This window comes from Coleofasciculus sp. (genome assembly GCF_046565525.1).
Lineage (GTDB): Bacteria > Cyanobacteriota > Cyanobacteriia > Cyanobacteriales > Coleofasciculaceae > Coleofasciculus.
Window position 1 is genome coordinate 1 of sequence record NZ_JBKHUP010000004.1, and the last position, 57671, is coordinate 57671.

The following is a 57671-nucleotide window of genomic DNA, read 5'->3' on the forward strand; positions in this document are numbered from 1 at the left end:
TGATGCCCCCGGAATTCAACAAGCTCTTTCCCCGATAAGTCCCACAATCGGGCAGTACCGTCTTCCCCAGCCGTGGCAATGTATTCACCATTGGGACTAAAACTGACACTCCAGACTTGACCTTGATGCCCCCGGAATTCAACAAGCTCTTTCCCCGATAAGTCCCACAATCGGGCAGTACCGTCTTCCCCAGCCGTGGCGATGTATTCACCGTTGGGGCTAAAACTGACATGGGTTACCCAACCCTGATGTCCCTTTAATTCAGCTTTTTGATTGCCAGATAAGTCCCACAGTCGGGCAGTGCCATCTGATGAAGCCGTAGCCATGTACTTACTATTCGGACTAAAACTGACATGCCATATTCTTTGCTGATGCCCTTTGATTTGATTCCGTTCTCGAATGTTGTCAAGAATTTGTTGTAGGGCGACAACGGGACTGGTGGTAAGTTCCTCTGGGAGGAGACGACTATCTTGCGCCTGCTTTTGCAAAGCTTGCCCTGCTTCCATGGCTAAAAGTAACCCTTCGATTTCGTCACCCCTACTTTCAAACCGTTGCAAAGCTTGAAAACTGACCCGTTCGAGTCGAGTACTTTCCATCGTCTGTTTTAGTTCTCTAATCACTAAGTTGACGACGATTCCTGCAACTCCTGCGCCAAATAACGAGACGAACAGGATGCCCAAGCCCATGCGAATCGTGCGTTGGGCTTTATGTGTCGCCTCAACCAATATCTGATTTGCCTGTTCTGCTGCCTCCTTTTGCTTTCTCTCTAACTCCAACGCCATTCGTTTATCCAATTCTTGGCTAGCCGCTAAGAACTGATAATCGCGATCGCTTAAACTTTTATTAGTTGCCCACGCCAAGGCTTCTTGCAATGCCTGCCCCTGCAACAGCCGTGATTGAGCTTGACAGTTTGATTCCTCCCAGGCAGTAATTCCCTGACTATAGGGTCGCAAATTGGCTAATTCTTTCTCCACCCAACGACGGTTAAAAATCCCAGCATAAATGGGGTTATAAACTCTTAAATATCCCTGCTGTCTAACCACCAACCCCGTCAGTCGCAATTCGACTTGTTCCGGACTCTCGTCTGTGGGGATTTGTCCCTGCTGTAAAATATGTTGATAGAGTCCCAGCAGTCTACCTGCACTCTGTTCATTTGCCAGGATGCGATCGCGGATTGTTCTCAAATGCTCCGGTTCATCCCAGGCTTCCCAGTTTTCGATAATACACTGTTGTACTAACAGCTCAATCTCTTTAGTCGCCGATGGATTATCGGGATGGAATTCCTGACCCCTTGTATCCCATTCTTGAACAATGAAAGAACATAGTTTTTGAGTCAGAAACGGTTGTCCTCCTGTCCAATCCAATACCTCAGATAAAACCGCTTCAGCATTCTCTACGTAATTCTGCAATCCTTTGATTAAAGCTGACTTGGCTTCGGCAAAAGTAAACCCGGTTAACTCAATTGCCTGACCAATATTAAACGGTGTCCGCTGTTTGTCGGCGATCAAATCTGATGGCGTAGCGACTCCCAACAAACAAAAGGTGAGGCGTTGATAGTCGGGATTATCCACCCGTTGATTATAGCAAGCTCGGATAAAGGCAAAAAAGTCATCTTTGAACTTAATTTTCAGGATACTATCGATTTCATCGATAAAAATAACGATGGTTTCAGATAACTCAATTAACAGTACATCATCAATAAATTCACTCAACCGTTGTACTGGGGATAAAACTTCGCGATCGCGCCACCAGTTGCTAAAGTTAATCTTCCTGGAAAGTCGAAACCCGCGCAATAATTCAGACACCAATCCGCCATACCATTCTTCTGGCGTCACATGGCTACCAATGCGAGTCATATCAATCGATGCACATTTGACACCTTGGGCTTTTAGCTTTTTCGTCATCTGCACCCGCAAGCTTGATTTGCCCATTTGCCGGGAGTTGAGAACATAGCAAAACTCTCCGTTGATTAATCCCTGATACAATTGAGCATCAGCGTTTCGCACCACATAAGTCGGGTGCTGATAGTCTAAACTTCCCCCAACTTGGTAATAATTGCTATCTGGCATAGTTTAATTATTTGAATTTCTGCATTATTTTGTTTTTTATATATTATTAATTAATTTACTTTATTTCCCATTTTGCTTGCATTTCATTTATAAAAAATTTCCAGTTTAAATCTGACAACGTTTCTCTCCCATAGAGAGTGATAACTACTTCGATTAGTGTTTGGTGAATCGTCGATAAATCCATAATAATTTGTTTAAGCATAATTTCCCAAGCGATTTGTTTATTCAGACATCCTGCTCCTGTACCCAGTAAAGGAAAGACAATCGTTTTATATCCATAGTGATTGGCTTTTATCAGACAATCATGTACAACCTTCTGGATTATCTTTTTTGACGGAAATAATTCAAGCTGCCAATCAATAACTGTGCCATGGAATATTTTATTGGCTGGCAGATTTCCGGCTGATGTCACAACCACATCACCGATAGATAAAGCATTTAAAATCCTACAATCCTGGCTTTCTTTGTAAATTTCCTCGCCACCCATCCGTCTAATTCCGCGAGAGACTCCACCTCTCATACTGAGATAGGTATCATCCGAACTGACGATAACATCGGCGGCAAGATTGGTGATATCTCCTTGATAAATTCTGACTAATTTATCAGCGACTAAAAACTCTGATAAAAACCCCTCTTCTGGTTTAGGGGCAACTATTTTGACTAAACGCTGTTGAGGTTCTAAGTATGCCTTGGCAAATAACTCTAAAGCTCTATCAGTTAACTGTACAGCACTAGCCGCTATCTGATTAGATTCCTGAACGTCTGTCGGTAATTGTATAGGCAATGGTGTTTCTTTGTGTAGTAAATTCGCTTCTGCTAATATCTCATTGACCCAATTGTTATTAAAAACTGCCTGATAAATCTGGTTAGCGACTCTTAACTTTCCCTGCTGTTTTACCACTAACCCAGACAGGCGTAATTCCATCTGTTCTGAGGTGTCCTTGGCTTTCACTTCTCCTTGGTGTAAAATCTGTTGATAGAGGAGCAGTAAGGGTTTCTGACGCTGACTCCACTTGATGCGATCGCGGATTGTTCTTAAATGCTCCGGTTCATCACCGGCTTCCCAGTTTTCGATGATATTTTCCCGTACTAACGCCTCAATCCCGTTCGATGATTTGAGAGTATGGGATTCTGACTCTTGGACAATTAATTTACACAGCTTTTGCGTCAGAAAGGGCTGACCCCCTGTCCACTCCAATACCTCAGCGATTACCTGTCTGGGATGGCTGACAATGGTCTCTAATCCTTGCACCAATGGATTAACTTCATGTAAGTGAAAGCCCGTTAATTCTATCGCTGTGCCAATATTAAACGGCGTACTTAGATTTCTGTCGGCGATTAAATCCGATGGGGTAGCCACTCCCAAAAGGCAAAAGGTGAGGCGTTGATAATCTGGGTTATCCACGCGCTGATTATAGCAAGCACGGATAAAGGCAAAAAAGTCATCCCGAAAGGGGATTTTTATGATACTATCGATTTCATCGATAAAAATGACGATGTGATCAGATAACTCAATAAGGAGGACATCATCAATAAATTCACTCAAGCGTTGTACTGGAGATAAAACCTCGCGATCGCGCCACCATTTGCTAAAGTTAATCTTCCTGGAAAGTCGAAACCCGCGCAATAATTCAGACACCAATCCGCCATACCATTCTTCTGGCGTCACATGGCTACCAATGCGAGTCATATCAATCGCGGCACATTTGACACCTTGGGCTTTTAGCTTCTTAGTCATCTGCACCCGTAAGCTGGATTTACCCATCTGTCGAGAGTTGAGGACATAACAAAATTCCCCATTCATTAATCCCTGATACAATTGAGCATCCGCCTGTCGCACCACATAAGTCGGGTGCTGATACTCTAAACTTCCTCCTATTTTGTAATAATTGCTATCTGACATAGAGTCATTTTAGATCCGGTGAAATTGATAGTAAATTGCTAGAGCGTCGGCTAGTGTAATCCCAGTAACAAAAACCCTGTAGAGACGTTGCATGGAACGTCTCTACAATTTGGGTCGCTATAATTCATAATTTATAATTCGCTGAAAATAGTGTCGATATAACTGACAACGAGGGATGACGCGATCGCGCTTTCGCTGAATCAGCCCGATACTGTATAATTGATACGCCTGCATGGTTTCGATTTGCACGGGTTCTGTTGCACTGACAACCTGTTTTAAGGCGGCGGCTAATTCCGCATTTTCTCTGAGCATTCCCCAATGTCGGCGCAAATGTGCTTCATAGATTCCTGCTTCTGTTGGCGCATCATGTAATAATTGGGAGAGCGTTACATCCTGACGGGCTAAGTGATACAGTCCCAATCGCACTAAATAGGGATGTCCCCCTACCATCGCCATTAACTGTAGAACTTGCGTCTCATCCCAATCCAGTTGATAGCGTTGAGCTAAATCGGCAACTTGTTGCGAGGTAAACTCTGGCAATTCTATCGGTAATCCCACATTAAAGGGGGATTGATTAATATCCAAGGGTCCATAATCTTCTGTCGAATGTGCCACGACTAATCGCAATTCTTCCCAAATATCCACAGTCTTGGCTTCCTCATGCCAACTGCGTAACATAGGAAAGAACCCTTGTGCAATATCTGGGGACTGAAACACCCGATCTGCTTCATCTAATGCCAAAACTAAAGGTGAATCTAGTTGTTCTAATAAATGATCTTGGATGTAGGTTGTACAATTAACAATACTGCCCCGATCCTGATCCCAATACTTATCCAGTTGAGCATCAAGTTTAAGTTTAGAAGCGATACAAACACACAACCAGCGTAAAAATCGATTCAGACTGCTAAAGACTTCTGCCTCAGCTTGGAGCAAATTTAACCGCACCGTGGCATAACCTTGCTGTTCTGCATAGTCCAGAATCCGGTCTAGCAGCGACGTTTTACCCATTTGCCGAGGTGCTTTAATCCGAATCAGCGCCCCAGGTTGACGAATTGTCTGATAACAACGCTCCTCAATGGGAGGGCGTTCTATATAAAACTGAGAATTGAGTTTCACTGGATCATTCGGTAGTTCTAACCCATTTCCTAACGGTGGCGATGACCGATAAATTTGCCTAGACGTTGCATGCAACGTCTCTACATAACGCCTCGTCTTCCGTGATTGTACGCCTGTAGTTACAGAAGGCGGTGGTGATGCACTAGGGGCGACTTGTTTTGACTTTTCCGGGCGGCGACGTTCCCACTCTAGATTAAACCGTTGCATAATAGCATCTTTATCGTACCGCTTGTGCCAGAGTTTCAGAGTAAAGTGCCAATCATGTAATCCTTTCTTTCCCGGACGATTATCTTCCAGAATCTCGACAAAATCTGCCAGCCGTTTCAATGCTTCTTTAATTTGTTCGCTATTTAATTTGCCTTCATAGGGATCTAAGGATGTCAATTCTTGGAGAAATCGCACCTTTGTCCTGACAACCAACTGGTTTTCACTTTGCCAGTTGACTTTTATCTGTAGATGTTCTGTATTCTCCCACTCGTCATTGGCGTAAGCCAGCAACGCTTCTAACAGGCGCTGTGCCCGTTTTTTCGCTTGAGGTCCATAGTTCGGTCTAGCCATCGACAAGTCCCACCCGGTAAAAACGTTGGGGGGGTTCCCCTAAGTTGGGTAACATCCCCTAACGATTTATCCCCCATTGTAGATAACTTCTCGCTACCAGCACAGGTAGCAAAGTTGAGGGTAGTTCCCCCGTTGGTAGTAGGCACGCTTCGTGCCTCAAGCACCCCAATAATGGATAGTTGGGAGGTTGGGTAACGCTTACGCTCTAACCAACAGGAGTTTCTATGAGTTGGGTTACTCTTTCGGGAATACCAAAGGCGAACGAGAAGGCTCCGCGTTTCGCTATACGTATTCAATCAAACTTGATAGCCGTCAACCGGGATTTTGTATCATTTGCGTCAGCATTTCCACAGCTTTTACATACTGAGGGTCATTCATTGTAGCGGCGGAGTTTTCTCGAATCATGGCTATCTGTTGCTCTGATGTGAGACTAACAACCTGATCGGGTATAACTCCTGACTGAGCAATATCTCGCCCATTCGGAGTCAGGAACTTGGCGATAGTCATCGCTAAACCGGAGCCATCTGGAAGTTTACGCACTGACTGAATCAAATTCTCCCCAGCCGTGGGAGTACCTACCAAAATTGCTCGCTGGTTATCTTGCAATGCGGCGGCGAGGATTTCACTGGCTGCGGCTGATCCTTCATTGATGAGAACAACTAACGGTTTATCGGTCAAAGCGCGATTCCTGGCGATTTCTTCATTCGAGCTACCTTGGCGATTTACCGTAGAAACAATTGTTCCTTTATCTAACCACATCCGGGCAATTTCAATATTGGAGTAGAGTAATCCGCCAGGGTTAGAACGCAAATCTAAGATGTAGCCATTAACTGGCTGCGTCTCTAAGTCATTAATTGCCTCTCGCAATTCCTGAGCCGCGATCGGCGTAAACGGAGAGAGACGAATATAGCCAATTGTGCCAGCCGGAGTGTTTTGTGTATGATAGCGTATTGGCTTCAATTCAATTGGCTCTCGAGTAATTTCAAACTCCAGTTCCCGTTGATTTCGCCGTACTGTGAGGATAACACTTGTGCCAACTTGACCGAGGAGAAGTCGAACCGCCTCACTCCGAGTCATCTCTTGAGTGTTCTCACGATTAATTTTTACCAGTACATCCCCTGGAAAAATTCCAGCTTGATAGGTGGGATTTGATTCAATAGGATTAACAACAATGAGTTCTTTAGTGGTTTTATCTTGCCTTAGATAAAGTCCAATCCCGACCAAGTCGCTACTGGCGTCAACCTGCATAAATTTAAATTCTTCAGGTTCAAAAAACTGAGTATAGGGATCATTCAACAGTTTTAACATCTCCTGAATGGCACTATAGGCTTCTGCCTTCGACCTATAGGAACGATTCATATAGTCCTGACGAACAGAACGCCAATCCTGCTGATTGAATGTAGCATCAATATACTGTCTATCAACAATTTGCCAGACTTGATCAACGAGTTCTTTGGATTGCTTTGGCAAAGAAATACGCTCAACCTGTTCTTTAAATAGACCCATAACTCTTTGACCGACTTTATCAATGAGTTTAGGGTTCGAGGGAATCATAATGATTAAAGCTATAACGATAGTGGTTGTGCCGAGAAGTATCCATCTTTTCATTGGTTTTTGCTCCTTCAGGTTTTCTAAGTAGTCGGACAAGATTAAAGTTAGGGGTTGAGACTTGGGAACAGGGAACAGGAAGGATTTGAGGCTGGTTAACATTTCTTAGTACAGCGGACATAAGTTATATCCAGGTACTTATTGGCTCTCGCCCTATCGGTATTTCTCAACGGGTTTAATTTATGTAGTGTAGCTAGAGTTGGTGGGAATTAGTTGAGCGTAAGCGTTACCCACAGGCTAACCCGATTGGGTTGGGTTACTCGGAAAGAAGGCTCCGCCTACGTTCCCATAGCCCCACAACGGTGACATGCTCCCGTTTCGTTATTTTGACCTCTGCTAGCGGCTATTCGGAAAAAATTATCACAATAATTATCCAGGTTCTGGAAAAAAGTCAGTTCAGCTTGAGCCGTTTTGACTGTCCTCCTGAGTCAGGAACTGTCTAGGTGTTTAATATGGCTCTGTTATATACGGAGGCTGGGTTTGAGTCGTTTTAGGTAATGTGAAGTCGGCTTCCTTGAATATAGGGTTCAATTCCATAGGGGTGACAGGTTGACCCAGTTCAATCTAGTTTGTTTTCTGTTGGCATTAAAGGAAATGAGATAAAACTTCTTTATTTTTTTCTAAACAAGTTCTAACTTAAGCTTGAAGTCTAAAGTTTGAGTGAACTATAGTAACGGTGGATTAATCAGAGGGTTAAGCGAACTAAACGTATGTCTAGGATTACCGTTTCCGATTTACCTTTAGCTGGTTCTGAGTTGTTTCAAGGTGCTGAAACTTTTCTGAGTGATCTGACAGAAAATGACCTGTCGATTACGGCTGGACTGCCATTCCCTATCATTAGATCCATCATCGTTGATACAGCTCCCATGGGCGGCGAGGATCTTTTCTTTAAGTCTATTTCTTACATGGCGTGATGGATTGCTCGTTCCCTTATATTTAAATAGCTTCATCGGTTATGACATTTCTGTTGAATTCTGATAATATTTTCGATTATTTAGTTGAGCATGGTTTCTGCCATCCCTCAGAGCTAGCTCTCAGTCAGGTTGAGCCAGTTGCTGCCAAAAACTTTAACTTATTGGTAAAATTTACTGACACTCATAAGCTTTTGGTTAAGCAGGAACGGCACAATCAGGACGGAAAAGCGGCTGGTGAGTTTTGGGGTGAGTGGCAGATGCAACTGTTCTTACAACAATTTCCAGAGGTTGAACACCTACGCCCATTTTTGCCAGACGTGCTGCATTTTGATCGGGATTATTCCATTCTTGTCTGCCGTTATCTGGATGATTACCGGGATTTAATGGAGTTCTATAGGAAGGAAAATAGTTTTCCTACAGAAATTACGGTAGCAATGGGTAGGTTTCTGGGAACTCTCCATCGCGATACATTTAACTGTCAAGACTATCAGCATTTCTTTACTCAACAGTCGGATACTCTTACAACTGAGCAAGTTCCTAAATTAATTCGGGGGTTGGAACGAATTGGACCCGAAGTTTTTGGTCAAGTACCTGCTGATGGGTTGAAGTTTTTTGCCCTTTATCAGCGGTATGATAGTTTGGGGTGTGCGATCGCGGAATTGGGCGGTGTTTTTTCTCCCTGTTGCCTGACGCACAATGACCTGAAGTTGAATAATATCCTGCTGCACACCGATTGGGAGCAAACCGATGATAGCATTGTGCGTTTCATTGACTGGGAGCGCTCGACGTGGGGAGATCCAGGGTTTGATTTGGGAACATTGATTGCTAGCTATGTGCAAATTTGGCTGGGTAGTTTGGTGATCAGTAATTCACTCAGTCTCGAAGAGTCTCTGCGGTTAGCGGCGACACCTCTGGAACAGCTTCAGCCTTCTATTGCGGCTCTGACTCAAGCTTATTTTGACAGGTTTCCGGAAATCTTAGACCATCGCCCTGATTTCTTACGGCGGGTGGTGCAATTTGCGGGTTTTGCCTTGATTCAACAGATTCAGGCGATGATTCAGTATCAAAAGTCTTTTGGCAATATGGGGATTGCGATGCTTCAGGTTGCTAAGACGTTGTTATGTCGTCCGGAACAATCGATGGCGACGATTTTTGGTGCTGCGGCGGTTCAATTGACTCAGCGTAGCACAAATGCCACAGATAGTAGGGACACGGCACTGCCGTGCCCATCCGTGTCAACTTAAGCCACAACCTGACTTTTCACGGCATGTGGCGCAACGTGAGTGTTGCATTGTGTAGGGGCGGGTTTCACTACTATCTTTTCGGTGACACCCGGATGTGACTAAACCCGCCCAGACGCGCCATGGCGCGTCTCTACAATAGTTTCTAGACTTCCCGTGAAAAGTCAGAAGCCACAATCCCCTCTCCCCCAACCCCTCTCCCACCCTGGGGAGAGGGGAGTAAGAGGGAAGCGTAAGTTCCAAGATATTTAGTGACAAACGATTATGCAATTACTTGATTCTCCTCAAACTCAGCGAACGACTGAGGCAACTGGGCGATTACTGGAGGTTTTGGAAGATATTGTGAATAAGGTTGAGATTCAGTCGGATTTCTGCATTCGTCATCCTGATTACAAACCCTTTGAATTACCTGCTGAGGTGGTTGCCCGTTTTCAGAAAATGCCTGGGGATATTCAGCGGAAATATTTGAGTCTGCAACTGCGGAGTTTTCTCTACGGAATTTATTACAATGGCTCGATGCGAACCGCCCTGGCACCAGAGGCGGATTCAAATCCTCTGCCACTAGACCTAGAAAATAATACCATGTTGGGGGTAGATTTGGGGTTTTATCAGCGATTGCATGACAGCAATGGCGGTACTGGCTATTTTGATGGAGGTTGGTATGTTCTCAGGCAGGAAAGTGATGGCAGTTTAGCGGTGACGAAGGGGAGTTTGAGGCTGCATATTCAGCGCGATAAGCATCTTCAATCATTTGAGCAGGCTGCTGTTGTGGGTGATTCGGTGGCTATCCGGATGCCTAAGAATTTTGTGCAAAATGGCTTTTATATGGCGGTTGGCAATGTGGGGTCAAATCGTCTTGAGGATGCAAAGGGTGAGTCGGTGACGGTGCGAATTTACTTCAATTTGACTCCTGAAGGTGCAGTTGCGGTGATGGGTAGCCTGACGCAACGGCTAAATGAGAAGGCGATTCCTTTTAGTTTCAAGGTTTTGTACAATCCAAAGGATTATGGGCGGCATGATTCAGGGGTGCTGTACTTCGATAAGAGTGACTATGAGGGAGTTAGGGGCATTTTGCCGGCTGTGTATGGGGAGAATCCAGCGTATTTTCAGGATGAGGTTCCTTTATTTACGATGCCGCTTGCACCGGGGTTGGGGTTGGCTGAGGAACCTGACCAAAAGTTTGCTTCTGTGGAAAGCTTTGGTATGAATCGCTGTCAAATTGTGGCGAATGGGTTGCTGGAGGCTTGGTATAAAGAGGATGAGTCGCCAGAGGGGCGGATGAATGCTATTACCCGACAGTTTTCTCGGTTAGGACTTGACTTGCAGCATCCTTATCTGAATGCCAATTCCGAGAATATCTACTGCTCGTTGAATTGAGCGATCGCATGGTCTTATGTAGAAGAAAAATTAGTTCGATGAAAATAACCGATTCTGAGTTATCACAAATAACCCTCAACGCCACTTTTTTTAAAGAGCGCCTCAGTAACCCTTGTTACAAAAATGTTAGCCCCAAACAACTTGACCAAAATTTAATTGATAAACGCATTAAAAACTGGTGTCAAGTAGTCGGAGGGAAAGAAAAGCTTAAGAAGCGTCTCTACAGGGATGGATTAGACTTAAACACAGTCCGTCTCTTCTTAGGACAAGCTCCGCTTGTCGAAAATTATACCTTGCCCTCCTGGGCAAAAACACTCAAAGAATTAATTCAAACTTGCCCATCTTCATTTCGACATCCAGAAGCAGAACAAAAATTACCGATTGACCCTAAAACTCCCTTACCCTTTGAAGACTTTTATCTGACCTGTATTCTAGTCGGGCGGCGTCAATTATACACTCGACTATATCCAAATCAACCTCTGAAATTGCTGAGTAAAAAAGCCTACAAAACCCTAGAACGCAGCTTACTTCAACAACTGATAAATTTGGGAACAGAAACGTTATTTTTTGAATTTGAAAAATTTCGTCAAATCAATCATTTTCAAGATCACACCCATTCTCAAGAAAGCAAAATTCTGTATAATGGCTTTCTTCAAACCCTTCTAGAAGACGGAGGGGTTGTATTTTTCCAGCACTACCCAGTCTTTGCTCGTCTGATAGCTACAACCATTGATTACTGGGTAGAATCTACGGCTGAACTTATCGAACGTCTGCAAGCTGATTTATCAGAAATTGGATTAGTTTTCTCTGACACAATAAGCCTGGGAAACGTCAAAGACATTGAGACGTCTCTCTCAGATCCACACAATGGAAGACGCTGTGTTTTAGCTCTTACATTTTCGTCGGGCGTAAAGGTAGTGTATAAGCCCAAAGGCTTGGATCTCGATATTGCTTTTAACCATTTACTAGAGTGGTGCAACCAACATAATACATCCTTACCTTTCAAAGCAACAAAGATTATCAATCGCCAAAACTATGGCTGGGTTGAATTTATTAGCCACCAACCTTGTGAAGATAAAACCGCCGTTCAGCGTTTTTACAAAAGAATAGGAATGTTATTATCACTGCTGTTTGTATTAGGAGCAAATGATTGTCATAGTGAAAATATCATCGCCAATGGTGAATATCCAATTCTCGTTGATGCTGATCCCTTAATGTATCCTGGAATAAAAAACTTGGATCGAGCAGAGGACTGGTTTATACATTCAGTTTTAAAGACGGGTATTTTGCCTTGCTGGGATGGTAATTTACAGTCAGCAAATGCTCAAGATTCCAGCGTACTTGGTAATATTTACCCCCAGCAAGTTAATTCTTCTAGGGAGTGGAAATCTGTTAATACAGATAGGATGCACTTAGCTCCTAAATCAGCCATTATTCCGTCTGGATTTAATGTGGTAATTTTAGACAGTAAAACTGTCTCCCCTAATGATTATATTGAGGAAATTGTGACTGGTTTTGAGGAGATATACCGCCTCTTGATTAAATATAGGGAAAGTCTCTTCAGCGAGGAGAGTTCTCTGTCAGTCTTAAAAGCCTCCAAGTCTCGAATTATTTTACGCCCAACAATCATCTATGGTATCGCTTCCAAGCAAAGCCTCAGTCCTCAATATTTTCGGAATGGTGTAGACTACAGCCTTCGGATCAATACTATTATGGATGCTCTCAGCCCTTCCTACTTAACCCCTGAGGAAAATCCAAATGCTTGGGAAATTTGGCAATCAGAAATAAAATCTTTGCAACAACAAGATATTCCCTATTTTTCGGTACTCTGTAATAGTGATACCCTCGAACTTGAGCCTAACCTATCCATCAAGCATTTCTTTGAAACATCAAGTTATCAAAAAATAAGTGCCAAAATAAAAAACCTTGATGAGCGTAGTTTATGGTTGCAAATTAAATTGATTCGCCTGAGTTTTTCTGCAAAGATAGCACATTTGACGAATAAAAGTGCTGGTCAACAGTGTAATTTTACCGAATTCTCCCCTCTGACTTCTGAGGAATTACTGCAAGAAGCTATAGAAATTGGCAATGATATTGTCACTAATTCTATCTGGAATAATGACGGCTGTAACTGGATTAATTTAGAGTATATGTTCAAGGCGAACCGTTATCAACTCCAGCCGTTAGATGAGTCTTTATATACTGGGCGTACTGGAGTAAGCTTGTTTCTAGCCGCCTTAGGAAAAATGACTGGCAAATGCGAATTTAAAGAGGTAGCTCTAGGGGCTTTATTCAATTTACGCCAGTCTCTGAAAAAAAACAAAGTTCACCAAGAATTGCTTCGGTCAAAACTTGGTTTATTAGGGCTAGGCGGTATCATCTATAGTTTGGTTAAAATTAGCCAATTTTTACAAGAACCAACCCTTTTAGAAGATGCCAACCAAGCAGCCAAACTGATTACACCAGAGATTATTGCTACGGATGAAAAACTGGATATGATGTGGGGATCAGCCGGGATAATTTTAGGCTTATTACCCCTCTACCAGCAGACAGGCTCTAAAGTTGTATTAGACATAGCAATTGCCTGTGGCAATCATCTATTATCAAAACGAACTCATACCCCTCCTAGGGCTTGGATAACTTTAGCACAAGAAAGTAAGAAACCCTTAACTGGCTTTTCTCACGGCGCGTCAGGTATTTCTCTTTCTTTACTACGGCTATACTCTGCTACAGGAAACACAGCCTATTTAGAAGCGGCTAAAGAGGGAATTGAATATGAACGGAGTGTCTTTAACCACTCAGCCCGCAACTGGCCCGATTTTCGTTTATCAGAACAGACCAATCAAATTAATTTCATGCATACTTGGTGTCACGGAAGTGCGGGAATTGGATTAGCCCGCTTAGGTAGTTTACCAATTATACATACGCAGGAAATTTACTCTGACATTGATATGGCTTTAGAGACTACCCAGAAGTATGGAATACCCAATAGAGATGTAGACCATCTCTGCTGCGGAAGTTTAGGCAGAAGTGAACTGTTTGTTATGGCATCCCAAAAACTGGGTAAGCAGGAATGGCTAAAAATAGCGAGACAACAGACTGCATGGGTAGTCGGAAGGGCAAAAGACCATGGAAAGTATGCTTTTTTACCTCATTTGCCTAACTCCGTTTTAAGTCCAAGTTTTTTCCGAGGAAGCGCAGGGGCAGGGTATCAATTTTTGCGATTAGCTTATCCAGAATCGTTACCTTCAGTCCTCATTTGGGAATAAAGAATAATTTTTATCTATTTTTTCTAGAGATTTTTTTATTAAGAGTGTTGTGAGCTTTTTTTGGCTTATGGAGATAAACCTCATAATACCAAATCTAGGTTAGTCACCTCCGTTATAACCCAGTCCGCACAGGTGGACTACCGTTCGGGAAGGCTTCGCCTATGTTTGTGTAGCAGCGATTTAAATCGTCGTAGCAAAAGGGGGCAGCAAAAGTGAGTTTAGTATGGTTTTCAATAAAAATAATTAAGAATAAAAACCATATTTTATTTCTTTTTTAAAGTTGTTTTTTTGTAGACACTGCTTGTTTATAGGATTATTATGTATTTATAAGTCAAGACTAATTAACTTGATTTATTGTCAAATCCTGAAAACAATGGAGGTCAATCCAAATGGCTAATATCAAAGTCAATGATTTGTTAGAACTTAATCTGGCTGGCACTGAGTTGTTTAACGATTCGGAAAGCTTCATGAAGGAGTTGAGCGAGGAGAGCGAGCAAATGGAAGTAATTGGCGGTAGTGTAGTGGGTTGTTTATTACCTACTTGTCGGCAGACTGGTATAAGTCATATTACACCAATACCCGTAGTTTTTAACCAGTAGTTATGGAGTAGACTCCCCGACCCCGGCTGTCAGGACGGGGCGGGGATTCTGGCAACAAATAAGTGAACATAGTAATGGGATAGAAAAATTCAAAATTCAAATCTAATCTCACTGGAATCAGTTTACTTAAAGAGGACACTTCTAAATGGCTAACATTACAATCTATGACCTACATAGCACTGGAGCTGACTTGTTCTTTGACTCTGAAAGTTTTCTCAACGAGCTAACAGATACCGAGTTTGATTCCACGCACGGCGGAATCACACCATCTACTATTAGTTCGCCACACTGTGTTGGTGCAGCAATTTTCCTCGTTGGCTACATAGTTGGAAAGTTCGCTTAGAGTCTGAAAGCTCAGCAATTTTTCTAGCTAAATAGACAGATTAATAAAGCCCTATGATAATTATCATAGGGCTACTTTACGTTGAGGGTTTTGCCGACTATACGTTGGGTTTTGAAAGGAGAACCTACGCGGCTAATGTGCCTGAACAAAGGTTTGTAAGAACTTCAAGCTGCTCAGTTTGTTGCTTTATCCATCTAAGATAAATTTTGCATGAATATGGTTAAAAGATAGAGGCGTTGTTAGAGTTCCATAACCTACGCTGCTTTGCTATTTGATTCTATACTAGCAACAACTGTAGTTTTATCAATTTGCTGCTTCAGCCACCCAGCAAATAAATCTGACAGAATTTGATAGCGCAATTTATTATTCAACTCTGGCTCAACAATCTCCTCCACCAAAATCAGATGTACTCCCTTAGAAGTCACTACTGGCTTAAGCACCTGCGGCGGCGTAGCCGCAAAAACAGCAGCAGAAATCTCTGGCTTTAACTCCTTACGACGCACTATCCCCTGATATCCCCCCTTTCGGCGTAACTCTATATCCTGGATATATTGATGAGCCACCTCATAGAAACTCATCTCGCCTTCGGTTATCGCATAAAAGAGTTCCATCGCCAAATCTTCATCATCCAGAACAACTTCATAGAGAACAACCCCAGCATAATCCAACTGATGTTCAACAAAAAAGGGTTCAACTTTGTCGGCAAATAGATGGTGAGCCAACTTCCCAGATATGACATTGGTGTAAATTAATTCTTCAAAATCATCTAGAGAAAGACTATTTTTTTGTAACCATGCCCTCGTCTCCTCAGCACTATTAAGTTTGCTGATTAACCGTAAGCTGTCTGCCGCTTTCTGAAGTTCCTCCGTCTCCACTTTAATCCCAGCCTCCGCTGCGGCATCCTCAATAACCTTACGGCTAACAATTTGCTCAACTATCTCAGGAATCTGACACGATAGCTTAACTTGATGCAGAATATCCTCATGGGAAATCGTAATTGCTTTTGACATGATATACTCCTCAATTCTAACTTTTCACGGGAAGTCTATAAACCTGAGTCGGGGCGGGTTTAGTCACATCCGGGTGTCACCGAAAAGTTGTAGAGACGTTGCATGCAACGTCTCTACTAACGTTGCGCCACATACCGTAAAAACTAAGCTCCTAAATTAGGTTATTGACTGTCTATTTTAACCAGCCAATGTCACTGGGCTAATTCTCGTGTAAACCCGAATCCATAGTCCCAAAACTCTAAAGTTCAAACCCCCCTTTTTGCAACTTCTTAAACGGATCAAGAATAAAATCAATAATGCGACGCTGCCGGACAATCACTTCAGCCGTTGCTGTCTGTCCAGCAGCCAAATCTGTACAACCTTGCGAACTTTTAATACAAGTCTGTTTCAACTCAATTTCCAGGTCAAAGGTAGCTATCTGACCCTGCTCAGTTTCCGTCACCTTAGACGTGGGTGAAATCTGACTCACCGTTCCTTCAACTACCCCGTAATCTTGAAACGGATAAGCATCAAACTTCATCTTAACCGGCATCCCTTTACGCAGCGTTCCACTTTCAGATGTCGCCATCTGCGCCCGCAGGATAAGGGAAGCATTCTTGGGTGCAATTTCAGCAATTAACGTACTCGGTTGTACTACCGCCCCAGTTCGTTGAATCGGTAACTGAAAAACTGTCCCATTCACGGGGGCGCGTAACACTCGTTGTCCTAACTGAAATTCCCAAGCTTGAATCTGACTTTTACTCTGAGCAATTTCGGCTTTAAGCGTCGTAACTTGGGTTTGCAGTTCTTTAATCTGTTCTTCACTTTTAAGCATAGCAATATTCCCCGAATGAATCAAACTCTGATAGCTTTTTTCCTGCTCTTGTAAGCGAAGTTTGCCTTGCTCGATATCAGACTGAGCTTGATGAATAATCCTCTGATAACTACTTTGTTGCTCTTCCTGCCGCAACTTAGATTGCTGCACATCTGACTCCGCTTGTTCCTGTAACCGTTGCCGTTCTTGAGCCAAATCTTCCTGTTCAACTACCTTAATTTCCGGAACCACACCTTGCTCCTGAATTTGGCGGTAACGTTGGACTTCTCGTTGTGCCTTAGCTAAACGAATTTCTGCTAAATTGAAGGCAGTTTTGCTATATTCAAGGTTTTTCTCTGCCTGATTGACTTGAGCCAGTTTCTCCTCCTTTTGTAAGTTGTAAGAATTCCTAAGAGACTCCAAATTCTGCCGTGCTTGCTCCACTTGAGCCTGTTTTTCCAAGGCTTGAGCCTTGTTTTGTTGTTGTTGAGCGCGAACTCCCAGAAGCAATTGATTTTTCATTAATTCCAACTGCGCCAGCCGATTTTGTTGCCCTTCTAATCTCGTCTGAGCTTGCTGGAGTTCGCTCTTAATCTCCTCGGATTCCAGTTCCAGTAACGGCTGCTTATTGGTGACGAATTGACCTTCTTTAACTAAAACCTTAGCCACTGTCCCCGCCACTGGTGCATCGACTTTAAACACATTTCCCTGGGGCTCTAGTCGCCCTCTAGCACTCCCGGTTTCATCCACCTTAGATAACATTGCCCAGGGTAAGATAATCCCCGCAAACACGACTAAAAAATACAACAACCCCCGCGTCCAAACTCGCGGTACAGTATCAATCAGTTCCTTGGTCAACGATGACCAATCTTCACTAATCAATTCAGATGAATTTACCTGATTAGGTAGTGCTGTTTGAGCCGGATTATTAGTCATAATCACTTCAGTCTGTTCTTGATCACGAGGATAGTGACCATTCCGACTCCCTGATTCCTGTGTCGATAGGTTTGGCATATTAGTGTTGATTGTTAATTGTTCATTACTCATTGGAATTTATAAGGAAAAGCCATCAGCTAACTGTGGGATAGATTTGTTTTGTAGTGAGGGCTTTAGCCCTCTCCAGTTATGCGTTAAAGCACTAAAGTGCTTACTACAAACAAAGCACTATTTTAGCTGTGCCACGCCACTAAAAAGGTGATAGGCTTCCTTTCTAATTAAAATGTCAGCGTTCAGAATGACAAAGTACACTAGACAGTCTCTAATTTCCATTAGCGTTAACCGTTAATTCAACCCGTCATCGTAAATTGCTGCTGATTGAGGTAGAAATACTGACCCCGTTTTGCCATTAATTCATCGTGAGTTCCACTTTCTACCAAAACCCCTCTATCCAACACCAAAATTCGGTCAGCATTGCGGACAGTTGACAGACGATGAGCAATCACTAATGTTGTCCGATTCGTCAGAATTGTATTCAGATTAGTTTGAATAATCCGTTCTGATTCAGCATCAAGATTACTCGTCGCTTCATCTAAAATCAACAATCGCGGATTTCCTAATAAAGCACGAGCAATCGCAAGGCGCTGTCGTTGTCCCCCCGAAAGCATCCCTCCCCCTTCACCGATTTGGGTTTCATAACCCATGGGCAATTCTTTAATAAACTGATGCGCTCCCGCCTGTTTAGCCGCTTCAATCACATCATCCAACGTAGCTTCGGGATGACCCACCGTAATATTGTCCCGTATTGTACCCCCAAATAGAAACGTATCCTGGTCAACCACACCAATTTGCTGACGGAGCGATCGCAGGGATAAACTGGTAACATCATAGCCATCAATTAGAATCTTCCCTTCAGTCGCAGGATAAAGTCCCAAAACTAACTTAGAAATCGTCGTCTTCCCCGAACCACTACGCCCAACCAGCGCCACCATTTGCCCTGGCTGCACCTCAAAACTAAGATTTTCTAGGGTATTCAGATCACTTTCGGGATGGTAACGAAACGTGACTTGCTCAAACCGAATATGTCCGCGAATCGGGGGTAAAAATTGACGAGAGGACGAATGTAAATCTTCCTCCGGTTCAGTGTCAATCACATCATTAATCCGCTCCACCGCAATCACCACTTCCTGCAAATCATTCCACAACACAATCAGCCGCTGGAAAGGACGAATCACATTCCCCAGCAACATATTAAACGCGACTAATTGCCCAATCGTGAGTTCATTTTGAATCACCAGCCACGCCCCAAACCAGAGTAATGCCGTCGTGACTACGGCTTCAATGGTTAAGCTAAATGTCTGGAGTGTATTACCAATCACCTGCCCAGAAAAAGACGTTTTAATCGACTTGCCAAACAAATCCTCCCAATGCCAGCGCACCGTCTGCTCAACCGCCATAGATTTGACAGTACGAATACCTGTCAGGGATTGGATTAAGTACCCCGTTTCCTCCGTATAAGCCCCAAAAATCTCACGGGAAACTCGCTGTAAAAAGGGTGTCGCAATTAACGCCAATAACACAAATGGTGGTACAATAACTAACGTTAACAGTGCCATCTTCCAACTGTACCAAAGCATCAACCCGACATAGATGAACACCGTCAGTAAATCCAGCAGAATGGATAGGGCTTCACCCGTAAGAAAACGCTGAATCTTGCGATTTTCCTGGACACGGGAAATGATGTCTCCCACATAACGAGACTCAAAGAAACTCAAAGGAAGCCGGAAGGTATGGCTAATAAACCCGACAATCAGCGCTAAATCGACTCGGTTGGCGGTATGATCCAGAAGGTACTGCCGCAGTCCAGTCATCGCGACTCGAAACAAGCCAAAGATGAGTAACCCTAACCCGACAGCGGTTAACGTCAACGTGCTGCGCTGTACAACCACCCGATCCAACAGCAACTGAGTAAATAGTGGCGTAATCAGTCCAAAAATCTGAATCAAAACCGAAGCAATCAACACTTCCAGCAACACCAGTTGGTGGGGTTTCACCAGCTCAAAGAATTGCCAGAAGGGGGTGCTAGCTTCTTGAGCCTGCTTGAGTAGGGCTGTAGGTTGGAGTAATAATGTATAACCCGTCCAATCCGCTTTAAATTGGGCATGAGTTAGGCTACGCTGACCAATAGCCGGATCAGCCACAATCACGCGATCGCGTCTCACCTCATAAACGACAATATAGTGCTTCCCTTGCCAATGGACAATCGCAGGTAACCGTTGTTCAGCCAGTTTATTCAGACTGGCTTTTACCGGACGAGTGGTAAACCCAATACTCTCAGCAGCGGCGGCTAACCCGCGCAGTGACGCGCCATTGCGGTCAACATTGGCACTATCCCGCAGGCGATTGACACTAAACCGCTTCCCCCAGTAGCGGCCCACCATCACCAGACAAGCAGCACCGCAATCCGAGGCACTTTGCTGGGCAAAGAAGGGATAGCGTCGGGTGATTCGCCCCCACCACTGACCCACTTTTACGGTAGGGTTGGGGAAGTACGCTCGACTAATCTGGGACTGGGGTTTTTGTTCCTCAGACAGTTGAGACATGACAACCGCCTCAGATTTATGGGGAAATGCTGTAACCCCTGGGCTGTCAGTCGATTGGCTGGCGTTTGCCCCCCTCACCTGTGAATCGCGGCGTACTGCACTGGCGTACAAATGCTCTTTTATCGAAGGATACTGGCGAATGAGCGATCGCAAAACATCACCGGGAATATAGCAAAGCCTCAACTTAACGGAAGCTCTAGCCGCATAGGGGTGAAATTCCTCCTCTGGAAACAGAGTGAGTTCACCAAATGACGCCCCTGTCTCTAGTGACGTAATTAAATCATCCGTACTATTGAGTAGTCTGACTTTACCCGCCAAAATGATATAGAGTCCCACCGTCGCCTCTGCTGTCTCCCAGAACCGTTTACCTGGGGTTGGCTCTAGAATTTGAATCTGCTGAAAACAGTTTGAGAGTTCCGCATCGGAAAGAGCCTGTCCCAAGGTTTGGGCAAGCTGTTGACCAAGCTGTTCCTGGGAAAAAGTTGATGACTTCTGAACCATGAGTTAGTTACTGGTCTTGATAAAATTGAGTGACCACGGGAGTTCGGACTCGCAAGCAGATTGCAAGTCCCCAATTCTGATGCGAGAGCATTGAGGGGTTTCCAACTCCGTTACCTCTGGTGCTGAATCAGATTTGGGTCGAGTGGAGAGTCCCATTTTCTTGAGCAAAAGGTTAACATTGCGATCGCTCACCTCAATCCCCAATTCTTTCGCCAGATGCTTACTTAACCATTGCCCGGTCCAGCGCCCAAATGAATAACCATAGTCACGAGGACTATGGCTCACCAGTTCTTTTAACCGTTCTAAATACTGATCATTCACCGTCTTCGGGCGACCAATCCGACTCTCTTGCCATTGGTGTGCCATTCCCGCACGGGCGACGTGTATCCAATGCCGTGCGGTTGCTGGACAACACCCCAAGGTTTGACAAATTTTGGCTTGAGATATCCCTTCATCTGCCAGCAACATGATTTCAATCCGCTGGCGGTACTTTTCCGGTAAATCCTCTTGCAGACTTTTTTGCAGCAGTTTGCGCTGAAACGGTGTTAGATGCTGACCTGATGTTTTCACCGTCATCTCTCCTTATGGAATTTCAGTTATGGCGAATCACTGAGCGTCAACCATCAAGGTGATGATTTCCCCTTGCCGATACAGTCACAGGTTGGTTGCGTTTGTCACGCTTGTGACTTACAAGTCACTATTGTGACAATTATTTCGCTAGTTGTCAATCTAGTTGCGGCAATAGACAAACACCCCTACAGACAGAGGAAAGTATGTCGGCTAGAATTGGGGAGAATTAAAAGTCACAGCCAACTCGCTTGAGTAACAGTCACAAGTGTGGATGAGCTAGCCAGCGATGAATCAAGAGGAGTTTGAGCAAGCATTTAATCGGCTAACACCCCGACGCAAGCAGGTGTTACGACGAGTATTGGCGGGTGAAACCGATGGCGCGATCGCCAAGTCTCTGAAGATTGGAGAAGCGACAGTCAGAAAACATATTGAACGGACTTGTCAAACATTAGGCTTAGACAATAACCATGCCGATGAGCGCCGCTACAAACGCTTGGAAGTCGCTAAGCTCGTGGCAAAGTACAAACCTGAACTACTCACAGACTCCACCCCTGTCACTGCCAATGAAGTGACACCCGAAACAGCCAATGCCCAAGACACCAGTGATGCTGAGAGAGGGGATACCCAAACCCTTGAGCCGACAAAATTAGTTGAACCCTCTCAAGATGAACCTGATGTCATCTGGCAGTTACCGGCAATGACTCAACCTGTCCGCGAGCAGCTCCTCAAAACCTTCAGCCAACTGATTGACGAGGAATCCAAACGGAAACAAATTGCTAAAAATCTCAACAAAATTGGCTATGAACGCTACCTACAGGGGGACTTCCAAAGTGCTGCATTTTATTTACAGTGGGCAATTGAATTTAATCCCAACCTAGGCGGGGCTCACTACAACCTGGGTTCAACCTATGAAAAGCTGGAAGATGTTGAGCGTGCCTACAACCACTACCAAACGGCAGCAAACCACAAAGGACGCGCCGCCGATGCTGCCCTGAGTAACCTGGCTCGTTTGGACATTTTAGCAGGAAACAGCGCTACAGCAATTGAGCGACTCTTACCAAGAATAAACCAGGTTAAGGATGCTTCCGTAAAATCCTCTGTCCACAAAAATCTGGGTTGGGCGTATCTGCTGCAAAAGCAATATTCTGACGCCCAATATCACCTACAAAAGGCAATTGAATTAGATAGCGAACGTGCGGCTAGTTACTGTTTACTCGCACAAGTGCAAGACATTCAAGGGGACGAGAAAAGCGCTCTGGTATCATGGGCAAACTGCCTTACCTATGACACCAGAGACAAGAGACGAAAAGAAGTCGCTTGGAGATCTCCGGAATTAGACTTCTGGCAGTTTCAGGCACGCGAACGCCTAAAACCTGTAGGCAATTAGGCAAAAACGTCTGGACAACGAGTGACGTTTTCCGTTCAAGGTAGCGGTACTAGACTGGTTGGAATTAAGGATTAGGAACAATTGGCACATCATTTTCATCATCCTCATCATCCTCATCCTGGAGAGAGCGAGTAGACATAGAGTTACCGATGAGTGCAAAGTAATACATGGCTGTAGCCAACTAAAGTTCACAACAAATCAAGACTGCTGTTCACACTCACATCACAATCTTCATCATGCTGGCGGTGCTTGGCAGTCATTTGACCGTTGAATTCAGAATAGTTGGGGGAATTGTCTTCAAACCAGCCACCCACACTGGACGCTAGAAGTTTTATATAATAAGCGATAGACAGTTAGGGAATGTTGCTAAAATTAGGGGATTCCCCTAACTTTCTGACAGGGTTTGATACTAAATCCACCTTTATTACCCCCTGCAAGAGGAGGCGATTGAAATCGCTTCTACACAAACTTTCGTCCGCCTGTGCGGACTGGTTTATAACAGGGGTAGCGTTCCCCGGATTTGGTATGACTTGGCGATGGCGAGCTGGGGAAGCAAATGACGAATGACCAATGACGATATTCAAGAACGTAACTGTTCCAAAAAACAATTCAACTCTTGCACCAGCCAATCCTTCTCGGTTAACTTAAGATATTTACCAAAACGATGAGTGCGAACCCCTTCGACAATAGCACAAGACCGAATGGGTTGACCGTTTGAATTGTAGCGAATGTCTATCTCCAGTCTGTCAATATCTGCAGTTCGTCCCTTGCGCCAATATCTTAATCCCAGTATTTGCCACTGCAACTGGAACGTTTTTTTGTCAATTTTCAAGTAGATGTGACTGAGAAATTTGTCTCGAATGACGATTAATAAGGGTAGGATGGCGATTATAAAAGGCAAAACACAAATTAGTCCAATAAATACTATTAGGGAACCCACCATCACATACCATGATAAGAATGGAATATCGACAAGGATATAGTCACGGTGTTTTTCCAAGAAGATACGATTACTTATTGATACAGGCGGCTCAATGAATGAATTTTGATCAGCGAGTTCACCCTGTAAGGCAATTAAAGCGTCCTGAGCCGAAGCAAATCGATCTTCAGCAACGGGTTCGAGCATTTTCTCTAACCAGTTCGCTAATTCTTCTGACTGTACCTGAGCGCGAAAATCAATCTTGAGGCGGCGTTGAGGTAAATCGCCTGGAGAACGATGAGTCACTAAAAATAATAATGTTGCCCCTAAACCGTACAAGTCAGACGTGATATACCCTTGTCCTCGAAACTGTTCGGGTGCCATGTATCCATAGGTTCCGACAACTGTACTTCCTTGAGTCAGAGTGTTCCGATAAACATTTTGGACTGCCCCAAAATCAACTAAAAAGACATTTCCTTTTTGATCCAGGATAATGTTTTGGGGGTTAATATCTCTGTGAATAATGGGAGGCGTCAAATTATGGAGATAGTCGAGAATTTCCAAAATTTGTCTGGCAATTTTGAGAACTTTGACCTCATCCGGTTGCCATCCTTGTTTGACTAATAGGGATAGAGACGTTCCAGGAGCTAATTCTTGGACAAGATAGAAACAGCGATTCTGGGGCGTTTCAACCTGAAAATAATCCAAATACTTGGGGATTGCCGGATGATCTAAACGGGAGAGCACTTTGGCTTCACGTTCAAAGAGTTCCAAGACTTTCCAGTCCGTCATACCGACTAAAGACAACGCTTTGAGTGCCACCTTTTGACCCGTTTTTTGGTCTTGCGCGGCGTAGGTTGTCCCCGTTCCCCCACTACCCAGAATATTGATAATCTGATAGCGTTGAGCGATACAATCTCCTGGATTATGTCCGTTCATAATCATCCTCCGGTTTCAGGTGAGGATAACGCTGATGCAGGTGTTTCATAAAGGTGGTTACTTCCTCAACCACCCACTCCCGTTCCCGTTGGGAGATGAACTGGGCAAATTCAATCCGTTGATGGGACATTTGGGTTAAAAGTCGGCATTTGCGTACAGGTATTTTATACCGTTCGGATGTTTTGGTTAACTTGTTTTTTTCGGTATACTGGGTAATAATTTCGATCCAGTTAATATCTGCGGTTCGTCCCTGAATCGTTTTTTTTAACCCCAATAGCGTCCACTGTAACTGAAAGTTTTTTGGGTTAATCTTGAGTTGAATGTGGCTGGCTGCACGCAACAGAATATTTAACACCGATAGTTCATGTAGTATAAAGATAAGACTGATGTATGCCCCCACAAAGAGCCAGGGACTGCTCACCAGGATCATCCGATAAAGGTGATTTGGGACAGCGATCGCTAAAAAGGCGAGTACTGTGGTTGGAATGAAGAGCAAACTCCATGCTACAGGATTCAAATACCCACCCGTTCCCCTAAACCCAGCCGGCGGAATTGTGAGTTCTAACTGTTCGTTTGTGGCGGTCAATGTAATCTGACTTCCTGCTGGACGACGGCGATGTTCTACTACAGGCTGGATCAGGGTTTTGGGATTTTGCAAAGCGTTTAACGCTGCCCGAGCGGAGAGGAATCGATCCTCCACCACGGGTTCTAACATTTTGTCCAGCCAGTCGGCAAACTCTGGCGACACATTCACACGAGAACGAAAGTCAAGTTTTAACCGTTTCTGGGGTAAATCGGCGGGAGAACGGTGAGTGAGTAGAAATAGTAAGGTAGCAGCTAAACCATGCAAATCAGAGGCGGGATAGGCTTGTCCTCGATCTTGTTCCGGTGCCATGTAACCAAAAGTACCAACCACAGTCATCCCCTGGTTACGGCGATTCCAATAAGCATGACGTACTGAGCCAAAATCGACAAGAAACACCTGTCCATCATCTCGGCGGATAATATTTTGGGGTTTGATATCGCGATGAATAATCGGGGGAGAAATGTGGTGAAGATAAATTAGGGTTTCTAGGATTTGGATGGCAATATCCTTGATTTCATCTTCTTGGGTACGCCAACCGCTTTGAACCCAATCAAACAGCGATCGCCCCGGGGCTAGTTCCTGCACAATATAAAATAAACGGGTTTGGGGAGTATCCACCTCAAAGTAGTCCAGGTAATTGGGGATAGCTGGATGATCGAGGTAAGATAGCACTTGAGCTTCCCGTTCAAACAGATCCAAGTCTTTCCAGTCTTTGAGCCGGCGCAAAGACATTTCTTTGATCGCCACCCGTTGATTATTACTTTGATCTTGCGCCTCGTAGGTTGTCCCCGTTCCTCCTTGCCCCAAGATAGCTAGGATACGATACCGTTGAGCAATGATATCCCCAGGCTGATGCGATCGCTCCATACAAAATTGCCCGAATTGATATCTTTATCATAAAGTCGTCATTGGTCATTCGTCATTGGTTGAGTTTTCCGAGGCTATAGCTGAAGCTAAACCCTTGGCAAGGTCAACAATATCGTCTTTGCGGGCAATTTGGTCACGCCATTCTTGGGGAATTTGTTCGACACCGTAATATAGACCCGCTAATCCTCCTGTAACCGCCGCCGTGGTATCGGTATCTGAGCCTAAATTAACCGCTTTTAACACAGATTGGGGATAGGATGTACTGGTTAAAAAACACCAAAGTGCGGCTTCTAAGGTATGAATGACATAGCTTCTCGATTGAATCGCCTCCATGGGAAACTGGGCGATTTCTCCATCTAAGATTCTGGTGAATTTATCGAGTTCTGAGGTATAGGGGGGTTGATTGTAGCTCTGGTGAATTTTTTGAATTCCTTTAAAATAAGCCGTAGCTGGATCATCACCTTCTAGTAATCGAATCGCTATACTGATATAAATCCCACATGCCATCTGAGAACGAAGATGGGCATGAGTAATGCTAGAAACCTGATGGACTCTTTTAATCAATTCAGGAAATTCTAGGGATTGATAATAGAAAGCCATGGGTAAAATTCGCATCAGTGACCCATTGCCATTACTTTTTTCATCCGTACTACCTGACTCTAATGGCGAAACCTGATCCCAGCGTAGGCGACGAATTGCTGTAGACGTCGCCATACCAATATCAAAGACGGTGCCGTGAGGTGTCCAGTAACCTTGATCATGCCAAAGACAAAAGGATTGTGCGATCGCGTCGAGGGAAAATCCCTGACAGAGGCTTTCGGCTAAACAGAAGGTGAGAGAACTGTCATCTGACCAAGTCCCCGGTGGCTGATTATGGCTACCATAACCCCGCATAGAGGTTACAGGCTCGCGCAGGCGTTCCTCCCGGCTGGTAAATTCCACAGGTACACCCAACGCATCACCAACACAGACTCCCAGGAGTCCTGCTAGGACTTGAGATTGGCTGGTTTCCATGAACAATTTCTCCCCACTTGAGACGCTTAAAAAAGGTGGGCATAGCCCACCCCACAACGATGACATATAAAAAATGATCTATCATCAATCAGCTCATTAATGAGTCTTCAAACCACTCCAAGTTTTATTCTGTCTTACTTTGACACGCCGTCTGTGTATTCTAATCAGGCTTTAGGCTGGCTCTTTACTCATTATCACATCTCCTTGTGGAGTATTTTTCGAGGCTGAGTCATCGAAAAATTTGAGGTAGAAAAAGCCAGCGACTAACGCACCCAAAATAGGGGCAACCCAGAATAACCAGACTTGCTGAAACAGTTCAACACCCGCAAAAATAGCAGGTCCGGTACTCCGGGCTGGATTGACCGACGTATTGGTTACAGGAATACTAATCAAGTGAATCAACGTCAAGGCTAAACCGATAGCAATGGGAGCAAAACCTTGAGGCGCCCGCTGATCTGTTGCTCCTAAGATAATCATCAAAAAGATGAACGTCAGCAACACCTCGGTGATAAAACAGGCAAACAGGGAATAGCCGCCCGGAGAATGAACCCCAAAACCATTGGTGGCAAAGGGATTTGAGCCAGTCATCTCAAAACCGATTCGCCCACTGGCAATGACAAACAAAACCGTGGAGGCTGCGATCGCACCCACAACTTGTGCGGCAATATAGGGGAGTAATTCAGCCCCCGGAAAGCGTTTTGCCGCCCAAAGACCAAAGGATACAGCCGGGTTAAAGTGTCCCCCGGAAATCGGACCTACGGCGTAAGCCATGGTTAACACCGTCAAACCAAAGGCGAGGGAAACACCCACCAAACCGATACCCAAGGGATTGCTCCCTTCACCATAAGGAAATGCAGCGGCAAGTACAGCGCTACCACATCCTCCGAAAACTAGCCAAAACGTGCCGATCAACTCGGCGATACTTCGCTTTACCAAATTCATAATTAATGCTCTATTAACTGATTCAGATAGTATCAGAAGTAATCAATCAGTTTAATTAGACTTATAGAGTCCCTTTATTCGGGGAGATAAGCCCTGCTAATCAAACAACACTTCAGACAAAACAGCTGCCAATACTTCCCCCTGAAAAATAGGCAAAAAAAGTGGGCTAAGTCCACCCAAAACTTCTCAGATGATGTCCGGCAAATCACCCCTAATAAAAATGTAGGGGCTTGGTTACCAAGCCCCTACTCACCCTCACCCCATCACCCTATCTCCCCATCTCTCCCCACCACAAGACTTATTCAGCAACCCCTACTTAATGGTTATTAGGGGATTCAAAATTGAACCCTTCGGAATCCAACTGTTCGCGATCGCCAACTATGGAGCGAATCCCCTCAATCGTCGCCGGAATCGCACGGGGGTCCATAAACATCACCTTACTACTATCACTACTGCCAATCTCTTTACCCATCTCTAGATAATTCTGTGCCAGTAAGAACTGTAGGGCATCACGGGCAACGGGGTCACCCTTAAGCGTCTTCGCCACAATTTGCAGCGCCTCTGAAGTGGCTTGCGCCCTGAGAACTGCCTGCTGGCGTTCGGCTTGAGCTTTGAGGACAATCGCCTTTTGCTGCGCCTCGGCGTCTAAAATCGCTGCCTTTTGTCGCGCTTCCGCATCGAGTACTCGGGCTTCCGCGTTCCCTCTGGCACTATTAACTGCCGATTCCCGTTCCCCTTCAGAGGTGAGAATTGCCGCCCGTTTTCGCCGTTCGGCGGACATTTGCAACTCCATTGAGTCTTGTACCGCTTTAGAAGGCACAATATCCCGCAATTCTACCCGTGTCACTTTCACACCCCAGGGATCAGTAGCAATATCTAGTTCCCGCAGCAGGGTTTCATTCACTTCAGATCGCGCCGTAAAGGTTTGATCCAGTTCCAGTTTGCCCATTTCTGAACGAATCTGCGTCAGCACTAAATTCACCATTGCCGCTTGCAGATCTTCTACCTTGTAGTAAGCTTTTTCCATATCCATGATCCGCCAATAGACCACGGCGTCCACGCTGATGGAAACATTATCGCAAGTGATGCATTTTTGGGGAGGAATGTCAAGCACTTTTTCCCGAATTGTTTCCTTAAATACAACACGATCCAGAACCGGAACCATAAGATTCAAGCCCGGTTCCAGCTTTTTGCCACTGTATTTCCCCAATCGTTCCACTAATGCTTCATTCCCTTGATTGACAATCTTAATGGAGCTAGCCATCGTGGAACCGCCAAGCACCAAAATAATCAACCACGCAAATATATCCATGTTATTACCTCCTAGAATTTTAATTGTCTGCCACCCATAAACAGTGGCAATTATTTCTCAAACCGCTAAGTTAAGCGTTAACAACAATATCTCTTGACTTCTCCCCCGGTTAAAATGCGGGGGATTCTAAATTTGAGCGTATTTCCCCCACAGCTCATGGAAAATCTGTTTTCAGCACAAAAGTTAAAATTTAGTAAGGGACTAGATTTTGAGGAACAACGATGAGTGTATTGCCTTGCCGACGAACGACATAAACATTTTGGTTGGGTGCGATCGCGGCTGTTTCATCGTCACAACGCGCTTGCCAGGAATTCCCTTCATAGAGAATGCGTCCCGTTTCTCCGGGGGGAATTTCGGTCAAGGTACGGGCTTCCACAGCGTCGAGACGTTTCGCCACCTTAGCCGCCGGGAGGATACGCCGAGATGCAATAACCAGTGCCGTGGATAGCGCCAACCATAGCACCACTTGCACCGGAAACAGGGGAATAATTAACGCCACCAGCGCCACGACTAAAGCGCTAATTCCCATGGTAAAGGCGACAAATGCCGTAGGGACAAATAGCTCCACCAGACAAAGCATTGAGCCTGCCAGGAGCCAAAGTAGGGAAGGATTGAGTGACATATAAAAATCCAGTGTATCCTGGGTTGAAAGCCTTTTATTCTAGTTTAATTCCCTATCGAGGCAGAGCATGGTTCTCCGGGGCTGGTTTTACCGAAACGTTCTGTAAATATTTGATAACATAACTAAACTTTTTTAGGGAAGGAGGAGCAGATGAGTCTAGACACAGAGCCATCTTTTTATTATTCTGGTTTATCTTGGGGGTCTGGTATTTATGGTTAGCCCGCCACTACATGAGGTACATTATTTCTTTTTCCAGGATCTCGGTGTATCTGATCAAACCGAAAACGGCTGGAGTTGCGACCGTTGCCAATTCATTCCAGGATTATTTTTAAAGTATTTTTAAGGTTATGAGTACTGAAGAGCCGCAAACTAATCGTTATCTGTGGGCAGTGGGTGCAACGGCTGCATCGTTCCCGGTGGGGGAAATGGTTGCACAACGGTATCAAGTCGTCGCACCCCAAATTTGGCTGGATCTGCACCCAGAGGAGTTACCCCAGGCTCCTGATCGCTTAAATGGCATGTTCCTCCCCTATCTACGCCTGTATCCCCATCGTCTGCACGTTCCGGAGGTTTATGGCGTTTGTTCTGGGGCAGAGTCTGAATCGGATACACCAATTATTTTGCTGGAAAATGTCCCGATCGACAATAAGGGTGAACTCTATCCAGCGATTACTTCACAATGGTCACAAGCCTCGCCTTTACGTCAGATCTATTGGTTATGGCAAATTCTAGAGTTATGGCAACCTTTAGCTGAATTAGGCGTAGCCGCCACCCTGGTTGATCCCGAACAGGTGCGAGTCGAAGGCTGGCGGGTGCGACTGCGGGAACTGGTTAGGAATGGGACGACTGATTTCCAACCTGTCCCCCTGTCAGTCACAGGTGAAAGAAAAGACTCATCAACAGGTGCGTCTGGAGGTACGACAACCCTACCCCACTCCCGAACTCAGGCGAGTCTGCAACAGCTAGGACAATGTTGGGAATCCTGGTGTCACACAGCATCCGTGACGGTGGCGGCTCAACTGCGAGACATCGCCCAGCAAATGCAAACGCCCAACCCCTCCTTTGACGCGATCGCAGTCCAGCTTAATCAGCTTCTTTTGGCTCAATCTTCGCAACAACCCCTGCGTTTAGAGGTAGCTGGACTCACGGATACAGGTCCGTTACATGACCACAATGAGGATAGCTGCTATCCTCTGCGATCGGATTTGACCACAGAACCTGATCCCCTGATTTCCCATCTCTCCATCGTCTGCGATGGTATTGGCGGACATGAAGGCGGCGAAGTCGCTAGCCATATCGCCATGCAGTCGGTGAAAATTCAGGTGCGGGCATTGTTAGCTGAGTTACTCGAAGATCCGGAACTCATGAGTCCGGATTTAGTGGCACAACAGCTATCAGCAATTGTTCGAGTTGTCAATAATCTTATTGCCTCTAAGAACGACCAACAAGAACGAGAATCCCGACGGCGCATGGGTACAACCTTAACCATCGCCCTACAATTGCCGCAAAAGGTGATTCAATCGGATAGCGAAGGTAATAGTCATGAACTCTATATTGTCAGTGTCGGAGATAGTCGTGCCTACTGGATCACTCCCGACTATTGCCAACAGCTTACCGTCGATGATGATGTAGCAGCGCGGGAAGTTAGGATGGGTCGCAGTTTGTACCGCCATGCCTTACAGCGCCCTGATTCTGGCGCATTGACCCAAGCGATAGGAACCAAGGAGGCGGAGTCTCTTTATCCCCATGTACGCCGCTTTATTTTAGAGGAAGATGGTTTACTGTTGCTCTGTTCTGATGGGGTAAGTGATAATAATTGGCTGGAGTCTATTTATGGGGATTTCGCCAAAGATGTGTTTAGTGGCAAGCTATCCCTAGAAGCAGCGGCAAAGTTTCTCGTTGATCAGGCAAATCAACGGAATGGTTATGATAATGCTTCCGTTGTTCTCTCCTATTGTGCTGTTTCTCCTCAATATCCAGTGGTTTTGAATTTGGGAGGATTACAACTGGAAAAAAATGCCCCGACTATTGAGTTAGAGACTGAATTGCCAGCCACACAGGAACCTGTTGCTGAGGAGGAAGAGGATGTTTCAGAACCCATAGACGTTGAAACGGTATCCTCTAGTCAGGATTGGTTCAAAATCATCATCGGAGTTTTTGGGATACTTGTGATTATTTTCTCGGCTGGCGCTGCTGTATTTATCGCCCAGTGGCTACTCAATCCCCAAGCGTTCAAACAAATGCGCGATCGCTTCTCGCCTCCCCAACCGATAGAACAGCTTGAGTCTGTACCTGACTCACCGCCTGAATTAGAGGAGTAAGAGACAAATTCAACAATGAACGGTAAACAATCAAAACAAATAACTTGTTATAACATCTTGCGCTATTCTTTTGGAGTCTGTAGTCTACTAACTTGAAAACCCCTGTCAACCTGTGCCAACCTACTTCGTTAATTTGCCCTCTCCCACAACCGTTGAATTTCAGTTAACACTTGCTTATCCGGGGGTGGAATCACGTTTCCAGGGGGATTGATCTGAGCACCTGGAATAGTCTGAGACCAAGGACTATTGGCAACGGTTTGTAAATCGACTGTATTATTAACCGGACGGAAACCGTACTGCACAAACACTTCCTGTTGTGGCGGTTGAGTCAGAAACTCTAAAAATTGTTGGGCAGCTTTTGCCTGACTTTCACTCACATTGCGTCGTACAATGGCTGCGGTAGATACCGTTTCAATCGTCGGATCAAGGTAATAAATTTGGTAGGGTTTGCCTTGATTCGCGGCTGATTGCTGCCAACGATAGAGGGCAATACTTTCATACACGGTAGCCACATCCGCATCATTGGGACCCCGACTAATAAATTCTTGCAGTAATATGTCGGTGGAACGGGGTGGCTGATAGACGGAACGCTTAATTACACTAAATAAAGCATTAATCGCGGGATTGTTTAATCCGGCGCTGCTGAGTGGACGTCCGCCTAATTTAGACTGCGCCCATAGTCCTAACGTTACCTGACCACTATTAGAACGGGTGGGATCTGTCATCAAAAAATCAAAACTGCCCCAATCGTTATTGCCGCCAATTTCTCCCCAGTTTCCGGCTTCCATGGCTTGTTCAACCTGTTGCCATTGGAAACGCCCGTTGGGAAACAGAATATTGCCCCGTTGAGTCCAGGCAATACCCACAAGGATAGTTTTGGCAATAGGTTGAGGCGTATTGTAGAAGGGTTCGCTGTTCTGTTGCGCCTGAATGCGATCGCGTAATTCCTGTACAATCTCGCTACTGGCGGGAATGAGTACCGTAGGCTGGAAGTCGTTCTGGTTATCAATATAGTTATTTACTATATCCTGGGAACCTTGAAACTTGAGTTCTAAGTCAATTCCCGGATTTTCTTCTTCAAACTTGGCTTCTAGACTTTGCAGGGGTTCAGCCAGTTCAGTTCCACTAACCACAACAACAGTCTGGTTGAATCCAGGTAAAGGGGCATAAGTTAAACCTAAAGATACCAGGATAATGCCAATAGAGGTTAACAGCCGGGTTGGGTTTTGAGATTGACGAGTTTGGGTTGCCATTGTTCTGGGGAGAAGGAATTGCTAAGCTGCTACGCGGAAGTAAAAAGTCAAAATTCAAACGTTTACTTGGATTATTTTGTTACCAATAGATCGAAACTCTCTTCTAAACTATGAAGTTCTTCACTCAAGGAAAGGAGTTCCCTGGCTTGTTCAGAGTCATTTAAATCGGCAGTTCTTAGCTTATTTTGGAGTTGCTGCAAAACCCCGGCGGCATCAGCAATCATAGTCGAAAGACTGGTAACTTGGGCTTGACGCGCATCTTGTCCCTGATGCGCTAACTGGAGATTACGCTGCAAGCTTTCTGTAAGTTTGTTAAGTTGGTCTTTAGCAACACCACTGGCTTGGATTTGTTTTTGATTGACCTGTTCGAGTTGTTGTTGTAAATCACTGACGGATAATAGGGAATCAGCCCCTTGGAAGCGTTGAGACAACTGGTCAACTTTAGCAGGCAATTCAGAGGCGCGATCGCACGTATACTGAACGGCGGCGAGTAACTCGACTTCTAAGCCATCGCTTAAGAGTTGAGTAGCCTGCGATCGCAATATCTCCGCTTTCCCTGCTAATGTCTGGGCTTGCTGTTTGACCAATTGCAGTTCCCGCGCCAGTTCCGGGTTCTCTAGATTCAGTGTTTCCGGTTCTTTCGATTTGAGTGCGATCGCGCCGCCTGTAGCAATAACGGCGGCAAATGGTAACATGGCTACGCTGGGTAAGTTAGCCAGACGAACGCCGACAACAAGGACAATTCCGCCAGCGAGTACAGCTAAAGGATAGTTAAGTGGATTTGCCAGTTTCATCGGTTTTGTGTTTTGTATTTTGTGTAGGGGCGGGTTTCACTATTATCGTTTCTTGCCTAACCCAGATGCGACTAAACCCGCCCTGATCAAGTGTTGATCCTTCACAACCTTCTAGGGAACCTGATTTGTAGGGGCGAGTTTAGGGACTAAGTAGGTTGGTGGAAATAAACTCAACCATATTAAGTTATGTAAACAACCCTCAAACCCTTACAAATGACGAATGACCAACTAAAATTCAACCTGCAAATCATTCATAACCGTAGCAATCGTTTCTGGGTCTCCTTTGCGGTAATAGCCCGCATTCAGGTCAGCAATTTTCTTCAGCGCTTGAGGATCAAACTCACCTTCCCTGCCATAACCAATGGTAAAAAAGGCAATTCGCTGATCACTATTAAACCCACTTTTTTGCAATTCTTGTTCCAGTTGATTCAGATTAATCTGAGAACCCGAATCTTCACCATCGGTGAGAATTAGCACAGCATTAATCGCATCCGGGCGCGGATTTTCTTGCAACCAGTTACGGGCATAAAGCGCCGCATCATAAAGTTTAGTCCCTCCATCAGCTTTGAGACCACTAATAAACTCCAAACCGCGATTCCGTCCGGCATCAGTTCCTTCGACTAACACAGGTTCGCGAATTTCCTCATCAAAATCAATGAGGGCAATCTTATCTTTAGACCCTAAACTATTAATATATTTCTGCAATGTATTCTGTACAGCAGGTAACTTATTACCCGTCATCGAACCTGATGTATCCACAACCACAACCACTTGGGACGGTTTCTTTGCCACCTCTTGCCAGGAGGTTAACATTGCCTCAACAACTTCAGGTTGAGGGGGGCGATAGGAATCGTATTTCGCCTGTGGATTAACGCCAAACTCTGGGATAAATTTAGGTCCTAAAGCGACACCTGGGGTTCCAGGGCGCAAACCCAGTTCAGTAGCAATTTGTTGGGCTTCAGGCGATTGCAAATAAGTAACAACCTTCTCGGCGGCGGCTTTTTCTTCCTCACTCACCCAAGGCGCATTGGGGATAATCGCCCGCATATTTGAGGTAAAAGTGGCGTTAGGATAAACGGCTTGGTAACGAGGTTGATTGGGTTGAGGGTTCGCATTCGCCGCAATGACGGAAGACTCATAGACTGAACCCACAGACGCCCAAAAGGGTCCATTTTGTACCATGGCTTGCGCTAGTGAATCGGTGGAAACACCATACCGAGTGATTTTGCTTTGAATTTGCTGAACTTGTGATTCATAGTTCTTAACATCTTCCACCGTTAAATCTTCCGGGCGCTTCCCCGAAACCGCCGCATATTGGGCGACTAAGGTTTGTAAGCCAGAATTAGAACGGGTGGGTGCGGTATGGACGTAGTGAACGGCTAGGGGGGGACTGGCGGGGTCGATATCTTGATGGGTTTCAGCAGTGACTAAGGCTTTGAAGGGATCAGCAGTGTTCTTCAATCCTGTGGCTACATCCTCTTGTGCCATAAATACCATCGGACTATTTACCAGCAGGGGGGAGTCTGTAATCTCCGGGATGTAGTTTTGTCCGGGAAATAGCTGATTCATCCGGTAGATTAGCTGACTTTGATAAATCTCGCCATCCACGGAAATCAAGGTGGGCAATTCAGCAGATTCTGCTTCCAGGGTGCCATTTTTGAGTTGTGAGCCTTGAGAAACCAGGCGGGTGACGATATCGCCACTCCCCATCGATTCACAGGTTAGGCGGATGGCGGTGCCATTATCAAGTTGGGGCTGTTGTTGATTGAATTTTTCCGCCGCTTGGTTGCAGAAGTCTCCCAAGGCGCTACCTGCTAGGAATTTAATCGTCAAACCACCGAAGTTGTCTGGATTCGTGTTACTCCCGTTACAAGCGCTGAGGAGTAGAAGGCTGAGGACAGCCGTAAGGCGAGTGATGAATGGGCGAGGTTGCAGATGCATAAAAGCCTCTACATTAATGACTAGGTATTATAACTCTAGTGTAGGAGCGATCGCGCCTGCTTGAGGAGTTCGTTCGTAGTTCGTAGTAAGGGATGCGAGCCTTTTCGATGGTAAATTGGCGAGGAGGAAGTCGCAGCTACACTTGCCTTGCGTCCGCAAGGTAGGGGGGTTAACTTGATATCATCAGTTGTTCAATTGCATCTGCATCAGTTGGTAAGGCGGCGGTGAGGACTTCGCTACCCTCTTGAGTGACTAAAACATCATTCTCTATCCGAATCCCGCGCACATCAGCAAACTGAGCTAAACGATCCCAATTAACCACATCCTGATACTTAGCGCGTCGTTCTGGATCATTTAAAATAGCTGGAACTTGATAGAATCCAGGTTCAATTGTAACCAGCATTCCCGGTTGCAAGGGTCGATCAAGTCGCAGAAACCCTAAGCCAAAGCGATTGCTCCTGACTCGATTTTCTGCATACCCGGCTAAATCGCCTAAATCTTCCATATCATGGACATCTAAACCAAGTAGATGCCCAACGCCATGAGGAAAGAACAAAGCATGAGCATCCTGTTCCACTAAATCCGAAACCTGTCCTCGCAAAATCCCTAAATCCACTAATCCTTGAGTAATAGTTGCAGCAGCTAATAAATGAATGTCGCGATATTCTACACCCGGATGAACTTTCTCAATACAAGCATTATGGGCGGCTAAAACACACTCGTAAATATCACGCTGCGTCGGAGAAAACTTTCCCGTCACCGGGAAGGTGCGAGTCACATCTGCTGCCCATCCCCTCTCCGTTTCTGCCCCCACATCTGCCAGAAGTAAATCTCCAGGTTGCAAGGGGTGGTGATAATGTTCATTGTGCAACACTTCCCCATGAACCGTGACAATACTGCCATAAGCGCAATTCATGTTGTGGGCAAGAATTACTCCTTCCATCGCCCCCCGGATTGCGGCTTCGTAGAGACATTCCGCCGCAACGTCTCTACCCCCAATTGCCTGCATTCCCGCTTTATGAGCAGCTACCGTCACGGCGGCGGCTTTACGTAACTCCGATAATGCCTCAGCATCGTGGCACAGTCGCAAAGAGACAATCGCTTTGGCTAATTCGCGGTCAATTCCTTCTGGGGCGTTAGCAGGGGCGACGAATCGATTTAACAGTTGCTCTTGCTGCTGATACGTTATCACATCTTGCACCGCCAGAGTTGCCGCATCGGCTGTCCTCGATGCTAATTCTGAGACAGGAAAAGCTGCATCAGCACCAATTGTTTGGGCTATTTCCTCTCGTTTGGGCATTTCGCCATGCCAAAGGGTACTGGCTGGCGAGGGTTCATCGATAAATAGTTCTAACCTGCCATCTTTGAGATAAATGACGGCGCCCTCTAGAGGTAAACCTGCAAAGTAGAGAAAATGACTACTGGCGCGAAACGGAAACAGATTTGCCGGAAAATTGCGCGGATGGGAACCTCCCGCCCAGAGAATGACAGGGAAATCGATAAGCTGGGCGAGGCGAACTCTGCGATCGCGCAAGGTGGTTGCTAGGTTACTGTAGTTATGCTGACTCTCCATATTTTGGAGGGTAGCACAAGTTGTGACTAATACCACGTTGCATTCAAAGATATAACTTTCTCTCCCCCTGCTTCCCCTGTCTCCCCTGCCTCCCCTGCTTTTCCTATCTACTATGTTTGAGCGCAACTCGGTATAAATCCCCGGCTTTTGCAAAAAGGAGGTAGTCAATCCGGATTAAGAATCATTCAGGATCATCATCATCAATTGTGTCTATCCCTTCGGCTTCATACTGTTTTTCTGCCTCAGCATCTTGATCAGTATCTGTGGCTGAGTCTTTCTCAGTTAGCTGATTTTCTATTTCTGGTTGCGTAGATTTATTGATGGGTTTTACCAGTCCGCAGGCAGTCATCGTTAAATTGCCCACTATCAGCAGTAATGTCAATGAAGCTAGAGACATCCACAGGGGTTTTCTCTTGTTCGATTTTTTTGAAAACATGAGTCTGCCTTTAACTTAATCATTCATCTAGTCTCAAGGGACGCCAAAAATAGTCAAAAAGTTTCCTTTATAAATTGTGTTGTTGCGAATTTATTTTTTATTTAAGACAAGAAATTATGATGGCAAAGACAGCGCAACTACGAACTTAGCTTATGTCAGTACCATTCAACTTAAATCAAAGCGATCGAGGAAATACTGACGGTACAAATTACAACGCGGGGTAACATCATTCCCATGCAGATCCACTAATCCCATTGAGTGTAACTTAAACGCCGCCGCCGATTCTAGGCGTACCGGGGTATTTGCCATGACAACCTGCTGCATAGCCGCCGCGAGTTCTGGATGTTGTTGTAAATTCCATAAATGTCGGCGAAGGTGATCACTGTAAAGTCCTGATTCTGTAGGTGCAGTACCTAAGAGTTCCTCTAAACCAATATCCTGCTGGGCAATATGATAAAATGCCAATCGCAATAAATAGGGATGTCCAGCCACCATTGCCATAAGTTGTTCAACTTGGTTAAACTGCCAATCAAGTCCATGTAATTTGGCTAAATCAAACACCTGTTGAGGCGTCAACTCAGGTAACTCAACCGATAACCCAACATTAAAAGGCGATTGGTTAATATCCATCGGCACATACACTTCCGTGGAATGCACCACCACTAAGCGCAATTTTTTCCAAATATCACGATTTTTGGCATCCTCATGCCATGCCCGCAACAGCCCAAAAAAGTCAGCCGCAATTTCTGGATATTGGAAGATACAGTCTACTTCATCTAAGCCTAAAACTAAGGGACTATCAATAGTTTCCAATAAATACTCTTCAAAATATGCCGTACAATTATCCTTACTGCCAAAAATATCATCCCAATACTCATTAACTTGATTTGGCAATCGCAGTCGCCGTCCCACGCTGGCACAAAACCAGCGTAAGAATTTATCAATATCAGCAAAAACTTTCCCCTCTGCTAGTTGAAAGCTTAAGGCGACAGTACGATACCTCTGTTGGCTAGCATGATAGAGAATCCGTGCCATGAGGGAGGTTTTGCCCATCTGCCGCGTGGCTTTAATCCGAATCAAAGAACCGGGTTGGATAATGGTATTACAGGTGCGCGTTTCAATGGGAGGACGTTCTACATAAAAGACTGATGCCAAATCCACCTGTCCTTCTGGCAACTCTGGCATAGCCGTGGGTAAGGGATAGTGATCCGCTCTTTCCCAAGCCGAGGGAGTTTCTAGAGTGGTTTCGGGATATTCCTCTGGAGTATCACCCTCTGCCAAAAGACTGAGAACCTCTTGAATTAGACTGGCTGTATCGGCATCAGAATACCATTCCCCCTGCTGAATCCGGTCAAGATAGCCGCGCAGGTGGTAGTTGAGGGGCGAGGTGAGGGGAAAGTTAATCCGGATAGGTAATATAATCGGTTTGCCGTCGGGGTTTGTATTGCGTAATTCCTTTGCCCGTCGCACTTCCTCAATCACCATTTCACTGAGGGCAGATTGTTCTGATAATAACAGCAACAAGTAATCACATTGCTTTAATTCTGCCTCAAGGCGTTGGGGCCAGTTGTCGCCCCAGCGGATATTTTCCCCCGCCATAAATACATCATGACCCCCATCCAATAATGCGGCATAAAATTGTTTGGCTAACCAAGAGTCTGGGTTTTGGTTACGGTAGGAGATAAACACACGTTGATGGCTGCCCATCAGCGGACGAGGCGGTGTAATTTGGTAGACGGGTACAGGTTCGTGAATTCCTCTGAGTTTCCGCAATCCCATATAGGTGATGGGTAAGCGCAACCGCGTTTTCACCACATCGTAAACGGTTTGGGAAATACAAATGCCTCCAGGTGCAGATTCTCTTTGTAACCGTGCTGCCATGTTGACACCATTACCCATGACATCGTTACCGCTAAACAGAACATCCCCTAAATAAATACCAATCCGATGTTTGAGAATATCCCGTTCTGGCAGTTGAGTCGCCGCTGTAGCGAAGGCTGTTTGAATCTCAACCGCACACAAGACGGCTTTTTCCGCACTGACAAGTACATCAGTAACCCATCACCCAAGGTTTTGAGAACCTGCCCGTCAAAACGCTGACAGAAGCCACTCATCTGCTCAAAATCCCGTTGGATTAGTGACAAGGTATGGGTTTCATCGGCTGCCATTTTGGGCGTAAATGATTCCACATCGGTGAAAACAATGGCAGCTAAGGCATTTTCTCCTCTCAGGTTAAACGGCAGGGCTACGTTTTCAACTGATTCCATGGGCAAGCTGCCGCATCGGTAGATAGACTTGGTTTTAGTCTCTGTATTTCAGTATAGTCTTGTCCTGAGAGTTTCTCCATCTGACTAGGGAGTTCTCTAAGGGTTTTACTGATATTCTTCTAACGCTGCCAGAAGCACATTGACTAAAGGATGATTAATCAACTCTTTTAATACCTGACTCGGCACGTTTTTTAAGCCTTCAACGACAGAAGCTTTCAGGATCTGATTATTCTCAATCCTCTCTAGTACCTGGAGAACCACCCGCTGTTTTTCCAGAGGTGTATTCGTGGGATAGGTGTGATCGAGTTGTTGGAGTAACTTTTGAATTTTGGTCGCGGTATCGATCAGTCGTTGCTTTTGTTCTAGGGTATAAGGGGGTGCGATCGCACAGTTAAGAGACGGGCAATTTTCCACGGACTCACCCTGATCTGGCGGGTTAGAGGTTAGGGGTTCAACTAAGCGTCTTGCCTCTACATTAATCGTTTGACTTGGATTCACGGTTCTCTCTGCCAACCGTTGCAAAATCTCAGTTAAATTGGCACTCTGCTGACGATAGGCAGCAACTTGCTCATATTTCACCTTTAACTGATAACGATAGTCTTTATCGATCGCCTGGATTTGGGCATCGTACTCACGATTGAGGAAATGCTCAACCTCAATCCGATTGGCATCGATAGGAATGGCAATCCGGATGGTTAATACCCCATCAGGGCGATTTTCTAAAGATTGAATCGTGAGGATGTTACTTCCATCCTGGGCTTGACAGGCTTGAAAGGCGGCAAAGAATGCTTGCCAATCAATACCATTGCGGAAAATTAAATTGACTGTTTCTAAGGGGACTTGAAAAACCCTCGTGAATTCTCCAAGGGCAAAAATTCCCTGATGGGGACGGCGTTCGTTTTGATCGGTTTGTAAATAAATGTACTCACAAATCACCTCAGCTAAATTCGTCCCGCTATTGATGTGCCAATCTTCCAGACAGGCGGCGGTGAATATGGCTTGGTGAAAATCGGTGTTGAGGGCTTTGCAGCGTTGTAAATTGGCACCCCGAAGGTTGGCTTGAGAGCAATAGGCTTCCTTAAGATTTGCCCCCCTGAGATTCGCACCGACAAGGTGGGCACCACTGAGATTCGCCCCACTCAGATTTGCACCACTGAGATTAGTTCCACTCAACTTAGCGCCAATCAGTTTTGCCCCAACTAAATCAGCACCACTGAGGTTGGCTTTAGTCAAATCAGCGCCACTCAGATAGATGTTATTCAGGTTCGCACCAATCAGGTTAGCACTAATTAAATCAGCACCTCTGAGATCTGCCGCCGTGAGGTTCGCACCAATCAAATCTGCCTGACTCAAATATGCCTCACTCAAAAATGCTTCGCTGAGGTTCGCACCAGTCAGATCCGCTTTACTCAAATCTGCCTGACTCAGGTTTGCCCGACTCAAATCCACGCCACTGAGTTTTGCCCCTTGGATGGCAAAGCCCTTGCCCGTAGCAAAGCAGAGATTGGGTCGGATATCGGGGTGGTGTGCCTTCCACGCATTCCATACCTCCACCCCTTGCCTGAGTAAGGCAAGATAGTCTTCATTCGTCTGTGGAGACATAAAATCTTTAGACAAGCTCCGCTTCACGCATCCGTTGTAGATGGAAGAAACACAATTAACTGAAATGCTTCCATGATAAGGGTTTGGTGAATGGGTTGCCTAGAATTATGCCAAAAAACAAACGGCGAGGACTGATCCCCGCTGTTTCCAAGTTTACTTTATTTATAGGATGAACATTGCCCATCCTTCTATCTGCCTACACTCTACCGCCCATCTGAGGATTGGTATTGACGCCAGGTGCATTATAGACAGCCCAATCCTGAATTCCTCGATTTTGCAAAATAGGTCTCATATTCAGGATCTCGGTTTCGCTACCCTCTACAATGACCACGTAATCCCCAACGGAAACTCGTTCGTCATAATGTTTAGCGGCATCTTCAGGTATTCCCCAACCAATCAGGGCACCCACTAAACCGCCGCCTGCGCCACCAATAACGCCTCCTAGAAGAGTATTCGCTAAAATAACGCCTAATTCTGTCGCTACACCGACACCAGGAATTGCCAGTACGCCTAGACCACCAATTAAGCCTAGGATACCTCCTACCGTACCACCAGCCGCTGCACCCGCTTTTGCGCCTTCTCCCGCATGGTTGCCATCGCTTTTATGCAGGTCAGTACCGCCAATTTTGTCGTTGAGACTAGCGTCTTTGGCAATCACAGAAACTCGATTCAGATCAAATCCTCTATCTCTGAGTTCCATGAGCGCATTTTCTGCCTGTTGACGGCTAGGAAAGACACCAATTGCATGTTTTAATTGTGATTGTGCTACAGCCATATTTTTCTCTCTATTTTCTCTCTATTTATGCTTGAGCACCGATAAACCTGCCAGCATGCAGGACTCGGATTAGTGTTGCGTTGTGCTTCTCCTTTCTATTTTGAGAAGCAGGCATAAAAAGTTCATCAGTCTGTAGAGAGAAGCTGTTGATAAGCAATAGGGAATAGGGCGCTGGGGGAGCAAACAAATTACCAATGACCAATCCGCTAAAACAGTCCTTCTAGCTCAAGTTCCTCAATCATCTGTAAGGCACGGGGATCGCCCACTCTCAACAGGGCTGCTTTCCCATCTTCCCGCACGCCCATATCTTCATCTTCGGCAAAGGCTTCAATTAAACCGTCAACCGCACCCGCATAGATAGCATTGGAGGGTAGTTCTCGACAAAGCTGCCCTAATGACCAGGCACAGTTACTGCGTACTGCTGCCATAGGATCTTGTTTTAAGGCGGTAATTAACGGGGGAATACAGGCGACTATATCGTCATAGTCCAACTTCGCCATTTGTGCCAGGGAACTTGCTGCCCACAAACGCACGGCAGAGATATCTGTACATAAGGCATCAATCAAGCTTGGCAATGCTCTGCGATCGCGGCAATTCCCTAATGCCCAAACGACCCCTTTACGCACATAACCATTCCAATCCCGGTTCAGTTGCTCAATTAACGGATCTACGGCTGTCGGGTCGGGATTGCGTCCCAAGGCATAAGCTGCACTGACCCGTACCAAAGGACAGACATCATTTAACAGATTAATCAGATGGGGAATTGCCCGTTTATCTTGAAGTTCACAAAAAGCCCGCGCCGCCAGCATCCGTTGGGGCGTTTGGCCAGCGGTTAGCAGAGCCAGCATCGCTTCTGGATCGGGTTGAGTCGCCTCTGAGTGTTCATCAATTGGCTCTATTTCATCCAGAGGGCTTTCTAGCTCACCTGCCGCCTCGATTAATCTTAGCTCGTCGTTATCATACATATTTTAAAAAATATCTTATTCGACGGTTATTTGTCATTTGTTATTTGTCCTTTGTCAACTTATCCATTACATAATTTTCGCACTCCAAAGCAGGCTCTCCAAGGTCTTTAGAGGGTCACAACGCTTATCCAGAGAACGGTTTTACCATCCAAAGGGACTGGGTTTGGAATCCTAACTTATCATAAAGACGCACAGCCGATGGATTAGACTGAAACACTTGCAACCCAATTTGGCGATCGCCCCGCTCTCTCGCCCAATTCTCCCCATGGCACATCAGCGCCGAACCAATACCCCGACGCCGATGGTCTGGCATCACATACAGCAAAAAAACATGGGCATGGCGATCGCCGGTGACCTGATCAATTGCATTTCCCAGCCACAGACCAGCAACAGGTTGATGTGATGGTGCAGCGTCACCCTCAGGATTGGCTAATTCTACCCACCACAACGGTGTGTCTTGACAAAAATACCGCCTTACCGTTTCTTCTAAATGAGAAAAATCCTGCTGTTGAGAAAAAAGCTCTTGGTAACTGAGTTGAAGAAACTTCAGCAGGGTTGCCTTCTCTAATCGAGAACCAACTCGTAGCTGATAGCCCGGTATTAAAAATGTACGCATCTGATAAAGAGGAGTTGAGGCAACAAGGGAGCGGGGGTGCGTGGTTGTAGGGGCGGGTTTTACCAATAACGTTTCGCACGGGTACTATGGCGCAACTGGGTCATAAGAAGCGTAAGCTATGGGCGGGTTTTGAACAACAGTTATCATGAACAGCGAGACGAAAGTCCCTAAACCCGCCCCTACACACTCAATACTCTCTCACATCCCCAATCCCCTCATGCTAACTGAATTCGTCTCTTCAATAGGTGCAGGCGCTGCCATATCATTGGGCAAAAAGATGCGAGCGCTAACGGCGAGTAATGCGACGACAAAAACTAAGACGATCAGAAAAGGGGCAATATATTGGCGAAAAATAGACATAGGTATGCAGTAGGGTAAAGATTTGTAACGCTATTTTTATCTATCTTAGAATTACACAAAAGCGAAGGTGAAAGCCCTCGTGATTCATCCGAGGGATGAAACCGAGCGTCTGTAAATAAGTCGAATTTATTCGACCATTATAACGGTTGCGCGATGTAATATAGAGTATAGTATATGTTAGGAGGTGATGCAAATTGTATGGATGCCAACAAGTATTATTGAAGCCTGATGTGGAACTAGCCGCTATCTTAGACTTTATCTGTTCTGAAGCGAACAAGCTAACCAACTGCGGCATATATTATGCGCGGCAATTGTGGTTTAAGCGACGGTGGTTAATTGGTAAATATGACCTGGAAAAAGAGTATAAACATCATTTGCATTTTCAGGCATTGCACTCCCAAGCTGCCCAGCAAGTTTTGAGGTCAGTCAGTGAATCCTTTAAGTCATTCAGGGAGTTAACTAAGGCGTTTGAGGAAGGCAAGATTCCGGTCTACCCCAAACTACCGAAATATCGAAAAAAGGGTGGATTGACAGTGGTCAGTTATCCCAAGCAGGCGTTAAGCCTAAAAAATGGGCTGATTAGGATTCCCTTGGGCAGAATGGTTAAAACTTGGTTCAAATTAACCGAATTCTTGCTGCCGATGCCCTCAAACCTGGAGTTTAAAGAGATTAAAGAGCTGCGAATTTTACCCATAAACGGGTGTTTTTATGCAGAATTTGTCTACCAATTGCCATCAGTCAAGGCTGATGTAGACAAGAATCGAGCGTTAGGAATAGATCCGGGTGTGAATAACTGGTTAACCTGTGTATCCAACATAGAAACCAGCTTCATCGTAGATGGACGGAAACTGAAAAGCTTGAACCAGTTCTATAACAAACGGGTGGCTGAATTAAAAAAGGGTAAACCCCAAGGATTTTGGAATGACGAACTGGCTTCATACACTGAAAAACGGAATCGTCAGATGCGGGACGCGGTAAATAAGGTGGCACGAAGGGTGATTAATTACTGCCTTATTCATCGGATTGGTACAATAGTATTTGGCTGGAACCAGGGCAATAAAAATGGAATTGAGTTGGGGAAAAAGAATAATCAGGAATTTGTTCAAATACCAACATCCCGTTTAAAAAACCGAATAGCCCAATTGTGTAAGCAATATGGAATTCGGTTTGTAGAAACGGAAGAATCGTATACATCCCAGGCATCGTTTCTAGACAATGATGTTCTACCTGTATTTGGCAAAAAGCCGAAAGGGTGGAAGTCAAGTGGGAAAAGAGTTAAGCGCGGGATGTTTAAAACTGCCGCAGGGCATATCATTAATGCTGATGGAAATGGAGCGGCTAATATCTTAAGAAAAGTAGAGATACAGCTAGGACTTGATCTAGCCAAGGTCTGTAGGGCGTTATTGACTGCGCCATCCAGATTATTTATTTGGAACTCTAAAAAGATAAAAAGTCCGGACGGCGTTTTAACCCGTCCCGAAGTATCCTTTTAGAATCCCTGGTCATTTATGCCAGGGAGAAGTCAATTAGAACATCGGTTTAATCAACTTATAGCAGTTCGCTCTCGCGTAGTTACAGTACAAGTGTTCTAAATCCCTCCTGATCAAGCATCCCTCTCTAATGTGTAAATACACGCCTAGCGAAGCGCTATATCTACTGAAATCCTCCCCAATGGTCACATTCGCTACCTGTAGAATGAATAGAGACGTTCCGGCGGAACTCTAAGCATCATAATCCTGATCATCTAGTCCTGGTCTGGGTACAGGTAAAGGTTTTTTCCGGTTAAGCTGACGCAGCCACATTGCACCACTCACCGTGGCGATGAGGGACACCCAACCCGTCAGGGGTTGCAGCAGCAAAAACCCTCCGATCGCAAACATAGCACCAAATAACAATAAAATGGCAGCAAGTACCCGTTTAATATCCTGTCCCAGGTTTTGCATCGGTAGTAACCCTGTGCTTTCCTGTTGACGTTGCCAACCAGGACCTGCTGGACGAACCTGGCGATAAAACGCCTCCAGAGTCGCCTCAGATTCTGGCGGTGTCACCAACATTGCCGTAATCCATAACACACTGGTAATGGCTGTCGTCACCAATAGACGCAAGCCAAACTCCTCAATCTGGATAACCGGGACAATACTAGTCGTCAACCCCACAATAAACCCACCCAACATTGCCGTCAGTTCAGCCGTCGCGTTGATCCGCCACCAAAACCAGCGTAGAATTAAGACTAAGCCAGGACCTGTGCCAATGGCAATCACTAACCGAAAGACAGTCGCCACATCCTGAGAAAAGAACGCTGCCATAGCCCCCAACGCCGTCACCACCACTGAAGCAATTCGCCCCGCTAATACCAACTCTGACTGTTGAGCATCAGGTTTCATGAAGCGCTGATACAGGTCATTGGTTAAATAAGACGCGCCCCAGTTGATAGATGTGGATACTGTACTCATAAACGCAGCCAGTAGAGACGTAACGACTAACCCCAACATCACGGGGGGTAGAAAATCCAACATCAGTTTAGGATAACCCAATTCTCGGTCTGATAAATCGGGATAGACGACAATTGCCACCAGCGCCACGAGTATCCAGGGCCAAGTTCTAACTACATAATGGAGAATATTAAATAACCACGCCGCTTTTTCTGCCTCCGCTTCATCCTTAGACGCCGCCAGACGCTGCACGAATTCCCCACCACCATCACTACGACGAAACGTCCACCACTGGAGAAAGATATAGGCAAAAAAGGTACTGGCGGTAATCCCAGCCGTTTCACTCCAGCGAAAATTATCAGTGATGGGAAAAAAGGATAAGATATCATGTCCAGTTATCTGCTGCACTTTTGGCACAAGAACATGAATTCCACCCACATGATTCACCGCCGCGATCGCGACAACAATTGCCCCAAAAAGTGCTAAAAAAAACTGAAAAAAATCGGTAGTTACCACACCCCAAAGCCCAGCAAAACCTGAGTAAATTAAAACCAGAATGCTAACGCCAACCACACTCCAAATTTTCAGATTTTCTCCCGGTTCAATCCCCAGACTCTGCCAAAGTTCCAGGGCATCCACCACTTTAATCATGGCAAGCATGGCGTAGCCAATGGCAATACAGTTAATCGGTACGGCAAATAAAAAGGCTTTCGTTCCCCGCAAGATTGCTGCTGTTCGTCCACCATAACGCAGTTCAGTCAATTCGGCGTCGGTGATAATTTCCGAACGTCGCCACAATCGGGCAAAGATATAAATCATCACCAGATGAGCAATGCCAAAACTCCACCATTCCCAGTTTCCGGCAATGCCTCGATTACCCACAACCCCGGCAATGTAAAGGGGCGTATCAATGGAAAACGTTGTCGCCGCCATACTTGTACCCGCTAACCACCAGGGGAGCGATCGCCCGGATACGAAAAAATCCACCAAACTCCCTGAAGCTTTGCGAGATAGATAAAGCCCTAAGCCCATTGAACCAATCAGGTAGAGCAAGACAATCAGCCAATCAACCTGTTGCATAGTTTTGCGATAACGTTTGACCTGAGTTGGATATAGTACACCACTTTCGGTCATGTCATTTCACTGGTTAGAGTTTCATTGGCGGAGTTTTTGGTTTAGCTACCGTATCAATTCAGATGAGCAATTGGAATTTAAGCCCCTTATTAAATCTAGATTTTTAGGTGGCAAAATCCGAACAAACAGTTTTACCTATTCCGATAATCAATACCTCCTTCCCCCGTTCTTAAACTAAGCTGTATGTTTTGACGATTTCGCTAATTTCTTCCTTCCTACTGCGATCAATCATTAGTAACTGAACGACAGTCCTTGCAATATGTCTAAAAAATTTGTTTGAAGAACCTATCTGACTGTGAGCAGCTTGATCAAATCTCAGCATACCCGACCCAAATTCTCCAAGTTTTTTTTCAGCTAAAGACTCAATAGCACCATCCAGTACACTTTGGCTGTATTCGCTGGGAAGTCCCAGTCTTATCTGATCGAATTCAGAAGCGATTGATTCAGCATAAATATTTTCATGCTCTGTGGATACTAATATCTCTATTCCAAAACTATCTGAATCATTAGGGATAAATTCAGCTCCCAAAAATCCGTAAAAAAATCTAGCACCAACAGGTATTAGTATTTCGACACTTCCTCTTTTATTTTTGTTTTTTTTTGTTAATCCATTTGCGATATTTTTCGATATAATCTCAGTTGCGGGATATATAGCTCGTGGGTTTTCGTCAATCCAGACACGGGCTTGTACATGACGATCTAGTTTAATAGTTTGCATCTTTTATTCAATCCCCCAGAATTTTTTCCAATTTGAATTAAAATCATCAGGGAACGCTAATATCACATCGGGATGATAAAGACTAAATGGTGACACTTCATAGTCCTGAATAGCTTGGTTGTGAGCTGCTGTGTAGGTATATCCATTTGCCATTAATTCAGCTTCTTTTAGTTCGTGAAAATAAAAACACGCATCTGCCCCACTAATTTTTTGATTATTATCTAAAGCTTGCTGTAGTCTTTTGATCATCATATCATTAGGCTGCCAAGGGTGGAATTCTTCTTCAATATGTTTCTTTATAACTTCTATTCTTTCTTTCTCAACAATAAACTCTTGCTTTTCTAATTTGCCAAACAAGGTAACTTTGGTGTAATGGTAAACAATAGCAAGAAGTAGGACACCACACGAGTGATATATCTAGTTTGTCATAAAGTTAATAAATATATGTCAAACTCCGCAACGATGATTTCCTAAAGAGCAGGCGCTCTCCTAATTCTGACAGTTAGTAGGTAGGGCTTGGGTTCCAGTATTGTAGCAGCAAAATCCACCCAGATCGAGTACAGCCGCAGCAGAAAGGATTGAAGTCCTGAACTTATTGTGTCAGATACAAAGGTGGCACATCAGTTGGAACTTCACGGGTTCAGCCTCGGTCAGGTTAACCAAACGTAAAACTTTCTTTACCAACGAACAGGACGATTGAGGCTAATTTTATGCTATACAAAGCTGTTGCTTTTTCCACTTTGGCTGTGCTTGTCGGTGGGGACTTAACTAACCCAGTCAACGCTACTCCAGATCCCACAACTGCTAACCCGCCGTCGGAAACCAGAAACTATGTTGTACCGACAGAAGCCGCCCCAGCAACGCCTTCCCCTAGAACCGTCGCCTCTCCAGAAGCGACGCCAACCCCAGAATTTGCCCAATCTGTTCCCACATTTAATCAATCACAACCGTCTAACGATTTAGTGGTCCTCGCTACAGACGTGCAAGTCGTTGGTGTGTCTGAAGAATTGCAGCAGCTTGTCTTAAAAACGATTAGAACTCGTCCGGGGGGTCAAACCAGTCAAAGCCAATTGGCTCAGGATATTCAAGCAATTTTAGATACAGGCGTATTTGCCAACGCCACTGTCACGCCAACTGCTAACTCCACTGGCTGGGAGGTGGTTTATCAGGTTGAACCCGTTATCGCGCGATCGCTACAACTTTCGGGTAACCAGGTTCTCACTCCAGACATTGCTAATTCTATTTTTAATTCTCAATTGGGTCAACCCGTTGGTCCCGCTAGCCTACGTCAAGGCTTACAAAAATTAGAAGCATGGTATAAAGACAATGGCTATATCTTGGCACAGGTTTTAGACGTGCGATCGACACCGGATGGTGTGATTACCGTTGAAGTGGCTGAAGGCGTTGTCGGTGACATTAATTTCCGCTTCCTCGACGAAGAGGGCGAACCCACAGACGGACGAACTCGCCAGGATTTCATTGATCGCGAATTGAACCTACAACCGGGTCAAGTCTTTAATGTTGAGGTTGTCCGCCAAGACTTGCAACAACTTTACCAAATGGGATTATTTGAGAAGGTGGACATTTCCCTCAATGGCGATGCGACAAATGTGGATGTTATTTATAATCTCATCGAACGCCCAGCCCGTGGGGTAAATGCAGGGGCAGGATATAGCAATGATAGCGGTGTTTTTGGCACTCTCAGCTATAACGACTTCAATCTCGGCGGTGTGAACCAAAAAGTCGGACTGAATGTGCAGTTTAGCCGTCGGGACTTGCAGTTTAATGGCAACTATGGTAGACCATATCGCGCCAGTAATCCAGAACAACCGGGATATGAGGTGAATACGTTTCGACGTCGTACTGTATCCCAAACCTTCGATGATGATGTTGATCTCGCCAATGGGGATGATCCTCGTGAAGGACAGTTTGGGGGTGGTGTAACCCTATCCAAACCCGTGAATCAGGAATGGGATGCGTCGGTGGGAGTCAACTATACCCGTACCAGTATCCGCGATAGTAACGGCAAAATTAATGCGGTTGATGAATTAGGCAATCGTCTCTCCTTTAGTGATAACGGAATTGATGATTTAGTTACTGTCTCCGCCGGAGTGACGCGAGACAAACGAGACAATCCCGTCAATCCTACTCAAGGTTCTTTGGCTCGTCTGAGTACGGAACAGTCTGTACCGATTGGCAATGGTAGTATTTTGATGAATCGGCTGGAGGCGAACTACTCCCAGTATGTTCCCGTTGATGTATTTAATAACAATACTCAAGAAGTCTTGGCATTTAACGTTCAGGGAGGAACTACGATTGGTGACTTACCCCCCTACAACGCCTTTAACCTCGGCGGTCAAAATTCGGTGCGAGGCTACGGTACAGGAGATGTCGGCACAGGGCGCAGTTATGTGTTAGCGTCGGCGGAGTATCGGATTCCCCTGTTCAATCCAGTTGGCGCCGTTGTCTTTGCCGACTTTGCATCCGATTTGGGTTCTGGTGAAACTGTACCTGGAGAACCGGGTGTGGTGCGGGGTAAACCGGGAATAGGGTTTGGTTATGGTGCTGGGTTGCGCGTCAATTCTCCTGTGGGTGTCATTCGCGCCGATTTAGGATTTAATGATCAAGGAGATAGCCGACTCCAGTTTGGTTTGGGTCAACGGTTCTAAGCTTTAAGCAATGGTGCGTTACGCTTCGCTAACGCACGATGGCGGCGTGACCTAGCTAAAATGGTGCAATAGATTGGCTTCGTAGTGAGGGCTTTAGCCCTCTCCAGCTAGGTTAACAAACACAGTCCTATTTTAGTTGGGTCACGGCACTACAATTTAGCTTACCCTTGAATGGTGCAAGATGTAAGTATAACCTAGTCCGCGTAGGCGGACTTTGTTTGTGTAGCAGCGATTTTAATCGCCGTGGAAAAAAGGGGGGTTATTTCAATTTTTTGCTATAAATCCGTGCTGTCAATTACTCCAACTCCAACTTTAATCCTGGCATTAATCGCTGCAAATTCTTTAAGGATTTTCCTTGCCAAGGAATTTGGTCAGAACCTTTAATTTCAATCTGGATAGTCTTCTTCTTGCGTACATTCAGGACGAATTTTGACAACATGCTAATCCCCGAACTATTGAGAAATTCTAGCTCCCGCAGGTTTAACGTAATCAGGGAATGGTTTTGCTGAATCATTTCATCGAGGATTTTGACGATGGGTTCGTACTCTTTCATCCCACCCAGTCGCAGTGACCCTTTAAAGTAGACGGTTGCTGTTTCTGGATCACCAATTACTTGGTAGTTTTCACCCTGAATTTCTTGCTTTTCCATAAATACATCTGCTCCTAAGACTACACATTTCAAGTAAGACTGATTAAAGGTTTCAATTCTATACCTTAAGTTGCACCATTGTTGTCACCGTAATCACTTCTGGTTCTTTTTGAACGGTTTCAAATTTCCAACCTAATTTGGCAAAATAATCATTTTTCATGGTTAGTAGCCCCAGCCCAGAAGTCCCCCCACTTTCATCTTCAGCACTTTTTTCTAACTGATGGATATAGAGTTCATCCAGATCGGATTCTAGTAGTTCTTTAATGAAGGATTGGAACTTATCCACAGATTGATGAGAAACACTATTAGTTGCCAACATAACCAACGTTATTTCTGCCGCCACCTCTAGTATATGTAGCCCAAACTTAATCGGATAGGAAGAACTATCGTCATTAAACTTCATCGCATTTTCCAGTAGCTCATTAGCAATATAACTCACCGCTCCTTTTATTTCTACCCGCTTTCCCTCAGGGTCGGGATCTTCGTCAATAGCGGGAAAAAATGTAGTTAAGTAATCAGCGACAAAATCAGCCGATAAACCATTGTTGCGCCAGCGTTGCTGAATGGGAATGGAGCTTGGTGAAAAGCCAAGAATTAAAAACTCATGTTCATTAGAAAGACGTTCATGAAATTCTCCGAATATCTTATGCATAGCCATCAATTACTAATTAAAAGACTTAATTTATTCATGATTTAATCAAGAATGTTCTGATAATCTTGGGGGTTAATTATTCATGAGATTTGACTAAAGGATAGACAGGAGGAATTGGAAAATAGGGGCGTTCCATGATTAAAGGAAATTAGTATAACTTGCCAATCGGTTAATATCCATGATCAATCAGCGCTCCTGGAATAGCAGCAACCTTCCAGGAGGGATATACTCTCATGATCTCACAAAATTGCTCTCTTTCATAGAGTTCTTATTTTATCTGTATAGAAAAAATACTATCGCCAACGTCTAACTGTACCCGGAATCCCAAACTATCTATTTTTGTTTGAGTACCAATAGTGTGATATCGTCGTAAACCTTTTGAGAACCAATATGTCGCCGCACATCATCAATCACGATTTGTTGAATCGCTTCTGCTGCACCTTGCCAATTTTGACTGACAATTTGACATAACTGTTCTAAACCGTACTGTTTTCCCTCCATATTTTCGGCTTCGGTAATGCCATCGGTATATAGCACAATACCATCTCCAAACTCTAATTGCACGGAAACGTGACTGATAAACTGAGTGATTTCCTCATCCAAGCCAATCGGAAAGCCTAAATCTATCGTATCGACTCGCTCAATCTTACCCGATGCTCTCACGACTATAATCTCTTCATGCTGTCCGCTAATGCTGATTCGTCCGCCGCAATAGTTTAAGATTGCTAAGGTCATATTCCGGTCGGAGTTCATTCGCTCAACATTGTGATAAATGGTGCGGTTGATAACATCCAAAAATTTAACCAAGTCAGTTTCCTGCATTTCCTGAAGGGTTCTAATTGCCGTTTGTGCCATCAGCATAACTACACCACTTTCCAACCCATGTCCAGCCACATCACCAATGCCAATCGTCACAACATCATCGTGATGGAGAATATCATAATAGTCTCCTCCCACTTCGTCAACGGGTTCCATAAACCCCGCAATATCTAATCCTTCAATTGCTTCTAATTCTGCTGGCTTGGGTAAAACCATTTGTTGTAACTGTTTGGCGACATCGAGTTGGGCGCTCATGCGGAGGTTTTCGGCTTTAAGACGTTGGTTGAGGGCGCGAATTTCGCCATTGGCTTGAGCCAGTTGAGCGGTTCTTTCTTCTACTTTTTCTTCTAAAGTTTCAAAGGACTCATGAAGCTGTTTCGCCATGCTGTTAAAGGATTTAGCCAACTCTCCCACTTCATCCGAACGATTAATCTCGACGATTTTTTCCCATTTTCCTTTAGCAATCTCTTTGGCAGCCGTATTCAGGGATAAAATGGGTTGAGTCACCCATCGCGCTGTGAGAATACCCAGAATTGTAGCCACCCCTAAAGCAGCAAGACAGAGCAAAATAGTGGTGCGAGTATTGGCGGTAATTTGTGCCATGAAGTCCGCTTCGGGAACCCGAACCACAATCAACCAGTCTAACCCCTGTACATCGGTTAACGGTGAGACTTGTACCAGTTGTGTTTTATTGTTGAGTTCAAAGGCAAATTGTAGAGGTTGATTAATTTGATTGAGATTATCAACCTGTTGGAATAGTTCTTGAGTCGTCAATTTAATACTGGGCTTTTGGCTATTCAGAGCATTGAGGCGAATCGGTACTGAATTAGTGGAGATATAAGGAAGTTCATCGGTGGAACTAGCAACGATGTTAGCTGAACGTTCAATAATAAAGGCTTGTCCAGATTTGCTAATCTCTAAGTTCCGTAAAAAGCCACTAATTTGAGATAAAATTAAATTCGTCCCCAAAACTCCTTGCAGCGTTCCTTGTTGGTCATAAATTGGCGTCGCAGGCGTAATTTGCAAAATACCTAAATCGGCAGAAATATAGATGGAACTCCAGGTTTGGGTTTGCGCTTTCAGGGTTGCTTGATACCAGGGGCGAGTACGGGGGTCATAGTCTTGGGATTTGAGCAACTCAGTCCGCTCTCCATCCTCGTCTAGAGCATAAATCAGCCGTTTAGGGGCGGTGGCGCGATCGCGAAACTTCACCACTTTGCCACCATCCCTATATTCTTGCACACCAATAAAATTACCGTCTTGATCCCCTAAGAAAATATAATCAACAGCATCCGACAGTTGGATATCCGACCAAAACTGTTGCTGCAAGCTGGTAAAATTATTAATATCTAGATTTCCATTACGGATTGATGATACGGTTATAGCCTGCATAAAGTGTGGCGTTTCTAAATAATTTTTTAGGTGTTGATTAATCCGCTCTGTTACCCTAGTGCTTAACTGAATAGCGAGTTCATTGACCGCTTTTTGTCCCGTGCGAAAGGACAGGTATCCAATTAATCCCACTGTAGCAAAGATTTGCACTACAAAAGGAACGACCAAAACCATGGGTAGTGGCACACTGCCTGATGTTTGGCTAACTAAATGTTTTATTTTCCTAAACATTATAAACATTGTGCCTCAAGGGTTTATGCTTTTTTATACCCAATACCTAAAATTATAATTAATTTTTCCCTAAATTCATTTCTGTTTCAGCACGAGCAACGTGATATCATCATAAATTTTTTGGCTGCCAATGAAATGCAAGACATCAGCAATCACCTCCTCTTGAATAGCAGTCGCGGTTAAATGTCGATTCCGTTGAATCACCTGACACAGCCGTTCAAGTCCATAAAAATTGCCGTTGATATCTTCCGCCTCCGTAATTCCATCCGTATAAAGTACGGCGATATCTTGGGGATTTAACTGAACATGAATTTGATTGATAAACTGACAAATTTCCTTGTCTAAGCCAATTGGAAATCCTAAATCTATCGTATCAATCCGTTCCAATGTACCGGATGAGCGGACAACAATCATTTCTTCATGCTGTCCACTCACACTCAGTCGTCCGCCTACATAGTTGGCAATGACTAGGGTCAAATTTTTGTCCGATTTCATCCGCTCAACATTGCGGTAAATCGTGCGATTGAGAACATCAATAAATTTTATCGGATCGGTTTCTTGCATTTCTTTCAATGTTCTAATCGCCGTTTGTACCATGATCATCACCATCCCACTTTCCAACCCGTGTCCGGTGACATCACCAATGCCAATTGTGACAATTCCATCATAGTTCAGGACATCATAATAGTCGCCGCCAACTTCATCAGCCGGTTTCATAAACCCAGCAATATCTAAGCCTTCAATTGAGGTTAGTTCCTCCGGTTTGGGCAGAATCATTTGCTGCATCTGACGAGGAATATCCAGTTCCGCACTCATCCGCAGATTTTCCAATTGAAGCTGCTCGTTTAGCCGCGAAATCTCTTCATTCGCTTCCACTAAATCAATTGTTCGTTCCCTGACTTGTTGCTGTAATTTTTTGGAGTGCTGACGCAAACGACGGATTGATAAGGCTAATCCAGAAATTCCCACAATTGACAAACCACCCAGCATCAAAAATGTTTCCTGTAATCCGGTACGAGTTTGGGTTTTAAACTGATCCAGAGATTGGGTAATTTCTAATACTCCGCGTACATCTCCCACTTGCCAATCTGTTTTAGGTGTACCCGGATATGTATTGTGACAAGCTACACAGCTTGGTGTCATTACATCAGCTTCAGCGTAGAGTAGTGTCGGCTTACCACTACGGGTTTCAACTCGGAAAAAGGATTGATCTGGATTAGCTTTTAAATAGTTTAGGGCGTCCCATTCAAATTGATTTTTTGGTCCCCCTTCGTCACGTCGCCAAGGAAAAGGATAATCGCTGTAGAGTCGAACGGACATATCTGTTTTTTTTTCCTGAATTTTACGACTCAGTTCGAGTAAGTAGGTTGCAGGTAGAGGAATCGCGCCTGCTTGATTCAAATAGTCATGAGTAACCCGAATCCCATCCACGGTTTCAGCTCGACTGACGATTTCTGAACTATAAACGGTTCGGGCTTTTTTCATAAGTTGTGCATAAACTTTAGCGTTTTGGAGTGCTTGCGATTCGACCAGTTGAAAGGAAAGATGGGACATACTTAATAAAGTCCCCAAAACTCCAGCACAAAATAGAACTGTCAAAACAGTAATAATTTTCTTGTCAACGACTACAATAAATGTATGCCACACTTTTCGCCATAACCGATTCATGCTTTACTCCTTAAATAGCAGGGGGAGCAATGTTCCAGACGTGCCATAGCACGTCTGGGAGCAGGGGAAGACAAAAATAGGTAATCTTATACCCGGAAGGGAGTAGAGGAACCTACACAGATATGGCGCAGGATACTGCTTACTGTAGCGCGTATCTTAATGATATTGGCAGTCAGTCAGTGAAAGTCGGGGCGGGTTTAGTTAGATCTGGGTGCAACCGAAAAGACAGTCGTGAAACCCGCCCCTACAGATATGTCATGGCACGTCTGGAACCTTCAGATGCTATGTTTTCTTTCCGAAGTGAAGGATCAAAACTTACCTGCCTATCCTGGGGATTAGAAACCACAGCTATAAAAAAACCTGCTTACGCAGGTTGATGGCAATGAACAATTAACTTAAACCTTGA

At 44.9% G+C, this 57671-nt stretch carries 42 protein-coding genes and 3 pseudogenes; 10 read left to right on the forward strand and 35 right to left on the reverse strand.

Going from position 1 to position 57671, the window contains the following annotated elements:
• The 5 genes and pseudogenes from ACLGGO_RS01965 to ACLGGO_RS01985 all read right to left on the reverse strand — a co-directional run.
• The coding region (locus ACLGGO_RS01965; RefSeq protein ID WP_446418088.1) for an AAA-like domain-containing protein at positions 1–2069 on the reverse strand (2069 nt) is incomplete at its 3' end.
• 55 nt (positions 2070–2124) lie between these two features.
• A complete protein-coding gene (locus tag ACLGGO_RS01970) occupies positions 2125–2853 on the reverse strand; it encodes a macro domain-containing protein (protein WP_446418157.1) in 729 nt (242 codons plus the stop codon).
• Positions 2854–2883: 30 nt separating this feature from the next.
• Positions 2884–3972: pseudogene (locus ACLGGO_RS01975) on the reverse strand (AAA-like domain-containing protein); the annotation flags it as partial.
• Between the two features lie 117 nt (positions 3973–4089).
• Entirely contained in the window at positions 4090–5646 is a 1557-nt protein-coding gene (locus ACLGGO_RS01980; RefSeq protein WP_446418089.1) for an AAA-like domain-containing protein, read from the reverse strand.
• 312 nt (positions 5647–5958) lie between these two features.
• Positions 5959–7254 carry a S41 family peptidase gene (locus ACLGGO_RS01985; protein ID WP_446418090.1) on the reverse strand — a complete coding sequence of 432 codons (1296 nt, stop codon included), beginning with the start codon at positions 7252–7254 and terminating at the stop codon, positions 5959–5961.
• Between the two features lie 710 nt (positions 7255–7964).
• On the opposite strand from ACLGGO_RS01985, the gene ACLGGO_RS01990 reads away from it, so the two are divergent.
• The 5 genes from ACLGGO_RS01990 to ACLGGO_RS02010 all read left to right on the forward strand — a co-directional run bounded on the left by ACLGGO_RS01990 (position 7965) and on the right by ACLGGO_RS02010 (position 14654).
• Positions 7965–8168 (forward strand): hypothetical protein, encoded by a 204-nt coding sequence (locus ACLGGO_RS01990; RefSeq protein ID WP_446418091.1) that lies wholly within the window; start codon positions 7965–7967, stop codon positions 8166–8168.
• A 41-nt stretch (positions 8169–8209) separates the two neighbouring features.
• Positions 8210–9412 (forward strand): phosphotransferase family protein, encoded by a 1203-nt coding sequence (locus tag ACLGGO_RS01995; protein WP_446418092.1) that lies wholly within the window; start codon positions 8210–8212, stop codon positions 9410–9412.
• 261 nt (positions 9413–9673) lie between these two features.
• Positions 9674–10786, forward strand: a complete 1113-nt coding sequence (locus tag ACLGGO_RS02000) for a T3SS effector HopA1 family protein (protein ID WP_446418093.1) — start codon at positions 9674–9676, stop codon at positions 10784–10786.
• Between the two features lie 38 nt (positions 10787–10824).
• Complete coding sequence (locus ACLGGO_RS02005; protein ID WP_446418094.1) at positions 10825–14055, forward strand: type 2 lanthipeptide synthetase LanM family protein; 3231 nt, start codon at positions 10825–10827, stop codon at positions 14053–14055.
• A 389-nt stretch (positions 14056–14444) separates the two neighbouring features.
• A complete protein-coding gene (locus tag ACLGGO_RS02010; protein ID WP_446418095.1) occupies positions 14445–14654 on the forward strand; it encodes a hypothetical protein in 210 nt (69 codons plus the stop codon).
• 597 nt (positions 14655–15251) lie between these two features.
• On the opposite strand, the gene ACLGGO_RS02015 is transcribed toward ACLGGO_RS02010, so the two are convergent.
• From ACLGGO_RS02015 to ACLGGO_RS02030, 4 genes are all read right to left on the reverse strand, one after another.
• The gene (locus ACLGGO_RS02015; protein ID WP_446418096.1) at positions 15252–16007 is read right to left on the reverse strand and encodes a peptidylprolyl isomerase; all 756 of its coding nucleotides are present in this window, start codon (positions 16005–16007) and stop codon (positions 15252–15254) included.
• A 238-nt stretch (positions 16008–16245) separates the two neighbouring features.
• Entirely contained in the window at positions 16246–17847 is a 1602-nt protein-coding gene (locus ACLGGO_RS02020) for an HlyD family efflux transporter periplasmic adaptor subunit (RefSeq protein WP_446418097.1), read from the reverse strand.
• Positions 17848–18086: 239 nt separating this feature from the next.
• On the reverse strand, positions 18087–20840 hold the full coding sequence (locus ACLGGO_RS02025; protein WP_446418098.1) for a peptidase domain-containing ABC transporter: 2754 nt from the start codon (positions 20838–20840) through the stop codon (positions 18087–18089).
• A 3-nt stretch (positions 20841–20843) separates the two neighbouring features.
• Positions 20844–21416, reverse strand: coding sequence for a helix-turn-helix domain-containing protein (locus ACLGGO_RS02030; protein ID WP_446334380.1), 573 nt, complete (start codon positions 21414–21416; stop codon positions 20844–20846).
• Between the two features lie 280 nt (positions 21417–21696).
• On the opposite strand from ACLGGO_RS02030, the gene ACLGGO_RS02035 reads away from it, so the two are divergent.
• Complete coding sequence (locus ACLGGO_RS02035) at positions 21697–22797, forward strand: tetratricopeptide repeat protein (protein WP_446418099.1); 1101 nt, start codon at positions 21697–21699, stop codon at positions 22795–22797.
• A gap of 580 nt (positions 22798–23377) precedes the next feature.
• Here the strand turns inward: ACLGGO_RS02035 and ACLGGO_RS02040 are convergent.
• The 6 genes from ACLGGO_RS02040 to ACLGGO_RS02065 all read right to left on the reverse strand — a co-directional run bounded on the left by ACLGGO_RS02040 (position 23378) and on the right by ACLGGO_RS02065 (position 29998).
• Positions 23378–24655, reverse strand: coding sequence for a serine/threonine protein kinase (locus ACLGGO_RS02040; RefSeq protein ID WP_446418100.1), 1278 nt, complete (start codon positions 24653–24655; stop codon positions 23378–23380).
• The gene (locus ACLGGO_RS02045; RefSeq protein ID WP_446418101.1) at positions 24642–26108 is read right to left on the reverse strand and encodes a serine/threonine protein kinase; all 1467 of its coding nucleotides are present in this window, start codon (positions 26106–26108) and stop codon (positions 24642–24644) included. Before ACLGGO_RS02045 ends, ACLGGO_RS02040 begins: the two co-directional genes overlap by 14 nt.
• A gap of 45 nt (positions 26109–26153) precedes the next feature.
• Positions 26154–27122, reverse strand: coding sequence for an ADP-ribosylglycohydrolase family protein (locus tag ACLGGO_RS02050; protein ID WP_446418102.1), 969 nt, complete (start codon positions 27120–27122; stop codon positions 26154–26156).
• Between the two features lie 171 nt (positions 27123–27293).
• The gene (aqpZ, locus tag ACLGGO_RS02055) at positions 27294–28064 is read right to left on the reverse strand and encodes an aquaporin Z (RefSeq protein WP_446334375.1); all 771 of its coding nucleotides are present in this window, start codon (positions 28062–28064) and stop codon (positions 27294–27296) included.
• 316 nt (positions 28065–28380) lie between these two features.
• Positions 28381–29376, reverse strand: a complete 996-nt coding sequence (locus ACLGGO_RS02060; RefSeq protein ID WP_446334374.1) for an SPFH domain-containing protein — start codon at positions 29374–29376, stop codon at positions 28381–28383.
• Between the two features lie 190 nt (positions 29377–29566).
• A complete protein-coding gene (locus ACLGGO_RS02065) occupies positions 29567–29998 on the reverse strand; it encodes an NfeD family protein (protein ID WP_446334373.1) in 432 nt (143 codons plus the stop codon).
• A 347-nt stretch (positions 29999–30345) separates the two neighbouring features.
• On the opposite strand from ACLGGO_RS02065, the gene ACLGGO_RS02070 reads away from it, so the two are divergent.
• Complete coding sequence (locus ACLGGO_RS02070) at positions 30346–32319, forward strand: PP2C family protein-serine/threonine phosphatase (protein ID WP_446418103.1); 1974 nt, start codon at positions 30346–30348, stop codon at positions 32317–32319.
• 128 nt (positions 32320–32447) lie between these two features.
• Here the strand turns inward: ACLGGO_RS02070 and ACLGGO_RS02075 are convergent, their stop codons facing one another.
• The 12 genes from ACLGGO_RS02075 to ACLGGO_RS02130 form a co-directional block, all read right to left on the reverse strand.
• Positions 32448–33572, reverse strand: a complete 1125-nt coding sequence (locus tag ACLGGO_RS02075; protein ID WP_446339964.1) for a substrate-binding domain-containing protein — start codon at positions 33570–33572, stop codon at positions 32448–32450.
• 71 nt (positions 33573–33643) lie between these two features.
• A complete protein-coding gene (locus ACLGGO_RS02080; protein ID WP_446339962.1) occupies positions 33644–34366 on the reverse strand; it encodes a hypothetical protein in 723 nt (240 codons plus the stop codon).
• Positions 34367–34594: 228 nt separating this feature from the next.
• Positions 34595–36307 (reverse strand): extracellular solute-binding protein, encoded by a 1713-nt coding sequence (locus ACLGGO_RS02085; protein WP_446339961.1) that lies wholly within the window; start codon positions 36305–36307, stop codon positions 34595–34597.
• 169 nt (positions 36308–36476) lie between these two features.
• A complete protein-coding gene (locus ACLGGO_RS02090) occupies positions 36477–37880 on the reverse strand; it encodes an aminopeptidase P family protein (protein ID WP_446418158.1) in 1404 nt (467 codons plus the stop codon).
• Positions 37881–38061: 181 nt separating this feature from the next.
• Positions 38062–38316 (reverse strand): hypothetical protein, encoded by a 255-nt coding sequence (locus tag ACLGGO_RS02095; RefSeq protein WP_446418104.1) that lies wholly within the window; start codon positions 38314–38316, stop codon positions 38062–38064.
• Positions 38317–38481: 165 nt separating this feature from the next.
• Positions 38482–40338: an AAA-like domain-containing protein gene (locus ACLGGO_RS02100; RefSeq protein ID WP_446418105.1), complete on the reverse strand. Its 1857-nt coding sequence runs from the start codon at positions 40336–40338 to the stop codon at positions 38482–38484.
• Positions 40245–40583, reverse strand: coding sequence for a hypothetical protein (locus ACLGGO_RS02105; RefSeq protein ID WP_446418106.1), 339 nt, complete (start codon positions 40581–40583; stop codon positions 40245–40247). The genes ACLGGO_RS02100 and ACLGGO_RS02105 overlap by 94 nt, the downstream gene beginning before the upstream one ends.
• Before the next feature lie 105 nt (positions 40584–40688).
• A complete protein-coding gene (locus tag ACLGGO_RS02110; protein ID WP_446418107.1) occupies positions 40689–42185 on the reverse strand; it encodes a pentapeptide repeat-containing protein in 1497 nt (498 codons plus the stop codon).
• A 196-nt stretch (positions 42186–42381) separates the two neighbouring features.
• Positions 42382–42960 (reverse strand): general stress protein, encoded by a 579-nt coding sequence (locus ACLGGO_RS02115; RefSeq protein ID WP_446339953.1) that lies wholly within the window; start codon positions 42958–42960, stop codon positions 42382–42384.
• A 206-nt stretch (positions 42961–43166) separates the two neighbouring features.
• The gene (locus ACLGGO_RS02120) at positions 43167–43925 is read right to left on the reverse strand and encodes a HEAT repeat domain-containing protein (RefSeq protein WP_446339951.1); all 759 of its coding nucleotides are present in this window, start codon (positions 43923–43925) and stop codon (positions 43167–43169) included.
• A gap of 124 nt (positions 43926–44049) precedes the next feature.
• Entirely contained in the window at positions 44050–44541 is a 492-nt protein-coding gene (locus ACLGGO_RS02125) for a GNAT family N-acetyltransferase (protein WP_446339949.1), read from the reverse strand.
• 198 nt (positions 44542–44739) lie between these two features.
• Complete coding sequence (locus tag ACLGGO_RS02130) at positions 44740–44901, reverse strand: hypothetical protein (RefSeq protein WP_446360037.1); 162 nt, start codon at positions 44899–44901, stop codon at positions 44740–44742.
• A 194-nt stretch (positions 44902–45095) separates the two neighbouring features.
• Between ACLGGO_RS02130 and ACLGGO_RS02135 the strand changes: the two genes are divergently transcribed.
• A complete protein-coding gene (locus ACLGGO_RS02135) occupies positions 45096–46394 on the forward strand; it encodes an RNA-guided endonuclease InsQ/TnpB family protein (RefSeq protein ID WP_446418108.1) in 1299 nt (432 codons plus the stop codon).
• A gap of 228 nt (positions 46395–46622) precedes the next feature.
• Here ACLGGO_RS02135 and ACLGGO_RS02140 read toward each other — a convergent pair whose 3' ends face one another.
• The 3 genes from ACLGGO_RS02140 to ACLGGO_RS02150 all read right to left on the reverse strand — a co-directional run bounded on the left by ACLGGO_RS02140 (position 46623) and on the right by ACLGGO_RS02150 (position 49542).
• Positions 46623–48413: a sodium:solute symporter family protein gene (locus ACLGGO_RS02140; protein WP_446418109.1), complete on the reverse strand. Its 1791-nt coding sequence runs from the start codon at positions 48411–48413 to the stop codon at positions 46623–46625.
• A gap of 223 nt (positions 48414–48636) precedes the next feature.
• Positions 48637–49185 carry a hypothetical protein gene (locus ACLGGO_RS02145; protein ID WP_446418110.1) on the reverse strand — a complete coding sequence of 183 codons (549 nt, stop codon included), beginning with the start codon at positions 49183–49185 and terminating at the stop codon, positions 48637–48639.
• A gap of 3 nt (positions 49186–49188) precedes the next feature.
• Positions 49189–49542 carry a hypothetical protein gene (locus ACLGGO_RS02150; RefSeq protein WP_446418111.1) on the reverse strand — a complete coding sequence of 118 codons (354 nt, stop codon included), beginning with the start codon at positions 49540–49542 and terminating at the stop codon, positions 49189–49191.
• 353 nt (positions 49543–49895) lie between these two features.
• Between ACLGGO_RS02150 and ACLGGO_RS02155 the strand changes: the two genes are divergently transcribed.
• Positions 49896–51854, forward strand: coding sequence for a BamA/TamA family outer membrane protein (locus ACLGGO_RS02155; RefSeq protein ID WP_446418112.1), 1959 nt, complete (start codon positions 49896–49898; stop codon positions 51852–51854).
• Positions 51855–52149: 295 nt separating this feature from the next.
• Here the strand turns inward: ACLGGO_RS02155 and ACLGGO_RS02160 are convergent, their stop codons facing one another.
• The 5 genes and pseudogenes from ACLGGO_RS02160 to ACLGGO_RS02180 all read right to left on the reverse strand — a co-directional run.
• The gene (locus ACLGGO_RS02160; protein WP_446339940.1) at positions 52150–52503 is read right to left on the reverse strand and encodes a slr1659 superfamily regulator; all 354 of its coding nucleotides are present in this window, start codon (positions 52501–52503) and stop codon (positions 52150–52152) included.
• A gap of 58 nt (positions 52504–52561) precedes the next feature.
• Positions 52562–53155: a DUF6272 family protein gene (locus tag ACLGGO_RS02165; RefSeq protein ID WP_446339938.1), complete on the reverse strand. Its 594-nt coding sequence runs from the start codon at positions 53153–53155 to the stop codon at positions 52562–52564.
• Between the two features lie 333 nt (positions 53156–53488).
• Complete coding sequence (locus ACLGGO_RS02170; protein ID WP_446418113.1) at positions 53489–55597, reverse strand: SpoIIE family protein phosphatase; 2109 nt, start codon at positions 55595–55597, stop codon at positions 53489–53491.
• 75 nt (positions 55598–55672) lie between these two features.
• A pseudogene (locus ACLGGO_RS02175) lies at positions 55673–56533 on the reverse strand (PP2C family protein-serine/threonine phosphatase); the annotation flags it as partial.
• 120 nt (positions 56534–56653) lie between these two features.
• A pseudogene (locus ACLGGO_RS02180) lies at positions 56654–57265 on the reverse strand (Tll0287-like domain-containing protein); the annotation flags it as partial.
• A gap of 122 nt (positions 57266–57387) precedes the next feature.
• Here ACLGGO_RS02180 and ACLGGO_RS02185 point away from each other — a divergent pair.
• Positions 57388–57642 (forward strand): hypothetical protein, encoded by a 255-nt coding sequence (locus tag ACLGGO_RS02185; RefSeq protein ID WP_446418114.1) that lies wholly within the window; start codon positions 57388–57390, stop codon positions 57640–57642.
• Positions 57643–57671 lie beyond the last annotated feature (29 nt).

What these genes read in the sequence shown, in the direction of transcription:
- ACLGGO_RS02040 (WP_446418100.1), bottom strand. Translation starts at nt 24,655, where the DNA reads ATGAACGGACATAATCCAGGAGATTGTATCGCTCAACGCTATCAGATT.
- ACLGGO_RS02120 (WP_446339951.1), bottom strand. Translation starts at nt 43,925, where the DNA reads ATGTATGATAACGACGAGCTAAGATTAATCGAGGCGGCAGGTGAGCTA.
- ACLGGO_RS02050 (WP_446418102.1), bottom strand. Translation starts at nt 27,122, where the DNA reads ATGGAAACCAGCCAATCTCAAGTCCTAGCAGGACTCCTGGGAGTCTGT.
- ACLGGO_RS01980 (WP_446418089.1), bottom strand. Translation starts at nt 5,646, where the DNA reads ATGGCTAGACCGAACTATGGACCTCAAGCGAAAAAACGGGCACAGCGC.
- aqpZ (WP_446334375.1), bottom strand. Translation starts at nt 28,064, where the DNA reads ATGAATTTGGTAAAGCGAAGTATCGCCGAGTTGATCGGCACGTTTTGG.
- ACLGGO_RS02030 (WP_446334380.1), bottom strand. Translation starts at nt 21,416, where the DNA reads ATGACGGTGAAAACATCAGGTCAGCATCTAACACCGTTTCAGCGCAAA.
- ACLGGO_RS02015 (WP_446418096.1), bottom strand. Translation starts at nt 16,007, where the DNA reads ATGTCAAAAGCAATTACGATTTCCCATGAGGATATTCTGCATCAAGTT.
- ACLGGO_RS02025 (WP_446418098.1), bottom strand. Translation starts at nt 20,840, where the DNA reads ATGGTTCAGAAGTCATCAACTTTTTCCCAGGAACAGCTTGGTCAACAG.
- ACLGGO_RS02065 (WP_446334373.1), bottom strand. Translation starts at nt 29,998, where the DNA reads ATGTCACTCAATCCTTCCCTACTTTGGCTCCTGGCAGGCTCAATGCTT.
- ACLGGO_RS01995 (WP_446418092.1), top strand. Translation starts at nt 8,210, where the DNA reads ATGACATTTCTGTTGAATTCTGATAATATTTTCGATTATTTAGTTGAG.
- ACLGGO_RS02185 (WP_446418114.1), top strand. Translation starts at nt 57,388, where the DNA reads ATGGCGCAGGATACTGCTTACTGTAGCGCGTATCTTAATGATATTGGC.
- ACLGGO_RS02145 (WP_446418110.1), bottom strand. Translation starts at nt 49,185, where the DNA reads ATGCAAACTATTAAACTAGATCGTCATGTACAAGCCCGTGTCTGGATT.
- ACLGGO_RS02070 (WP_446418103.1), top strand. Translation starts at nt 30,346, where the DNA reads ATGAGTACTGAAGAGCCGCAAACTAATCGTTATCTGTGGGCAGTGGGT.
- ACLGGO_RS02140 (WP_446418109.1), bottom strand. Translation starts at nt 48,413, where the DNA reads ATGCAACAGGTTGATTGGCTGATTGTCTTGCTCTACCTGATTGGTTCA.
- ACLGGO_RS01990 (WP_446418091.1), top strand. Translation starts at nt 7,965, where the DNA reads ATGTCTAGGATTACCGTTTCCGATTTACCTTTAGCTGGTTCTGAGTTG.
- ACLGGO_RS02085 (WP_446339961.1), bottom strand. Translation starts at nt 36,307, where the DNA reads ATGCATCTGCAACCTCGCCCATTCATCACTCGCCTTACGGCTGTCCTC.
- ACLGGO_RS02165 (WP_446339938.1), bottom strand. Translation starts at nt 53,155, where the DNA reads ATGCATAAGATATTCGGAGAATTTCATGAACGTCTTTCTAATGAACAT.
- ACLGGO_RS02170 (WP_446418113.1), bottom strand. Translation starts at nt 55,597, where the DNA reads ATGTTTAGGAAAATAAAACATTTAGTTAGCCAAACATCAGGCAGTGTG.
- ACLGGO_RS02075 (WP_446339964.1), bottom strand. Translation starts at nt 33,572, where the DNA reads ATGGCAACCCAAACTCGTCAATCTCAAAACCCAACCCGGCTGTTAACC.
- ACLGGO_RS01985 (WP_446418090.1), bottom strand. Translation starts at nt 7,254, where the DNA reads ATGAAAAGATGGATACTTCTCGGCACAACCACTATCGTTATAGCTTTA.
- ACLGGO_RS02020 (WP_446418097.1), bottom strand. Translation starts at nt 17,847, where the DNA reads ATGAGTAATGAACAATTAACAATCAACACTAATATGCCAAACCTATCG.
- ACLGGO_RS02110 (WP_446418107.1), bottom strand. Translation starts at nt 42,185, where the DNA reads ATGTCTCCACAGACGAATGAAGACTATCTTGCCTTACTCAGGCAAGGG.
- ACLGGO_RS02115 (WP_446339953.1), bottom strand. Translation starts at nt 42,960, where the DNA reads ATGGCTGTAGCACAATCACAATTAAAACATGCAATTGGTGTCTTTCCT.
- ACLGGO_RS02080 (WP_446339962.1), bottom strand. Translation starts at nt 34,366, where the DNA reads ATGAAACTGGCAAATCCACTTAACTATCCTTTAGCTGTACTCGCTGGC.
- ACLGGO_RS02010 (WP_446418095.1), top strand. Translation starts at nt 14,445, where the DNA reads ATGGCTAATATCAAAGTCAATGATTTGTTAGAACTTAATCTGGCTGGC.
- ACLGGO_RS02125 (WP_446339949.1), bottom strand. Translation starts at nt 44,541, where the DNA reads ATGCGTACATTTTTAATACCGGGCTATCAGCTACGAGTTGGTTCTCGA.
- ACLGGO_RS02130 (WP_446360037.1), bottom strand. Translation starts at nt 44,901, where the DNA reads ATGTCTATTTTTCGCCAATATATTGCCCCTTTTCTGATCGTCTTAGTT.
- ACLGGO_RS02155 (WP_446418112.1), top strand. Translation starts at nt 49,896, where the DNA reads ATGCTATACAAAGCTGTTGCTTTTTCCACTTTGGCTGTGCTTGTCGGT.
- ACLGGO_RS02160 (WP_446339940.1), bottom strand. Translation starts at nt 52,503, where the DNA reads ATGGAAAAGCAAGAAATTCAGGGTGAAAACTACCAAGTAATTGGTGAT.
- ACLGGO_RS02035 (WP_446418099.1), top strand. Translation starts at nt 21,697, where the DNA reads ATGAATCAAGAGGAGTTTGAGCAAGCATTTAATCGGCTAACACCCCGA.
- ACLGGO_RS02000 (WP_446418093.1), top strand. Translation starts at nt 9,674, where the DNA reads ATGCAATTACTTGATTCTCCTCAAACTCAGCGAACGACTGAGGCAACT.
- ACLGGO_RS02090 (WP_446418158.1), bottom strand. Translation starts at nt 37,880, where the DNA reads ATGGAGAGTCAGCATAACTACAGTAACCTAGCAACCACCTTGCGCGAT.
- ACLGGO_RS02105 (WP_446418106.1), bottom strand. Translation starts at nt 40,583, where the DNA reads ATGGAATCAGTTGAAAACGTAGCCCTGCCGTTTAACCTGAGAGGAGAA.
- ACLGGO_RS02060 (WP_446334374.1), bottom strand. Translation starts at nt 29,376, where the DNA reads ATGGATATATTTGCGTGGTTGATTATTTTGGTGCTTGGCGGTTCCACG.
- ACLGGO_RS02045 (WP_446418101.1), bottom strand. Translation starts at nt 26,108, where the DNA reads ATGGAGCGATCGCATCAGCCTGGGGATATCATTGCTCAACGGTATCGT.
- ACLGGO_RS02095 (WP_446418104.1), bottom strand. Translation starts at nt 38,316, where the DNA reads ATGTTTTCAAAAAAATCGAACAAGAGAAAACCCCTGTGGATGTCTCTA.
- ACLGGO_RS02005 (WP_446418094.1), top strand. Translation starts at nt 10,825, where the DNA reads ATGAAAATAACCGATTCTGAGTTATCACAAATAACCCTCAACGCCACT.